We start from the raw sequence: 57,671 nt of genomic DNA, 5'->3' as shown, positions 1-57,671 counted from the left end.
CGCCGCGTCGAAGCCGGCTGCCCCGTCCTTCGAGCCGCCGCCGTTGCCTCCGCCGCACGCCGCCGTGGTCAGCAGCCCGGCGACCACTGCGGCAGCGGCAAGGGCCTGCTTGCGCCGCCCTGAGGTGCGTTGGGTAGTCACGATCTCGGATCCTCCGAACTTGATGAGAGACCCCGTGGATGAACTCACGGGACGCTTGGGGTACGGCACTTCAGCGCGAGCCCTTCGGGTCCAGCGCGTCGCGCACGCCGTCGCCGAAAAGGTTGAAGGCAAGAACCGTGATGAAGATCGCCACGCCGGGGATCACCATGTACATGGGGTCCGAGTCGTAGTAATCGATCGCGCTCGAGAGCATCTGCCCCCAGGAGGACGTGGGCGGCTTGACGCCCACGCCCAGGAAGCTGAGCGCCGCTTCGGTGAGGATGTTCGTGGGGATCATCATCGTCGTGTAGACGATGATGGGCGCGACGAGATTGGGCAGCAGTTCCTTGAAGAGGATGTAGAACTGCCCGGCGCCGAGCGAGCGGGCCGCCTCGACGTACTCGCGCTCACGCAGCGACAGCGTCTGGCCACGGACCACACGGCCGATGTACGGCCAGCCGAAGAAGCCGATGACCAGGATCATCACGAAGACGCGCACGCCCGTGCCGGTGAGTCCCAGCATCTGGTTGGGCATGACGGAGACCAGCGCGATGATGAACAGCAGCTGCGGGAAGGCCAGCAGGCCGTCCATGACGCGGCTGATGACCGAGTCCACCCAGCCGCCGAAGAAGCCCGCGAGGATGCCGAGGACGGTGCCCAGGATGACGGCGACCACGGCGGACAGGAAGCCGACGAGCAGCGAGATCTGGGCGCCGTAGAGGATGCGGGCGAAGATGTCGCGGCCGTTGACCGGCTCCACACCGAGCAGGTGGTCGCCGCTCATGCCGCCCAGGGAACCCTTGGGGGTGCTGAACAGCGGGTCGATCAGGCCCTGGTGGTAGACGTCCGGGTCCTGTCCGACGAGGCTCGTGATCACCGGTGCGAGCAGCGCGATCACGATCAGGAGAAGCACGACGACGCCGCCCGTCAGGGCGAGTTTGTCCCGCTTGAGCCGCTCCCAGGCGATTCGGCCCAGGGACCGGCCCTGGACGGCCTTCGCGCCGGTGGCCGCGACCGCAGCTTCCTCTGCCGCACCCGGGGCCGCTTCCGCGGTCGGCTCGTGCAATGGTGCCGTCATTAGGCTGGGACCCCTCTCAACCGGCGGTAACCGGCCCGCACTTGCCGCTGGTAGCGGCATCAAACAAGTCCGTCGTACACAGGGGCGAACCCCTTGAAGGGGGAGTCTTCAACGCTGGCGCGATCAGCCGCCAGCCTTGGCGGGGAATGGATGCGCAACCGTGATGCAAGCAGGCGTTTCCTGTTATGCGGACAAAGAGTTACGGGGAGCGGACGGCACTGTCGGAAGCGGACTGCCGCGCAGAAGGGGCCTTATGGCCCATTTGCCCAGGTCAGTAGCTGCCGTGCACCGGCGGATAGCCGTATCCGGCAGCCGGGGCCTGCGGCTGGGGAGAGGCCTGGAGCTGGGGCTGGGGCGGCGCCGCGTGGGCCTCGCGGTCGTAGAACGGGCGGGCATTGGCCCGCATCCAGATCACCACCGGGTCGTACTCGTCGGTCATCGCGACCGTCGAGACCGGCAGGCCCTCCGGGACCGCGCCCACGGACTGCTGCATCATCGCACGCACCGAGTCGACTGCGGCCGGCGAGGTGTCGTACACGTCCAGGCCGATGGCGAGGTACGGCGCGCCGAGCGCCGGCTGCACCCAGGCGCGGCGCAGGGAGCGCAGGGCGGGGGTGCGGTGGGCGTTCTGCGCGAGCAGGGCGTAGAACTGCGGGATCTCGATGCCGGGTTCGGTCAGCCGTAGGGGCCCGGCGGGCTGGCGGTCCAGGCCCGTGGCGATACGGCGCAGGTCCAGCCAGGGGATGCCGACGCCGCCGCCCGGGGCGTGCGGGTTGAGCCAGAGGCCGTAGTGGTCCGGGTAGAGGGTGCGGGCCACGTCGAGGGCGTCGACGACCTCGTACGACCGGTTCCAGCCGCTGGCGGAGAGTTCCTGGGCGGAGGTGACGCAGGGGGCGTAGTGGAAGCCCTCGATCTCCATGTTCCCGTACTGGGCGTCCGGGGAGCCGGACTGGCCGTGCCACAGGAGCATCCAGATCTGGCCGGAGGACGGGGTCGCGAGGGCGCGCAGCAGGGCCTCGTAGGCGTCGTAGCGGCCGGGGGTGACCTGGCGCAGCATGTGCTCGACGCTGCCCATGTGGCTCGCGCTCACCTGTCGTGCCCCTTCTCTTTTCAGTACCCCGCGTTCGGAGACAGCTTAAGCGCCCACCGGGGTACGGCCTCGGGTCCGTACGCGGGTGCGGGTGCGTTGTGGCTCGTCGCGCGGTTCCCCGCGCCCCCGGGGATGCTTCAGTTGCCGTATTGATAGAAGGGGCGGACGTTTGACTTCAGCCAGGTGGCCACCGGGTCGTCCGTCACGTCCAGGAGGACCAGGTTGACCGGCCAGCGCACCGGTATTTTTCCGAGGGCTTTGCCCAGGGCCTCCAGGGGGCGGGCGCGCAGGTCGCCCTCCCACTGGGACAGCTCCACGCCGATGAACATGACCGGGTCGTCCGTCTCGATGGCGGCCAGGCAGCGGCGGGCGGTGAGGACCACGCCGGTCTGGGCGAACTCGGCGGACGCGGCGGAGAGGAAGTCGACCGGGTCGTCCTGCCAGTCGGGCTCGAAGAGGCGGACCCGGCCGCCGGTGGCGGGGCCGTCGAGCGGCGTACGGCCGGACCGGCACAGCTCGGCCACGGCCGCGGGCGGCAGCGGGATGCCGACCAGGGCGTCGGGGTTCACCGCGATGCCGACCTGCGCGGGCAGACCGCGGGCGAAGTCCACGGCGGGGGCGATCGTGTACGACATATGGGAGCCGGTCGCCTGGCGCAGCTGCTCCTCGGAGCTGAACACCGGGACGTAGACCTGGCCGTCGATGTCCAGCGTGGGCAGGTCGAGCGGGCCGGTGCCCGGGCCGCCGCCGTTCGGCAGCGGTATCCAGAGCAGGCTGCGGCCCAGGACCTCGATGATCCGGCCCGCCGCCGCGGGTATGCCGAGGGAGGCCGAGAGCACCTCCTCCAGTTCGTTGCCGGGCCAGCCGCCGTGCGGCTGGGGGTGTGCCTGTGCCGGGAAGTCCGCGGGAATGTCCGCCGGGAAGTCCATCTGCCTACCGCCTGCTGGGAACCACTGCTGTGACCATGAAGGCTAGCGGGTGGCTGTGACAGTCCCCCGGCCCCTTGATCCGGTCTCTTGATCCTGCCCCTCGTCCCGTGATCCGGCCCCTCACCCCGTGAAGGCGATCCGCCGCAGGGCGTCCGCCGCCGCGCGGTCCAGCAGCACCGCCGAGCCGCAGCCCGCGGGCAGCTCGCCCCGCTCGACCGCGCCGAGCAGCCGGGCGGTCGTACGACGGTGGCGGCCGAAGGCGTAGCGGGAGACGCCCCGGCCGCGCTCGCGCTGGCCCGCGCGGGCGGTGCCCGGGGTGACGTCGAGCAGCAGCAGATGGAGGGTGCCGCCGCGGCGGCGGGCCTCGCGGGCGAGCCAGGCGCGCACCCAGGGCTGGGTGCCGCAGTCGTGCACGACGACGCCCTGCCCGGTGCGCAGGGCGCGGTGCAGGCCGGCGTAGTGGGCGAGGCGGACCAGGGGGCGGTAGAGCGCGTAGGGCAGGAGGCGGGGCAGGCGGGCGGCGAAGCGGTCGCGGGTGTCCTGGGAGTCGATGCCCCGGCCGGGGACCGCCCGCCGCATCAGGGTGGACTTGCCGCTGCCGGGCAGGCCGGTGATCACCACCAGGTCCGCGGGGCCGAAGAGCAGGGCGCGCGGGCTGCGGCCGGCGCGGTCGCGCAGATCGCGGACGCGCGGGGCCGGGGCGGGACGCTGCCCCGGCACTGCGATACCGGTGCTGACGGTGGCGTACGCCGGGGTCCTGTTCACCGTGATCGTCCTCCCCTGTCGGCCCGGTAATCCTCGTTCCCGCTGTATGTAAAGAGAAGGTAATGGACGATGTCGGTGGCGGGGTCCGCGTCCTGCCACAGGTCGGTTACAAAAGCCCGCACGCCGTGCAATGATGTGGCCGCCAACTGCATACCGGCCGTTTGAATCCGCGCGGGAGAGTCCCCAGCAGCCTTCGCTGGGGCGCCGAAGGAGCAAGTCCCTCCCTTGAATCTCTCAGGCCCCGTTACCGCGCGGGCGAGGCACATCTGAAAAGCGGGCCGCTGTGACAGTGGCTCCACCCAAGGTGCAAGCCGTGATCGTCCCTGTGGCGGTCCCGGCGAACCTCTCAGGTTCCGATGACAGATGGGGAGGAACGTTCCTCGCCTGTCCTGCCTTTCCTGGGAGACGACCGACCGATGAGCAGTACCGAACCCACTGAGCCGCGCCGCACCGCGCTCGATGCCCTGCATCGCTCGCTCGGTGCGACGATGACCGACTTCGCCGGCTGGGACATGCCCCTGCGCTACGGCTCCGAGCGCGACGAGCACCTCGCCGTGCGGACGAAGGCGGGCCTCTTCGACCTCTCCCACATGGGCGAGATCACCGTCACCGGCGCCCAGGCGGCCGCCCTGCTGAACTTCGCCCTGGTCGGCAACATCGCCTCCGTCGGCGTCGGCCGCGCCCGCTACACCATGATCTGCCAGGCCGACGGCGGCATCCTGGACGACCTGATCGTCTACCGGCTCGCCGAGACCGAGTACATGGTGGTCGCCAACGCCTCCAACGCCCAGGTCGTGCTGGACGCGCTGACCGAGCGCGCCGCCGGCTTCGACGCCGAGGTCCGCGACGACCGGGACGCGTACGCGCTCATCGCCGTCCAGGGCCCGGAGTCCCCCGGCATCCTGAAGTCGCTCACCGACGCCGACCTCGACGGCCTGAAGTACTACGCCGGGCTGCCCGGCACGGTCGCCGGCGTCCCCGCGCTGATCGCCCGCACCGGCTACACCGGCGAGGACGGCTTCGAGCTGTTCGTGAAGCCGGAGCACGCCGTGGAGCTGTGGCAGGCGCTGACCAAGGCCGGCGAGGGCGTCGGCCTGGTCCCGTGCGGCCTGTCCTGCCGGGACACCCTGCGCCTGGAGGCGGGCATGCCGCTGTACGGGCACGAGCTGACCACCTCGCTCACCCCCTTCGACGCCGGGCTCGGCCGGGTGGTGAAGTTCGAGAAGGAGGGCGACTTCGTGGGCCGCGAGGCGCTCACCGAGGCCGCCTCCCGCGCCGAGCAGAACCCGCCGCGCGTCCTGGTCGGCCTGATCGCCGAGGGCCGCCGTGTCCCACGCGCCGGGTATGCCGTCGTCGCGGGCGGTGAGGTGATCGGCGAGGTCACCTCCGGCGCCCCCTCTCCCACCCTGGGCAAGCCGATCGCCATGGCCTACGTCGACGCGGCGCACGCGGCGCCGGGCACCGAAGGTGTCGGCGTGGACATCCGGGGCAGCCACGAGCCGTACGAGGTCGTGGCGCTGCCGTTCTACAAGCGTCAGAAGTGACACCTTCGTAGTCCCGCGGCAGAGCCCCAGGACGTGACGTCGGGCACATCACCGCTGCTCGCACGCGTTTTCAGCAGTCCCCCTTCACCAGCACTCACGCGCGTACAGGAGAATTCAGGCCATGAGCAACCCCCAGCAGCTGCGCTACAGCAAGGAGCACGAGTGGCTGTCGGCCGCCGAGGACGGCGTGTCGACGGTCGGCATCACGGAGCACGCGGCCAACGCGCTCGGCGATGTCGTCTTCGTCCAGCTCCCCGAGGCCGGCTCCACCGTGACCGCGGGCGAGACCTGCGGCGAGCTGGAGTCGACCAAGTCGGTCTCCGACCTGTACTCGCCGGTCACCGGTGAGGTCACCGAGGTCAACGAGAGCGTCGTCGACGACCCGTCGCTGGTGAACTCCGCCCCCTTCGAGGGCGGCTGGCTGTTCAAGGTACGCGTCACGGAGGAGCCGGCCGACCTGCTCTCCGCCGACGAGTACACCGCCGAGACCGCCGGCTGAGGAGTCGTAGCCGTATGACTGTCCTGAACACGCCCCTGCATGAGCTGGACCCGGAGATAGCCGCCGCGGTCGACGCCGAGCTGCACCGCCAGCAGTCCACGCTGGAGATGATCGCCTCCGAGAACTTCGCGCCGGTCGCGGTGATGGAGGCGCAGGGCTCGGTCCTCACCAACAAGTACGCCGAGGGCTACCCGGGCCGCCGCTACTACGGCGGCTGCGAGCACGTCGACGTCGCCGAGCAGATCGCCATCGACCGGGTCAAGGAGCTGTTCGGCGCCGAGTACGCCAACGTCCAGCCCCACTCCGGCGCCTCCGCCAACCAGGCGGCCCTGTTCGCGCTGGCCCAGCCCGGGGACACCATCCTCGGCCTGGACCTCGCGCACGGCGGCCACCTGACCCACGGCATGCGCCTGAACTTCTCCGGCAAGCAGTTCAACGTGGTCGCCTACCACGTGGACGCCGAGACCGGCCTGGTCGACATGGCCGAGCTGGAGCGGCTCGCCAAGGAGCACCGCCCGAAGGTGATCATCGCGGGCTGGTCGGCGTACCCCCGCGAGCTGGACTTCGCCGAGTTCCGCCGGATCGCCGACGAGGTCGAGGCGTACCTGTGGGTCGACATGGCGCACTTCGCCGGCCTGGTCGCGGCCGGCCTGCACGCGAACCCGGTGCCGTTCGCGGACGTGGTCACCTCCACGACCCACAAGACCCTGGGCGGCCCGCGCGGCGGCATCATCCTCGCGAAGAAGGACTTCGCGAAGAAGCTGAACTCCTCCGTCTTCCCCGGCTTCCAGGGCGGCCCCCTGGAGCATGTGATCGCGGCGAAGGCGGTCTCCTTCAAGGTCGCGGCCTCGGAGGACTTCGAGGAGCGCCAGCGTCGTACCGTGGACGGTGCCCGCATCCTCGCCGAGCGGCTGACGGCGGCGGACGCCCGTGAGGCCGGGGTGAACGTGCTGTCCGGCGGCACGGACGTGCACCTGATCCTGGTCGACCTGCGGGAGTCCGAGCTGGACGGCCAGCAGGCCGAGGACCGCCTCCACGAGGTCGGCATCACGGTCAACCGCAACGCGGTCCCGAACGACCCGCGCCCGCCGATGGTCACCTCGGGCCTGCGCATCGGTACGCCGGCCCTCGCGACCCGCGGCTTCACGGCCGAGGACTTCGCCGAGGTCGCGGACGTGATCGCCGAGGCGCTGAAGGCGCCGTCTCCCTTTGGGGAGGCCGACGCCGAGGCGCTCAAGGCGCGCGTGAAGGCGCTCGCCGACAAGCACCCGCTGTACCCGGGCCTGAACAAGTAGACCCGGACACGCAAGTCCCCGGTGGGGCGGCCTCCGGCTCTCGAAGGAGAGTCCGCAGGGCGCCCCGCCAACCCCCTGCTTTTGAGGAGTGACCGTGGCCATCTCGGTCTTCGACCTGTTCTCGATCGGCATCGGCCCGTCCAGCTCCCACACGGTCGGCCCGATGCGCGCGGCGCGGATGTTCGCCCGTCGGCTGCGCAACGAAGACCTGCTGGAAAGGACCGCCTCCGTCCGCACGGAGCTGTACGGCTCCCTGGGCGCCACCGGGCACGGCCACGGCACCCCGAAGGCAGTCCTGCTGGGCCTCGCCGGCGACTCGCCGCGCACGGTCGACGTGGAGACGGCGGACGCGCGCGTGGAGGCGATCAGGACCGAGGGCCGGATCAGCCTCCTGGGCGAGCACGAGATCGCGTTCGACTACGACAAGGATCTCGTCCTGCACCGCCGCGAGACCCTGCCGTACCACGCCAACGGCATGACCCTGTGGGCGTACGGCGCGACCGGCGCGGAACTCCTCAGCAAGACCTACTACTCGGTCGGCGGCGGGTTCGTGGTCGACGAGGACGCGGTCGGCGCGGACCGGATCAAGCTGGACGACACGGTCCTGAAGTACCCCTTCCGCACCGGCGACGAGCTGCTCCGCCTCACCCGGGACACCGGCCTGTCGATCTCCTCGCTGATGCTGGAGAACGAGCGGGCCTGGCGCACCGAGGACGAGATCCGCACCGGCCTGCTGGAGATATGGCGGGTGATGCGCGAGTGCGTGCAGCGCGGCATGTCCCGCGAGGGCATCCTGCCGGGCGGTCTGAAGGTCCGCCGCCGCGCGGCCGTCTCCGCCCGCCAGCTGCGCGCCGAGGGCGACGCGCTGGCCCACGCCATGGAGTGGATCACGCTCTACGCGATGGCGGTGAACGAGGAGAACGCGGCGGGCGGCCGGGTCGTCACGGCCCCCACGAACGGCGCGGCGGGCATCATCCCGGCCGTCCTGCACTACTACATCAACTTCGTGCCGGGCGCGGACGAGGACGGCGTGGTCCGCTTCCTCCTCGCGGCGGGCGCGATCGGCATGCTCTTCAAGGAGAACGCCTCCATCTCCGGCGCCGAGGTCGGCTGCCAGGGCGAGGTCGGCTCCGCCTGCTCCATGGCCGCGGGCGCGCTGGCCGAGGTGCTCGGCGGCTCCCCCGAGCAGGTCGAGAACGCGGCCGAGATCGGCATGGAGCACAACCTCGGCCTGACCTGCGACCCGGTCGGCGGCCTGGTCCAGATCCCGTGCATCGAGCGCAACGGCATGGCCGCGGTGAAGGCGGTCACCGCCGCCAAGATGGCCATGCGCGGCGACGGCTCCCACAAGGTGTCCCTGGACAAGGTCATCAAGACCATGAAGGACACCGGCGCGGACATGTCCGTGAAGTACAAGGAGACGGCACGGGGCGGACTTGCGGTGAACATCATCGAGTGCTGAGGTGAACCCCGTGACGGGCGGGGTGACGGGCGGGGCGGCTCGGGTGCGTGTGCCGGTGGGCGAGGACGCGGAGCGATGGGTCACGCGGGCGGGCTGTCGCCGGGTCCTGATCGTCGTGCACAACGTGACGTCGGCGACGCGCCTGCTGGACGTGCTCCCGCTGTTCGCCGACGACCTGCGTGTGCAGCTGTTCGCGACCTGCACCGGTTCGTCGCCGTTCCTCGCAGGGGTGCCCGAGCTGCTGGCCCGGGCGGGGCTGCCGGTCCTGCCCTGGGAGCAGGCCAGGGACACACCGTTCGACCTGGTGGTGTCCGCCAGCTACGGCGGTGAACTCGACGCGCTCCAGGGCAAGTTGGCCGTCCTGTCGCACGGGGTTGGCTACAATAAAAGGCTGGCCACACCGGACACCGGACACCGGACACCGGACACCGGACACCCGTCGCCCGTCTTCGGCCTGTCGCCGGACTGGCTGCTCGCGGACGGGCGTCCCCTCGCCACCGCCACCGTCCTCTCCCACCCCGAACAGCTGGACAGGCTCCGCGCGGCCTGCCCGGAGGCGGCGCCCACGGCCGTACTCGCCGGGGACCCGTGCTACGACCGCATGCTCGCCGCTCTCCCCCAACGCGCTCTGTTCCGCCGCGCGTTGGGCGTGGGACCCGGCCAGCGTCTGGTCGTCGTCAGCTCCACCTGGGCGCCGCGCTCCCTCTTCGGCGGCGAGCCGGGGACGGATGACCTGCTGCCCTGGCTCCTGTCCCGCCTCTCGGCCGAGCTGCCGGCCGACGAGTACCGGACCGTCGCGGTCCTGCATCCCAACATCTGGTACGGCCATGGGCCGGGCCAGGTCCGTGCCTGGCTGGACAACGCGCGGCGAGCCGGTCTCGACGCGATCCCGCCCCTCGACGGGTGGCGGCAGGCCCTGATCGCCGCCGACTGCGTCCTCGGGGACCACTCCAGCGTCACCTACTACGCGGCCGCCATCGGCATCCCCGTCGTTCTCGGCGCGTTCCCCCAGCAGGACCTCGACCCGGACTCGCCGGTCGCCGCCCTCGGCCGTACCGCTCCGCGTCTGGTCCGCCGGGACAGCCTGCGCGCACAGATCGACGGGGCCATCACCGCGCACGACCCCGGCCGGTACAAGGAGCAGGCGGAGCAGACCAGTTCGTCACCCGGGGAGTCGGCCGCCCTCCTGCGCCGCCTGTTCTACGGCCTCATGGACGTCCCCGAGCCCGAAGGACACCCGGCGCTGCTCGACCCGCTGCCGCTGCCGCCCTACAAGCCGGCCCGTCGTACCGCGCCGGTCCGTGTGCTCGTCGGCGAGGTCGGCGCGGATCCGCCGGAGGTCAGCGTCGTGCGGTACGCCGCCGTCGGGGACGAGCCCGCACCGGACGCGGGCTGCGAGGCCGCGCACACGGTGGTCGACGAGGAGACGCGGGAGACCGGCCGGCTGCGCGTCGCCGACGTCGTCGTACGGTACGCGGCCGAGGACGACCCGCGGCTCGGGCCGCCGGCCGCCTGGACGGCGGAGGCGCTCGACCGCCACCCGTACTGCGCACTGGTCGCCTATGTCGACGGGCCGGACCGCTGTGTCGTACGCACCCGCGCGGGAGACCTCGTCCGGCTGTCCGCCGCCGCGGCCGCCGACGGTCGGGCCGACCTGTGCGATCCCGCCGCCTACGCCTCCGCGCTCCACGGCTGGCTCGCGAGCGGCAGGAGCCTGGAGCAGTCCCTCCCCGGAATCACCGTACGCACCGGGGTCGCGGCGCATCGCGTCGCCGTGGAGCGGCTCGCGCCGTGAGCCGGGGCCTCACGCCTCCAGCTCGGCCAGGCGCGCCCGTACGCGTGCCAGGCCGACGGGGTTGTCCTGCTCCTCGTAGGACGCGGCCGCGGTGCGCAGATCCTCCGCTTCCTCCGCCAAGCGGCCCGCCAGCCGGTGGCAGCGGGCCCGCACCTCGACGGCATCGGCCAGTTGCAGCCCCGCGCCCGCCTCGGTCATCGCCTTGACGGCCTCGTCCAGGCACACGCGCGCCTGCTCCACGTCCCCCGCGTCCAGGTGGGCGTCGCCCAGACTCATGTAGACACGGCCCGCGTTGTAGGCGTCGCCGCCGCCCGGCAGACGGCGGAACCGGTCGAGGGCGTCGTTCAAGTGGGCGATGGCGGCGGGGAAGTGCCGCTGCTTGGCCCGGGCGCGGCCGACGTGGTGTGTCAGCAGGGCGGTGGCACGCGGCACGTCCTCCCAGCCGTCCTGGCCGGGGCGGATCCGGCTCAGGATCTCCTGCGCCTCCTCGAAGCACCGCTCGGCCGCCGCGAACTCCCACTGCTTGAGGCGGAGCAGTCCCAGCGCCTCGACGGCGGTCGCCTCGCCGCGGTGGTGGCCGCAGGCCCGGTCCGCGGCCCTCGCCCGCGTGAGGGCGTCGGCGGCCCGGTCCACCTGGCCGGCTCCCAGGTACCCGAAGGCCAGTTGCGTGCACATGCGGCCCACGGCGCGCGGGTCACCGAACTCCGCGGCGCCGCGCCGCGCGGCCTCGGCTCCGAGCAGGTGCGTGTCGATCCACTGGGCATGGAAGCCGAGCAGCAGATGCAGGCCCCACATGGCCTCGCACAGCTGCCAGACGAGGTCGTCGAAGCCATGGTGTGCGGCGGCCTGGATCACGGCCGCGAGGTTCTCCCGCTCATCGCGCAGCTCGGCCAGCGCGCGCTTGCCGTCCGCGGGGTCGCGGTGTTCCGGGCGGACGAGGCGGTCGTAGGCGGGGCCGAGCCGCCACCGCAGCGGCATGATCCGGAAGTCCAGGCCCGCCGCGAGGCGCAGCTGCGCGACCGCCACCCGGCGCACGGCGGCCGCCATGCGGCCGTGTCCGTCCTCGGCGGCCGCGAGCGCGCGGGCGTGGGCCCGGGTGAGGTCGTGGAACCGGTAGCGCTCCTCCCCGACCTCCTCCAGCAGATGCACCCGGGCCAGGTGTTCCAGCAGCGCCCGCGCCTCCCCCTCGCCGACGCCGGCGGCCTGCGCGGCGCACAGGACGGTCACGGTCGGCCAGGGCCACACCGCGATCGCGCGGTACAACGCGGCGCAGTCGGGGGCCAGTTCGCCGTAGGAGGCGTCCTGAACGAGACGGACCGGATCGGCCGCGCCTTCCTGGCCGCTGCCTTCGCGCACGGCGGTGTCTCCCTGGTCGTGGCCGTGGACGCGGTCGGACAGCCGCTGTGCGACCCGCTCCCATGTCAGGTGTTCCCGGACGGCCAGTCCGGCGCCCGTGGTGCATACCGCGAGGGGGATCCCACCCGTGCCTTCCGCCACGGCCCGCACGACGGCGTCCGGAGCCGGCCGGCGGCCGCTGCCGACGACCCGCCTGATCAAGGTGACGGAATCCTCGGTCGACAGCGGCCGCAGAGAAAACGGCCGGGCCCCGTACTCGCCCACGAGGCGCTCCGGCCGATGCCTGCTCGTCACCAGGACGAGGCACTCCGGCGAGGCCGGGAGCAACGGAATCACCTGGGCGCCGTCATGGGCGTTGTCCAGTACGACGATCAGGCGCCGCTCGGCCGTGCAGTCGCGGTACAGATCCCGCTGCCGTGCCTCGTCGCCCGGCACCATGGCGGGCGGGACCCCGAGTCGCTCCAGGAACCGCGCGAGCACATCGGAGGGCGGGTGCGCAAAGGCGCCGCCCAGGTCCGCGAACAGGACACCGTCGGGAAACCGCTCCCGTAACGCGGACGCGCAGTGGACGACGGCAGCGGTCTTGCCGATGCCGCCCGGCCCGGTGAGGACGGCGATCGTCGGCGCACCCGGTGCATGGCCCGCCTCGTCCACCAGTCCCGTCAGCCACGCGAGCACCTCCGCGCGGTCGGTGAACACCGCCGTCGACGGGGGCAGCATCTGCGGACGGGAGGCGCCGTGCGCCACGGCGGGTACGGTGCGGGGTGACAGCCACGAGGCCTCACGGACCCACTCGGTCACCTCGCGGGCCGACTCCGGGGATCTGCGGGCGAGTTCCAGCAGCTGCCGGGCCGCCGCCGTCAGCTCGGCCTCGGTGACGGGCAGCGTGGGGCGATCCGAACCTGCCGCTCCGGAAGCCGAGTCGCTCTGGCCGTCGCCTCCGGCACGGCCCCGGCTCAGCAGGTCGTAGAGCCGCTCGGAGGTCCGCCGGCCCATCTCGCCGCCCGCTCCGGAGAGGGCGCTCGAAACGACCGTGCCGACAGCCGAGACAGCCATGGTCATCAACGGTTCCACCCGGACTCCCCCAACTCGCCGCTCCGGCCATGCTATCGACGCGTTCGGGGCGCCGGGCCGGAACGAGGGGCGGCGGACGGGAGCGACTGATGTTTCTCCAGCAGCTACCGCTCAGTAACCGATTACTCCTACGCTGTCATCAAATTGACGGAAACCAAGGGGAGTTGAGCATGGGCGCGGTGAGACGGGTGGCGGCACTCCTCGGGGCGGTCACCGTGCTGACGGCGGGGCCGGGCGACGCGTACGCGGCGGCGCCCAGGTTCTCCGGGACGACGGCGATCGGCACGCACAACGCGTACGACAAGGCCAAGTACACGTACTTCGCGCAGGCGCTGGACTCCGGCGCCTCGCTGCTGGAGCTGGACGTGTACGTGGACACCCTCACCCACCGCTGGCGGGTCAGCCACAGCAATCCGCTGGGCAACGACAACAACTGCGAGGCCGCGAAGACCCCGGGCGAGCTGTACAGCAAGAGCCGCAACCAGGACCTGGGCAGCTGCCTGGACAACATGGCCGCCTGGAACCAGCTCCACCCCGACCACCCGCCGATCGTCATCAAGGTCGAGATGAAGGTCGGCTTCAACAACAACGCGGGGATGGGACCGGGCGCGTTCGACACCCTCGTCTCACAGAAGCTCGGCAGCAGCGTCTACAAGCCGGCGGATCTGCTGGGCGGCGGCTACAGCTCGCTCGACGCGGCGGCGAAGGCGAACGCCTGGCCCGACCGCGACTCCCTCAAGGGCAAGTTCCTCTTCGAACTGATCCCGGGCACGGTGGAGCAGGCCAACCCGTTCGACCACTACTGGACGGACCAGGAGTACGGCGACCATCTGCGCGACCTGTACGCGGCCGGGAACATCTCCCGGGCCCAGGCCTTCCCGGCGGTGCTGGGCGCGGCGGGCGGCGACCCGCGGGCGACCCGCTGGACCTCCGACACCTCGATCCGCCCCTGGTTCGTGTTCTTCGACGGCGACGCGGCCACCTATGTCGACAACGGTTACGACACGTCGTTCTACTCCACGAACCACTACATCTCGATCATGACGGACGCCGCCGGCGTCTCCCCGGCCATCTCCTCCACCGACCCGACGGACGCCGAGGTCGCCGCCCGCCTGGCCCTGCTGGCCAAGGACCACGCGAGCATCATCACCTCGGACTGGTCGGCGAAGTCCGCATCGGTACTCAGTTCGGTGACCGACCGAAGCTGACGTTCCTGCGCGGGGGACGGATCGGGCGTGCCATCGTGGGGCATCACTCAACCAGCAACTCCTTTCCCCCACCGCCACTTCGAGGAGTCCCCCACATGCTCCGCGGCATCGACGTCAGCGCGTACCAGTCATCCTCGTACGACACGAGCGGCCTCTCCTTCGCCTTCATCAAGGCGACGGAGGGCCGTACGTACGTCAACCCCCACGCCGGCGCCCAGGCGAAGACCGCCCGTGACGCCGGCCTGGTCGTGGGCTTCTACCACTTCCTGTGGCCCGGCGACCTCACCGCCCAGGCCGAGCACTTCGTGACCGCGGCCCCGTCGAGGGCGGGCGACATCCTCGCCGTCGACTGGGAGACCACCGGCGACGGCACCCACGCGAGCAACTCGGAGAAGGACACCTTCCTCAAGAGGGTGAAGGCCCTACGGCCCACCCACAGGATCGTGCTCTACTGCAATCTCGACTTCTGGCTGAACATCGACAGCACGTCCTACGCGGGCGACGGTCTGTGGATCGCGGACTACGTGAGCGCGGGTCATCCCCGCATCAAGGCGAAGTGGCGTTTCCACCAGTACACCAGCACGCCCCACGACCAGGACGTGGCGAACTTCGCGAGCAAGGCCGCGCTGCAGGACTGGGCGACGCCGTAAGGACACGGCGGTCAGCCCCGGAAGCCCTCCGGGCGGTCCGGGGAGGCCTCCGCGAGGGCCTTCTTGATGCCCTCCGCACCTGCCCGCAGGCCGTACACCGGGGTGTCCGGCTGCTGGCGCCAGGAGTCGTCGATGCCGCCCGCGTCGACCGTGTCGAAGCCGAGTTCGTCGATGAGGGCGCGGACCTTCGCCTTGGCCTCCCGGTCGTCGCCGGCGACCGGGAGGGCGATGCGCTCGGGGTCGCCCGCGGGACGGGGGCGGTCCAGGATGTCCTGGGCGTAGGTGCCGTTGAAGGCCTTGATCACGGGGTGGCCGAGGTGCTGCTCGGTCCAGCGGCTCTCGGTCAGCCCCTCGTCCTCGATGGCCGCGATCCGGCCGTCGCGCTCGCGCGGGTAGTAGTTGCCGGTGTCGATCACCGCCACGCCCTCGGCGGCGCCGTCCAGCAGGCCGACGGGGAGGGCCGGGACCGCCTTCAGCGGGACGGTGACGACCACCACCTCGGCGCCCTTGGCCGCCTCCGTTGCGGGGACCGCGGTCGCGCCGGTCTCCTCGGCCAGTTCCCTGAGCGTCTCGGGACCACGGGAGTTGGCCACGGAGACATCGTGGCCGAGGGCGGTGAGCCGCCGGGTGAGGTTGCCGCCGATGTTTCCCGCGCCGATGATGCCGATCTTCATGACAGGCCTTCCGGATGAGTGACCGGTGCATGCATGTGCATGCTTCTGTTGTCGTGCGTCAACCCGGACCGGTCGGGGTCTATTCCGGGACTCCGGCGATCGGACGAACCCGGTCGGAGACGTACGACGATCTTGCCCGTGCGGCGGTCGGAGCCCATCAGCGGCTCGCAGGTCAGCCGCTGCCGCGCAGCAGCTGAAGGGTCTCCTCCAGTTCCCCCAGCAGTACCGCCGCCGCCCGGTCCGGGTCGCCGGCCGTGATGGCCCGGACGAGGGCCGTGTGGGTGGCGTCGCCGGTGTCGGGGGTGTGCTCACGGAGGCCGGTGAGGGACAGCAGGGTCACCAGGCCCTCCCGCAGGACGGGCGTGAACTCGGTGAACAGGTCGGCCAGGACCGGGTTGTGGGCGGCGGCGACCACGGCCGTGTGCAGGGCGATGTCGGCGTCCACGAAACCGGCGTCGTCCCCGGCGACCGCCGCCCGGCGGCCGTCCAGCGCGGCCCGCAGCGCGCTGACGTCCTCGGGGGTGCGGCGGTGCGCGGCGAGGCGGGCGGCCTGCACCTCGACGCCCATGCGGACCTCGTAGACGTCCGTGACGGCGGCCCGGCCGAGCCGGGTGGGCCAGTCCTCGGCGGGCTCGGTGGCGATGACGAAGACGCCGGCGCCGTGCCGGGGCCGCACCAGCCCGGCGCCGGCGAGCGCGCGCAGTGCCTCGCGGACGGTGGAGCGGCCGACGCCGAGTTCCTTGGCGAGGGTGGTCTCGCCGGGCAGCTTGCCGCCGACCGGCCAGTGGCCTGCGGCGATCTGCTGCCTGAGGCGCTGCGCGGCCTGTTCGACCAGCGGGCTGGGGCGGAGGGGGCCGAGCGGCATCGAGGTCACCAACTTGTTCCGGGGTTACGGCTTGTGGAGCGATTCTCACTTGTCTGAGGAGCTGAGGTGTCGCTAGCGTACCCGGCATGACGCTGTGCGGTCTGCTTCTCCTCGGCTGCCGCGGCGGGGTTTGACGCGACCGGCGCCCCGCCGCGGGGCCCCGTGCTGCCGGTCACCGTCCGACCGAGCCGAAGGCAGTGACCGCCGATGAAGACCCTGTGGAACCCCCAGCGCCCGAGCCCCATGCCGTACCACCGCTACCGCCCCTACCAGGACCGGGTGAACGTCCCGGCGGCCGACCGGAGTTGGCCGTCCGCCCGGATCGAGCGCGCCCCGCTCTGGGTGCCCGTCGATCTGCGCGACGGCAACCAGGCGCTGGCCGAGCCGATGGACACGCCCCGCAAGCGCCGCTTCTTCGATCTGCTGGTGGCGCTGGGCTTCAAGGAGATCGAGGTCGGCTACCCGTCCGCCAGCCGCACCGACTTCGACTTCGTACGGCATCTGGTGACCGGCGGGGCCGTACCGGACGACGTCACACCGGTCGTGTTCACCCCCGCCCGCGCCGACCTGATCGACCGGACCTTCGAGTCGATCGCGGGGCTGCCGCGGGCCGTCGTCCATCTGTACATCGCCACCTCGCCGGTGTGGCGGGAGGTCGTCCTGGGCCGGGACCGGGGCGAGGTGCGGCGGACCGTGCGGGAGGCGGCCGAGCGCATGGCGCGGCGGGCCGGGGACGCGCCCGGCGTCCGGTTCCAGTTCTCGCCGGAGACCTTCAACCTCACCGAGCCCGACTTCGTGCTCGAACTGTGCGACGGGCTCACCGAGCTGTGGGACGCGAGCCCCGACCGGCCGGTCACGCACAACCTCCCGGCGACCGTGGAGATCGCCACCCCGAACGTGTACGCCGACCAGATCGAGCATCTGCACCGCAACCTCTCCCGCCGGGACGCGGTGATCCTCTCGGTGCACCCGCACAACGACCGCGGCACCGGTGTCGCCTGCGCCGAACTCGCCGTCCTGGCCGGTGCGCAGAGGGTGGAGGGCTGCCTGTTCGGCAACGGCGAGCGCACCGGCAACGTCGATCTGGTGACCCTCGCCCTGAACCTCCTCGCCCAAGGGGTCGATCCGCTGGTCGACTTCAGCGACATCGACGCTGTACGGGAGACGGTCGAGCACTGCAACCGGCTGCCCGTGCATCCGCGCCACCCGTACGCCGGCGAGCTGGTCCACACCGCGTTCTCCGGCACGCACCAGGACGCGATCAGCAAGGGGCTCGCCCACCATGCACGGCGCGCGACCGAGTCGGGGGTGCCCGAGCGGCAGGCGCCGTGGGAGGTGCCGTATCTGCCGATCGATCCGGCCGACGTGGGACGGTCGTACGAGGCGGTGATCCGGGTCAACTCGCAGTCGGGCAAGGGCGGGGTGGCGTACCTGCTGCGCATGCACGCGGGGCTGGACCTGCCGCCCAGGATGCGGCCGGAGTTCTCGCGGATCGTGCAGGAGGCGACGGACGACAGCGGGCGGGAGGCGACCCCGAAGGAGCTGTACGAGCTGTTCCGCAGGACCTATGCGGCGGACGGCCGGATACGGCTGGACTCCTGGTCCTCGCATCGCGAGGCGTCCGGGGCGCACCGGTTCGTGTGCGTGCCGGCCACGGGTGGGGAGCACACGGGCAGCGGCGCGGACCCGCTGGCGGCCTTCGCGGACGCGCTCGCGGGGGCGGGGCACGAGGTGGAGGTGCTGGACGTGGTCGAGCAGGCCGGTGTGGAAGGGGAGGTGGTCGCCTATGCCGAGTGCCGGGTCGGGGGCACCGCGCTGTGGGGTGCCGGGCGGGCCTCCTCCGGGCTCGCGGCCTCGGTGGAGGCCGTGCTGTCCGCGGTGAACCGGGCGGCGGCCGGGTGAGCGAGCTGCTGCGCGCCGAGGACATCGATCTCGTCCGGGGCGGCCGGCCCCTCCTCCAGGGGGTGTCCCTGACGGTCCGGGCCGGTGAGCACTGGGCGCTGCTCGGCGCGAACGGCGCGGGCAAGTCCACCCTGCTCGGGCTGCTCGGGGCGCGCGCGCATCCGACGCGGGGCACGGTGGAGGTGCTCGGGCGACGGCTGGGCCGGGTCGATCTGCGGGAGCTGCGGGCGCATGTCGGGCACGTCGATCCGCGCCATCCGCTGACCTCGGCGCTGACGGTACGAGACGTGGTGCTGACCGGGGTGACGAACTCGGTGGAGCCGGTCCCGCGGTGGCGGCCGACGCCGCGGCAGCGGGCGCGGGCCGAGGCGCTGATGGCCACGCTGGGGCTGGCCGCGCTCCGGGACAACCGCTGGCCGACACTCTCGCAAGGGCAGCGCGGCCGGACGCTGATCGCGCGGGCGCTGATGCCCGAGCCGCGGCTGCTGCTCCTGGACGAGCCCGCGACCGGGCTGGATCTGCCGGGCCGGGAACAGCTGATCGAGGCGCTGGAGGAGCTGCAGGCGTCGCATCCGCGGCTGGCGACCGTGCTCGTCACGCATCATCTGGAGGAGCTGCCGGCCGGCACCACCCACGCCGTACTGCTGCGGGACGGCCGGGTGATCGCGCGGGGGCGCGCCGAGGAGGTCCTCACCGGTGACCGGGTCGGCATGTGCTTCGGCCTGCCGCTGGCGCTGGAGCGGCACGAGGGCGGCCGGTGGAGCGTGCGGATCCGGCGGGCATGACGAAGGGGCCCTCCTTCCGGAGGGCCCCTTCAGCACGTCACTTGTTCAGGTAGGCCCAGAACTCGTCGAACGACAGGACCTTGTCGCCGTTGAGGTCGCGCTGCTTGATGATGGCCGCCGCCACCGTCTCGGTGACGTTCCAGTCACCCTCCTGCGCCAGGGCGGTCTTGAACTCGGCAGCGGTGATGAACCCGTCACCGTCCGCGTCGATCCGCTGGAACTGCTTGCGTGCTTCCTCGATGTCCGCCACCGATCCGCCCCTTTTGGTTGTGTTTCTGATGCCGTGCTGGCGTACTGACGCTGGTCAGATTAACGGCCCGGCCAGCCCTTCAGCGCCACGGGTGCACGGCCGCCGGACCTGTCCGGCCGGCCTCGGCTCAACTCACCCCGCCTCAGCGGAAGATGCCCGTGTGCCCGAGCGAGTAGCGGCCCGGCTGGGGATAGACCGCGAGGCCGTGCGGGCCGCTGCCGACCTTGATACGGGCCAGTTCCCGGCCTGTCTGCGCGTCGATTGCGTACACCTCGGAGTTGTAGCGGCCGGACAGCCACAGGACCTTGCCGTCGGCGGAGACGCCGCCCATGTCGGGGCTGCCGCCGCCGGGGAGGTGCCACTTCTTGGTGAGCCGGTTCTGTGTGAAGTCGAAGACGGAGACGGAGCCCTCGCCCCGGTTGGAGATGTACATCTCACGGGAGTCGCGGCTGATGTAGAGGCCGTGGGCGCCCTTGCCGGTGTAGAGGAACCGGGGCGGGGCGAACGTGTCGCCGTCGAGGATCCACATGCCGTTGGCGACCATGTCGGCGATGTAGAACAGCTTGCCGTCCGGGGAGATCTTGACGTCCTGCGGCATCGCCCCGCGGTGCGGCAGCCGCTGCTGGGCGACGACCTTCATCCGCGCGGTGTCGACCTTGAGCAGCTCGCCGCTGAACTCGCAGGAGACGATGAAGTAGCGGCCGTCCGGGGAGAAGTCGGCATGGTTGACGCCGTAGCAGCGGACCGGGACGGCCTTGACGACCTTCATGGTGTGCGCGTCGCGGAAGACCAGCTGGCGGTCCATGGAGGCCATGACGACGGCGTACTTGCCGTCGGGCGTGAAGTACAGGTTGTACGGGTCGTGCACGGCGACCGGCTTGCCCGCCTTGCCGGTGCTCGGGTCGATGGGGGTGAGGCTGTTGCCGAGGTCGTTGTTGACCCAGAGGGTCTTCAGGTCCCAGGCCGGTACGACGTGCTGGGGCTGGCGGCCGACCGGGAACGTGTCGATGACCTTGTACGTCTTCGGGTCGATGACGGAGACGGTGTTGGAGTTGGTGTTGGGGACGTACACCCGGGACGGGAAGTCCTTGACGACCGGGGAGAGCCGGTCCGGGCGGTCGGCGGAGTAGAGGTCCCTGGGTTCCTCGACCGGCGGCATCCCGGGCAGCACGTTGACCCGCGCCTCGGCCCGCGGCCGCGCCGGGCCCTTGCTGCCGAGGGCCTCTTTCTCATGGTGCTGGGAGCCGGAACTGCAGGCGGACAGCAGCGTCAGGGCGGTGACGGCGACACCTGCGGCCAGCAGGCGGGCGGCTTTCGTGGTTCGCATCAGCTCAGCAGCTCCGTGGTGGTGACCGCGTGCAGTCCGCGGCGGTGGAGTTCGTGGAGGAGGTCGGGCAGGGCGGCGACCGTGTCCGGGTACCCGAAGTGCAGGCTCACCACCGAACCGTTCCGCGCCTCGGCGAGAACCTTGCGGGTGACGGCGGCGGCACCGGGACGGGTGTAGTCGAGCGAGTCGACGTCGTACGACAGCACGTGCGGGTAGCCCGCGGCGCGGGCCAGCCGGGCGACCAGCGGGGACGCGGTCGGCGAGCGGGAGGGGCGGAACCAGGTGCCGATGGAGCCGGTGAGCCGCTTCAGCCGGTCCGCGCAGTCGGTGATCTCCTTGCGGGCGTCCGCCTCGGCCATGGTGTTGATGGAGATGTGCCGCTGGGTGTGGTTGCCGAGGTCGTGGCCGCCGTCGAGGATCCGGCGGGCGACATCGGGGTGTTCGTCCAGCCAGGTGCCGACGGCGAGCACGGTGAGGCGGGCGCCGTTCTTCTCGGCCGTGGAGAGCAGCGAGTGGGCGATGGCGGGGTCGCCCTGGCCGTGGAAGGTGAGGGCGACCTGGGGGCGGGTGGGCGGGCCGTGGGTGATCTGGGCGGGCTGCCCGGCGTAGGCGCGCGGGGCGGGAGCCGCCTTGACGCCGCTCGCGGGGGCAGTGGCCGTGCGTTGGCCGGAGGGGGATGCGGAATCAGGGGTGTGGGGCGGGGCGGCCTGGCCTGCGCCGCAACCGGCGGCGAGCGCGCCGCCGGCGACGAGCCCGGCGCCCGCGCGCAGCACCCCGCGTCGGTTGGTGGTGGTCACCCGCACCATTTAAGGGGCGATAGGTAAGAAAACCGCCGATTGCCCCGAATGGGGGGCGATTTCGGGTCGCGGCGGGAACAATGACCTGACCAGGACCGGCCTGCGCAGCCCGGCCTATCGATCGGCGACCCGCATCTCGAACCATGTCGTCTTACCGCGCGGCAGCAGATCCACGCCCCACCGGTCCGACAGCTTGTCCACGAGGAAGAGGCCGCGGCCGCTGACGTCCAGTTCCTGGACCGGCATCAGACAGGGCAGGCCACGCGAGGGATCGCGGACCTCCACCCGGATCCAGCCGGGGCGGCGGCGCATCCGCAGGCCGAAGACCCGGGCGCCGGTGTGGCGTACGGCGTTGCCGACGAGTTCCGACACGAGGAGGACCGCGTCCTCGGTCAGCTTGGGGGACAGCCGCCAGGTGCGCAGGACGACGACCTGGGCGAGCCGGCGGGCGGTGGCCGCGGACTCCGGGCGGGACGGCAGCGGCACCTCCGCCTCAGTCGGGTTGCCGAACAGTTCGAGCGCCTTGAGCGCCTGTTCGTCCTCCACCGCGGGCGACCAGCGCGCTGCGGCCGCACGGCTGTGTCCCCGCGGCTGTTCGATGCCCTCCAGCCCCGCCATGCCCCCATGATGGCGGCCCGGAGCCGTCTTGGGGGCCGTTCCCGCGGAATACGCCCCCCGTACGCCCCCGCTCCATGCTGCGCTACCGGCATATGCCGACGGCATGTCACTGGCCGGTAGGGCCCCGCTGACCTGCGCGGACGGCTCGCTTCCGGGCAATCGTCAGGCCCCCTCGACAGCACGGGCTTAAGGCTGCCTTAAGGCTCCCATAAACCGCTCCATCGAGGGACCCGGATGAGACGACGCGTCAATTGCAAGGGGCCCCACAGGAGTTGCGGGGAAGTTCACCCGGCTGCCGCTCAGAGGAACTTGGCCTTGCCCGGGCCCTCCTCCACGAAGCTGCGCATGCCGCGCTCGCGGTCCTCGGTGGCGAACAGGCCCGCGAACCAGTTCCGTTCGACGGCGAGGCCGGTGTCGATGTCGGTCTCCAGACCGGTGTCGACCGACTCCTTGGCCGCGCGCAGCGCGATCGCCGGGCCCTGGGCGAGCCTCGCGGCCCAGGCGTGCGCCTGCTCGTACACCTCGGCGGCCGGGACGACCCGGTCCACCAGGCCGATCGCGAGGGCCTCGGCCGCCTTGACCTGACGGCCCGTGAAGATGAGGTCCTTGGCCTTGGATGGGCCGATCAGCCGGGGCAGCCGCTGGGTGCCGCCGGCGCCCGGGATCAGGCCGAGCAGGATCTCGGGCTGGCCGAGCTTGGCGTTGTCGGCGGCGATGCGGTAGTCGGCGCACAGGGCCAGTTCGCAGCCGCCGCCGAGGGCGTAGCCGGTGATGGCGGCGACGACGGGCTTGGGGATGCGGGCCACGGCCGTGAAGGAGTCCTGGAGGGCGCGGGAGCGCAGGACCATCGCGGTGTGGTCCATGTCCTGCATTTCCTTGATGTCCGCGCCGGCCGCGAACACCCGCTCGCCGCCGTAGATCACCACGGCGCGCACGTCGTCGCGGCGCGTGGCCTCCTCTGCCAGCTCCTTCAGCCGGTCCTGGGTGGCGACGTCCAGCGCGTTCATCGGCGGACGGTCCAGACGCAGCGTTCCGACGCCTTCGGCGACTTCGAGATTGACGGTCATGGAGGCAGGTTAACGGGGATTAACGGCAACGGGCCCGGTGCCGTACCTCACAGCACCGGGCCCGTACGTCAGAGAAAGGTCACTTCTTCCAGTCCGCCCAGGACATGTTCCAGCCGTTGAACCCGTTGTCCGGGGCCACCGTGCGGTCGTCGGCGTTCTTCACGATCACCACGTCGCCGATGATCGAGTGGTCGAACATCCAGGCGGCCGGGGTGGACTTGTCGTAGCCGCCGCGCACATCGCTCAGGCCGACGCAGCCGTGGCTGGCGTTGTAGTTGCCGAAGGCGTCGCCGCCCCAGTAGTTGCCGTGCAGGAAGGTGCCGGAGGTGGTCAGGCGCATGGCGTGCGGGACGTCCTTGATGTCGTACTCGCCGCCGTAGCCGACGGTCTCGCCGTTCATCCGGGTCACCTCCAGCCGCTCGCTGATGACCATCTGGCCGTTCCAGGTGGAGTAGCCGGGCTTGCCGGTGGTGACCGGGATGGTCTTGATGACCTTGCCGTCCTGGGTCACCTGCATCGTGTGCTTCTTGGCGTCCACGACGGAGACCTGGTTACGGCCGATGGTGAACTTCACGGTCTTGTGCTGCTTGCCGTAGACGCCGTCGCGGCCCTCGACCCCGTCGAGGTCGAGGTCGACGGTGACCTTGGTGCCTTCCTTCCAGTACTTCTCGGGGCGGAAGTCCAGGCGGTCGTTGCCGAACCAGTGGCCCTCGACGTCGACGGCGGGCTCGGTCGTGATCTTGATGGCCTTCTCGACGGCCTGCGGGTCGGTGATGCCCCGCGTGAAGTTGACGGAGAACGGCATGCCGACGCCGACGGTGGAGCCGTCCTCGGGGGTGAAGTTGCCGAGGAAGGTGTTCTTCGGGGTCAGCGTGGTGAACGTGGAGTCCTCGGCGGCCTCGCGGCCCGCGGCGTCCTTGGCGACCGCGTGCACCGAGTACTTGGTGGCGGCGGCCAGGTGGGCGGACGGCGTCCAGGACGCGCCGCCGCCGGTGATGGTGCCGTCGACCTTCTCGCCCTTGGCGTCCTTGACGGTGACCTCGGTCAGCTTGCCCTTGGCGACGTCCACTTTCACCGCGCCGCTGGTGTCGACGCCGGTGGCACCGGACTTGGGCGTGATGGTGACGGCGGCGACGGACTGCTGCTCGGCCTGCTGGGTGCCGCCGTCCTTGCCCTTGCCCGAACCCTTGTCGCCTCCCCCGCCGCACGCGGCGAGGGACAGCACAAGGGCGCCGGTTATGAGCGCCAGTCCCTTACGGCCTCGCCGCCCTGCCATCGACGCCCCCGATATAGGCCGCACGTTCAACTCGTTCTCCCCTCGCCGGGCCTGGTCAGGCCCGCTCCCCACCACACTGGTGCGCGCATATTAACCGTCTGGTTTTGAGCGGTGTGTCAGGTGTATGTCACCGTTCCGTCGCAACTTCCGGCCACCTCGCACCCCGGCCCCTGAAACATCTACCCGCCCCGGGCCCAAAGCGTGCCGGGGCAGGGGGACATGGGCCGCAGCGGCTCGGCGGTGTCGGTGTCGGCGGGGACCCCGACATGACCCAGGTGCCGGGTGGAGAGGTTGGCCGCGGGTGCCCGGCGAGCTGTTCACGGAAGCCGATCGGGGCGGAGCGGCCGGGCCCGGCCGTGCGCGGTCTCCGCCTTGTCACCCAGCCGCGGGGTCCGTCGCCGTCCACTGCTTCCACGTCATGTTCCAGCCGCCCAGGCCGTTGTCCGGGGCGACCGTCCTCTCCTCGCTGTTGATCACCTCGATGACGTCACCGACGAGGCTGCGGTCGAAGAACCAGCCCGCGGGGGTGTCCGAGCTGCCGCCCTTGACGTCCCTGAGGCCCACGCAGCCGTGGCTGACGTTGGCGTGGCCGGGGGCGTCCGGCGACCAGTAGTTGCCGTGCAGGAAGGTGCCGGAGTCGGTGAGCTTCATGGCGTGCGGGACGTCCGGGATGTCGTACTCGCCGCCGAAGCCGACCGTGCGGCTGTTCATGCGGGTGACGTCCAGCATGTCCATCACCACCATCCTGCCGTTGTACGTGGGGTTCCTCGGGGCGCCCGCGGTGATCGGCACGGTGGCGAGCAGCCGCCCGTCCCGGCGCACCTGCATGGTGTGCCTGGCCGCGTCCACCAGCGAGACCTGGCTGCGGCCGACGGTGAAGGCGAAGGTCTTGTCCTGCACGCCGTAGACGCCGGGCGCCCCCTGGACGTCCCGCAGGTTCAGGTCGACGGTGACCACGGTGCCGGGTTTCCAGTACTGCTCGGGCCGGAAGTCCAGCCGGCTCCTGCCGAACCAGTGCGGCCGGATCTCGACGGGGGGCTGTGCGCTGACCCGGACGGCGCGTTCGACGGCGGCGCGGTGCGTGATCTCCCTGCTGAAGGCGAGGGAAACGATCATTCCGGTGCCGACGACGGCGCGGTTCTCGGGCGTGACGTAGCTGACGAACCGCTGCCCGGGGACGAACGTGGTGAAGGTGGTGTGCCGGGCCGAGCGGCGGCCGTCCGCGTCCCGCGCCACGACGTCCACGGTGTACTGGGCGGCGAGCGCCAGCCGGTCGTCGTCCGGTCGCCAGGTCAGGCCGTCGGCGCTGATGCGCCCGGGGACCGCGGTGTCCTGCGCGTCCTGCGACTTCACGACGGTCACCTTCTCCAGGCGCCCGTGGGGCACCCGGACCCGCAGCCGCCGGTCGGGGCGGACGGCCTTGCTGTCGTCGTCGGGGGTGACGTGGATGACGTCCTCGGGTGCCGGGGGCTTGCCGAGCGCCCCGCCGAGGCCGAGCGCCCCGCCCAGGCCGAGCGAGCCGGAGCCGCCGGCGGAGCACCCGGCGAGCAGGGCCGCCGCTGTCAGTACGGCGGCCAGTGCGGCCCCCGCGCGCCGTGCGCGTCCTTGTACGTGCCTCACGCGGGACTCAACGACCGGGCCCGCTCCGGGGAAACGTGAGTGCGACGCACGCACTGGGCAGAACAGAGGGAAGGACGACACGCTGGGGAGCCGCCGCGCCTCACGGCGGGGGCGCCTTCTTGGATCGGATCGGCTGAAAGGGACGGAAAGCGCGATCCGGAGGGCGCCCCCGACCGTCGGGGCGCAGCCGTACCGGGCGGCCGAGGGTGCTGCGGGGCAGCCTCGGCCCTCCGGCACGGCCGGTTGCTCCGCCCCGGGGCGAGCCACTGAAAGAGGGGCCGACAGGTGACGAGCGCAGCCGAGCAGCGGGCACCGGCCGGGGAGCCGGCCGCCGGGACCGGGCAGCAGCCGGCCGTGGTGAACGGCGCCCGGCGCGCCGTGCCGCCGGCCCCGGTGGTCTGGCCGGGTGTGCCGACCCCGCTGGGGGCCCGGTTCCGGGTCGGCCCGGACGGGGTGGCGGGCACCAACTTCGCGCTGTGGGCGGCCGGGGCGGAGGCGGTCCGGGTCAGTCTGTTCGACGAGGGCGGCCGGGAGACCCGGGTCCCGCTGACCGAGCTGACGCATGAGATCTGGCACGGTTTCGTACCGGGGGTGATGCCGGGGCAGCGCTACGGCTACCGGGTGGACGGCCGCTGGGACCCGTGGACCGGTGCCCGCTGGAACCCGGCCAAGCTGCTGCTGGATCCGTACGCGCGGGCGGTGGACGGCGAGTTCGGGCTGCCGCCGGAGGTGTACGGGCATGTGCGGGACTGGCCCGAGCAGTCCGTCGCCGACACCGTGCGCGACGACCGGGACTCGGCGCCGTACGTCCCGAAGGGTGTCGTCGTGCACGATGACGACGACTGGTCGGACGACCGGCGGCCCAAGACGCCCTGGGCCGATTCGGTGATCTACGAGCTGCATGTGCGGGGCTTCACCCGGCTGCACCCGGACATCCCCGAGGAGCTGCGCGGCACCTACGCCGGTCTGGCGCATCCGGCGGCGATAGAGCATCTGGTGAACCTGGGCGTGACGGCCGTGGAGCTGCTCCCCGTCCACCAGTTCGCGCACGAGGACCACCTCCTGCGCCGGGGGCTGCGCAACTACTGGGGCTACAACTCCATCGGCTACTTCGCCCCGCACGCCGGCTACGCGGCCTCCGGTACGACGGGCCAGCAGGTCGGCGAGTTCAAGCGGATGGTGCGCGCGCTGCACGCGGCCGGCATCGAGGTCGTCCTCGACGTGGTCTACAACCACACGGCGGAGGCGGGCGAGCTGGGCCCGACCCTGTCCCTGAAGGGCATCGACAACCGCGGCTACTACCGGCTCCAGAACGACGCCCGCCGGTACGCCGACTACACCGGCTGCGGCAACACCCTGCACGTCGTCCAGCCCCAGGTGCTACGGCTGATCACCGACTCGCTGCGCTACTGGGTGACGGAGATGGGCGTGGACGGCTTCCGCTTCGACCTCGCGGCGGCGCTGGCCCGCTCGATGCACGACGTCGACATGCTCTCCCCCTTCCTGGCCGTGATCGCCCAGGACCCGGTCCTCCGGCGCGTCAAGCTGATCGCCGAACCGTGGGACATCGGCTCCGGCGGCTACCAGGTGGGCGCCTTCCCGCCCCTGTGGACGGAGTGGAACGACCGCTATCGCGACGCGGTCCGCGACTTCTGGCGGCACGCCCTGCCGGACGTCCGCGAGATGGGCTACCGGCTGTCCGGCTCCAGCGACCTGTACGCCTGGGGCGGCCGGCGCCCGTACGCCTCGGTCAACTTCATCACCGCGCACGACGGTTTCACACTGCGCGACCTGGTGTCGTACGAGCGCAAGCACAACGAGGCCAACGGCGAGAGCAACCGCGACGGCACCGACGACAACCGCTCCTGGAACTGCGGGGCGGAGGGCGAGACCGAGGACGAGCGGGTACGGGCCCTGCGCCGCCGTCAGCTGCGCAATCTGCTCACGACCCTGCTGCTGTCCACCGGCGTGCCCATGCTGGTGGCCGGCGACGAACTCGGCCGCACCCAGCGCGGCAACAACAACGCCTACTGCCAGGACAACGAGGTCGGCTGGCTGGACTGGTCGCTGCTGGACGACCCGGCCTGGCGCCCCCTGTTCGATCTGACCTGCCGGCTGATCGCGCTGCGCCACCGGCATCCGGTGCTGCACCGCCGCGCCTTCTTCTCCGGCCGCGCGCACTCCGCGGACGGCCTGCGCGACCTGGCCTGGTTCACCGCGCGGGGCACGGAGATGACCGAGGCCGACTGGTACGCCCCCGCGGCCACGCTCGGCATGTACCTCTCCGGGCGGGACATCCCGGGCCGGGACGAGCGGGGCATGCCGGTCTCGGACGACAGCTTTCTCGCGGTGCTGCACGCGGGCGACGAGCCGACGGGTTTCGCCCTGCCGGGTCTGCCCTGGGCCGAGCGGTACGAGGTGGTCGTGGACACCTCCCGCGAGGACCAGGCCGAGGCGCCGGGCACGGTCCACGCGGCGGGGACGGAGATCACGGTGCCGGGGCGTGCGGTGCTGTTGCTGCGGGTGGCCTGAGCCCGCGCGAGAGCCATGCGTGGCGTGGATCGCACCTGATCGGGTTCGCCGAAGAAGCGACGCCTAAAGCCTCCGATTCATAAAACAATCGCCTGCAGACACCACCCAGCTCAACTCAGCTCATTTGCCGGAGGGTTCGAGTCCGGTTATGCAGAGCACGACCCGGCCGCCTGACGTGGCATCAAAAGATCAGTAGTATATGATCTTGACATCTGGCGTGACGCCTGATCAGAGGCGCTCGGCACGCTGAAGCGCCGGGACCGGCGAGCCATGGCCGATCCGGGGGCGACTCATCTGTGCCCTGGTCGCGAAAATGCACTCAGGGATAATTTCTGGAGGGGTTTTGACTATGAATAAATTTGCGCGCACATCGGTCGCGGCAGGTGCCGTATCGGCCGCATTGGTGACGGTTGTCGGGCTCGCGCCGACGGCATCGGCGGCGGGCGGTCATAGCCTGAAGAACGGTTATGGCTACTGCCTGGGAAGCCTTAACGGAGCCGACCGCACCGTTGGATACATGTGGTCCTGCAACGGTAACCGCGATCAGATCTGGACTTTCAACCACGTCGGTCACGATGCCCGCGGGAGCTTCTACCAGATAATCAACGGCAACGGCCAGTGCCTGGGCAGCTATGGCGCCTCGAAGGCGCGGGGCGCAGACATCTCGGTGTGGGATTGCAACGGAAACCCCGACCAGAAGTGGTACTGGAAGTCGGGTAGCGGAGCCCAGATCATCAACAGGAATTCACACATGTGCCTTGCCGGGTCCGGCAGCTTCGGCAAGGGGTCCACTGCGATCCAGTGGAGCTGCAACGGCAACAAGGACCAGAAATGGCGGTGGGTGTAGTAGGTAACGGCCCCCGACACGGCGGGGCCGGTGCCTCCCGAGGAGGGCACCGGCCCGTGTGGGGGATGCGGCTCAGCCCAGGCCGAGGCTGGAGAGGGCCGTCGTCCAGTCGGTGATGATGGCGTGCTGAGCGTCGGCGAGGCTGACGTCGCCGGCGCAGACGGCCTTCTTCAGCTTGTTCTCGACGGCGTCCTTGTCCGCGGAGGTCTCGTCGCCGGAGTGCGGCTCGGGCCAGAGGTTCTCCTCGCTCTTCGGGGCGCCGCCGAGTTCGAGCGGGACGAAGTGGTCCTCTTCATAGTCCGAGAGACTGGTGTCGGAGTAGCCGTACTCGACGATCTGCTTCTTCTTCAGCGCGGTGGTGTAGGAGCTGGGCGGCCGCACGGTCGCGGTCCAGCCGGAGACACAGATGGTCGAGTCGATGGTGTCCTGGGTGACGTCGGGGTTGAGGGCCCCGGGCGTGCAGGCCGAGTCGGGCAGGGGGAGGTAGTCCTGGCTGCAGCTGGCGGCGTGTGCGGAACCGGTGGTGACGGTGAGGCCCGCGGCGGCGAGGGCCAGGGTGGAGAAGGTGGTCACCAGGGGGCGCGATATTCGGGACATGTGGGGGTCTCCCGGTGGGGGCCCGGCAGAGATTCCGGGCGGTCATGGGCATGACAGCACCGGGATCATCTATGCGGGTAGACCTCTTTGCCCGACCGAGAGCCAGTTTGATTGAACGTTTATCCATGAGAGGGCAGCCCAAGGCATGGCCTTGACATGGGCTTGACGACGGGCCCGGGAACGGCCTCGGACACGCGGGCCGGGCGGCGTGACGTCTCGTCAACTATCCACCATAGCCCGCGTGAACGCAGGTCAAACCCCCGGCCTCCCCGGGTCAGCTCAGTCCGCTGACCGTGCCGCCGAAGATCCCGTTGTTGACGGACAGGGCGTAGCCGTCGCCGTTGCTCAGGTACCAGTGGGCGAAACTGCCGTAAGCGGTGCCGAAGCGCAGTACGACCTGCGTGGAACTCCAGGAGACGACGGTGACGCCGATGCAGTTGGCGCCGCCGACGTCGCTGTAACCGGCTTCGAAGTTGTTGTCGTCGGTGAAGTAGAGCTGGCTGCCGTAGGCGCTGCCGTTGGCGGTGTAGGTCCCGCAGCTGGTGACGTTGTTGTTGGTGCCCGCGGGCGCGGCGGCGCCGAAGCCGGAGCCGTTGACGGTGATCGTCGGCGAGGCGACCCCGGGGCCATGGGTCCCGCTGAAGGACACCGAGCTGATGGAGGGCTGTGCCGCCGCGGCGGCCTGGGCGGGAGCGGCGGTCGCCGCGAGGCCCGCGGTGAACGTCAACGCCGTTGCGGCCAGGGCGAGTCTGTGGGTCCGGCTCATGTCTGCGTTCTCCTTCGAGAGGGGGTCGGAATCGCGTCGGATCCCGCGCTCCTCACTGTGTCCGGGTGGGGTTTCAACGGGCTTACAGCTAGGGTGAGTTGGTGATCTTCTGCCGGGTTCTCGGCCCGATCGAAGTAGAGATCGACGGTGTCAGGGCCGAACTCGGCGGCCCTGTTCCACGCCGGCTGCTGGCGGCGCTCGCGGCCGGTGCGGGAGCGCCGGTGTCGCTCGCGGCGCTGGCCGAGGCGGTCTGGGACACCGAGCTGACCGCCGAGGTCACCGGCGCGATCCGGGTCGTGGTGCACCGCCTGCGCAGCGCGCTGGGCCCGCGCGGACGCGGATGCCTGGAGTCGGCCCCGCGGGGCTATCGGCTCGCGCTGGCGCCCGAGGCGACCGACCACGGCCTGTTCGAACAGCGGGTGACGCGTGGCAGCAGGCAGCTGACCGACGACGATCCCTCCGGTGCGCTGCGGACGCTGGAGTCGGCGCTGGCCCTGTGGCGCGGCCGTCCCTGGGCGGAGCTGGGTGAGTCCCTGCACATCTGCGGGCTGCGGGCGCGCATGGCGGAGCTGCGGGAGAGCGCGGTGGAGGAGCTGCAGGCCGCGCGGCTGGCCCGGGGCGACACCGCGGGCGCCGTCGCCACGCTGAGCCAGTCGGTGATCGAGGCGCCGTACCGCGAACGGCGATGGGAACTGCTCGCCCTGGGCCTGTACCGCAGCGGCCGGCAGGGGCACGCGCTGGCGGAGCTGCGGCGCGTGCGGGGGCTGCTGGTCGACGAGCTGGGCACCGAACCGGGCCCGGCGCTGCGGACGTTGGAGCGGCGCATGCTCGCGCACGATCCGGCTCTGCTGCTCGTGCCGGCGCCTGAGCGGCCGGACGAACCGCGATCGTCGGCTCCGGCGCCGGAGCCGACGGTGCCCCGGCCCCTGACGCGGCTGATCGGCCGGGCCCGGGAGCTGTCGGCGCTGGACGCGGCGCTCGGCGCGGCGCGCCTGGTGACCGTCACCGGGCCCGCCGGTGTGGGCAAGACCCGGCTCGCCGTCGAGCATGCCGCCGGCCGTGCCGACGCCCGGCTGGTACGGCTGGCCGACATCCGTGCCGCCGAGAGCATCGCGCCCGCGATCGCCGCGGCCCTCGGTGGGACACCGCCGTCCGGCGATGCGCTGACCGCCGTCGCCCGGGTCCTCGCCGACCGGCATCAGCTGCTGGTGCTGGACAACTGCGAGCACCTCGTGGACCCGCTCGCCGATGCCGTGCTGCCGCTGCTGGCGCGCTGCCCCGGGCTGCGGATCCTGGCGACCAGCCGATGGGCGCTGGGCCTGGACGGCGAGCGGGTGCTCGCACTGGCACCGCTGCCGATCGACGGCGCGGACGGCTCGGCGGTGGAGCTGCTGTTCGACCGGGTACGGGCGGTGCGCGCGGGCTGGGCACCCACCGCGCGGGACACCGCCGCGGCGACCGCCATCTGCACCGCGCTCGACGGGCTGCCCCTCGCCATCGAACTGGCCGCCGCGCGGGCACGGTCGTTCGGCCTGGCCGACATCGCCGCGCATGTGCGGGAGCGGTTCGACGGCCTCGGCTCCCCCGCCCGCGGCTCGGTGTCCCCGCACGACTCGCTGGTGGCCGCCATCGCCTGGAGCGTGGACCGGCTCCCGGACACGGAGCGGGCGCTGCTGCTGCGATTATGGCCGTTCGACGGCGGATTCTCCTGGCAGGCGGCCGCGGCGGTGTGCCCGGCCGACGCGGACGGCGCGGTGTTCGCGGGTCTGGCGGCGCTGGTCGACCGATCCGTGCTCTCCGCGGATGTGTCCTCGGCGCATGTGCGCTACCGCCTGCTGGAGACGATCCGCAGACACTGCCGCGACATCGCGACCCGGACCGTGCCGGCACCCTGCGAGCACACGCCGCATGGGTGCGCTGCCTCGTCGCCGAGCAGACGTCGCTGTTCGCCGGGCCCCGGTTCAGCGAGGCGGTACGGACACTGGCGGGCGAGCCGGCCAACATCCACGCCGGCATCGCCCACGACCTGGAGCACTCCCCCGCTCAGGCCCTGCGGACCATCGGCGCCCTGCGCTATCTGTGGGTGCACACAGGGCAGGTGCCCAAAGGGCGGCAGCTGCTGCGACAGGCCCTCGACGCGTGTCCTGACGCGCCCGCCGCGGACCGTGCGGCCGCGTTGATCGGGCTGTCCCTCACCGCCGGCCATACCGGGGACGTCGACGCCGCGCTCGATGCCGCCGACGCCGCGCTCGTGCTGCTCGACGACGACGATCCGGCCCACGACGAGCTGCTGCTGGAGGCGCATCTGCGCCGCTGCAACGCCCTGGCGAACCTGGACGCCGGCGAGCGCCTGCGCGCCGCGGCACTGGCCTTCGAGGCGGCCTGCGACCGGCGGGATCCGCCGGGTTTCCTGCGTGCGTCGGCGCTGTGGGGCATCGCCCTGGTCCATTTCCAGGACGCGGACATGCCGGCCGTCGCCGCCACCCTGACCAGGGCGCGCGAGATCGCCGCGCACTGCGGCTTCACCTCGGGGGAGGCCATCAGCGATCTGCAGCTGGCCTGGTATCTGCTGGCCGATCCGGCGGGGGCGGACGCGGGGGCGCGCCGGGCCCTCGATCTCCTGGCGCGCGCGGTCGCCGTGTTCGAACGGCAGCCGAACGGCTCCGACGAACTCGCCGCGCTCCACGCGGGCGTCTTCGCCCTGGCCGTACTCGGTGTTCCCAACATCGCGGCGAGGCTGCACGCCGCGGTCACCGACCACGCCGGACGCGGCGGCACCGATCCCGGCCGCTATCTGCGCTTCGCCGGACCGGGCCTCGCGGACCGGGTGCGACGGCTGCTCGCGCAGCTGCCTCCGGCAAAGGGCGCCCCCCTGGCCTGGGACGAGATGGTCGCCCTGTTCACCGACACCGTCACCGCGCTGCCGTGACGGCTCGCTGTAAGCCGGTTGACATGCCGTCCGGGGACGCTGGGGGCCGCGCCGACGATTTCGAGGAGGGGCCGGCCATGACCGGGTCTCAGCTCACCGCACGTGAGGTCGCCATCCGCTGTGTACGCATGATGGGCGAGGGCGGCCCCGCCACCTTCGAGGCGCTCATCCACCCCGACGCCGTCAACCGTGAGAGCCGGGCCGAGCCGCCGGCGGCCCGGGGCCGTGGACCGCAGGCCTTCTACGCCAGTGCGCTGTGGCTGCGCGCCGCCTACTCCGGCCTGCGGTGGACGATCGACGAGGTGGTGACCGAGGGCGATCTCGTCGTCCTGCACACCACCATGTCGGCCCGCCACACCGGTACGTTCGTCACCTACGACGAGAACGCCCGGCCCTTCGGGGCGTTCCCCGCGACCGGGAAGACCTTCTCCGTCACGCAGACGCACTGGTGCCGCATCGCCGACGGGCGGCTGATCGAGCACTGGGCCAACCGCGACGACCTCGGCCAGGCCGTCCAGCTGGGCTGGATACCGCCCACGCCCTGGTACGTCCTGCGCATGCGGCTGGCCGCCGTCCGGGCCCGCCCAACCCGAGCGGACCGGAACGAACCCTCGTGACACCGGCGCGGGACGTCTTCGGCGGGTCTCAGGCCAGGCTGTCCCGCCAGGCCCTGTGCAGGTTCGCGAAGCGGCCCGTGCCGTCGATCAGTTCGTCCGGGCGGCCGTCCTCGACGACACGGCCGCCTTCCATCACCAGCACCCGGTCCGCGATCTCCACCGTCGACAGCCGGTGCGCGATCACCACCGCCGTACGGCCCCGCAGCACCGTCGCCATCGCCCGCTGCACGGCCCGCTCGCCCGGGATGTCCAGCGAGCTGGTCGCCTCGTCCAGGATCAGTACCGCCGGGTCGGCGAGCAACGCGCGGGCGAAGGCGACCAGTTGGCGCTGGCCGGCCGAGATGCGCCCGCCGCGCTTGCGGACGTCGGTGTCGTAGCCGTCGGGCAGTGCGCTGATGAACTCGTGCGCGCCGATCGCCTTCGCCGCCTCCTCGATCTCCTCGCGGGTCGCGTCGGGCCGGCCGATGGCGATGTTGTCCGCGACCGTGCCGGAGAACAGGAACGCCTCCTGGGTCACCATGACCACCCCGCGCCGCAGCTCCGGCACCGACAGCTCGCGCACGTCCACCCCGTCCAGCAGCACCCGGCCCTCGGAGGGGTCGTAGAAACGGGCGAGGAGCTTGGCGAGGGTGGACTTGCCGGCGCCCGTGGCCCCGACCACGGCGACCGTCTGCCCGGCCGGGAGGGTCAGATCGAAGCGGGGCAGCACCTCTCCGCCGGTGCGATAGCCGAACCGGACCCGGTCGAAGACGACCTCGCGGCCGGGGAAGTCACCCTTCAGCGGCGGGAGTTCACGCGGCTGCGACGGCTCCGGCACGGACGGGGCCTGCGCCAGCAGCCCGGCGATCTTCTCCAGCGAGGCGGCGGCCGACTGGTAGGAGTTCAGGAACATGCCCAGCCGGTCGATCGGGTCGTACAGCCGGCGCAGATACAGCACGGCCGCCGCCAGCACGCCCAGTTCCAGCGAACCCGACGCCACCCGGTAGGCGCCCCACAGCACGATCCCCGCGACCGCCGTGTTGGCCACCAGCCGGGAGCCGACCACATAGCGGGCCATCTCCAGCAGGGCGTCGCCGTTCGTGCGCTCGTGCCGCCGGTTGAGGACGGCGAACTCGGCGTCGTTCGCCGCCTCCCGGCGGAAGGCGCGCACCGGACGGATGCCGTTCATCGTCTCCACGAACTTCACGATCACCGCCGCGATCGCGGTGGACCGCACCCGGTACACCCGCCCCGCCCGCCGCTGGTACAGCCGGATGAGCAGGTACAGCGGCACGAAGGAGGCCACCGCGAGGGCGCCAAGACCGAGGTCCAGCCACAGCAGCAGCGCCGAGATGTACACGAAGGACACCACGACGGTCACCAGCTCCTGCAGGCCCTCGCCCAGCAGCTCGCGCAGCGACTCGACGTCCGCCGTGGAGCGGGAGATCAGCCGTCCCGAGGTGTAGCGCTCGTGGAAGTCGATGCTCAGGGCCTGCGCGTGCCGGAAGATCCGGCCCCGCAGATCGAGCAGCACGTCCTGGCTGACCCGGACGGAGGTCTCGATGAAGGCGAACTGCAGCCCGCCGGAGAGCAGCGCGCACACCAGATAGCCGACGGCCACCGCGGTCAGCGGAGCGTGCCGGTGCTCCCGGAACGCGGGTACGGCGGTGTCGATGGCGTACGCCACCAGCAGCGGGCCCAGCTGGGACACCGCCTGCTGGAGCAGCAGCAGGACCGTGGTCACCACGGCCCGGGCCCGCAGTGGCGCGAGCAGGGAGCGCAGCAGGGCGGCCGTGGCACCGGGCGGGGCGGGCAGCACGTCCCGGTCGAAGACATCGCCGCCGCCGTCGCCCGCGCCCGGCGGGCCGGGGAGTTCGTCGTCCTCGGCGGGGGGCGTGGCGGCGGTCGTGCTGGTCAACGGGGGTCCTCCGTGTCCTCGGCGGCTCCGGACATCAGATGCGCGTACTCGGCGTTGGTGCGCAGCAGTTCCTGGTGGGTGCCGACGGCGGCGATCCGGCCGTCCGAGAGCAGGGCGACCCGGTCGGCGAGCAGCACCGTGGACGGCCGGTGGGCCACGATCAGCGCGGTGGTGTCGGCGAGGACCTGGCGCAGCGCCGCCTCCACGGCGGCCTCCGTGTGCACGTCCAGCGCGGACAGCGGGTCGTCCAGCACCAGGAACTCCGGTCTGCCGACCACCGCGCGGGCCAGTGCGAGGCGCTGGCGCTGGCCGCCGGAGAGGCTGAGGCCCTGCTCGCCGACGCGGGTGTCGGTGCCCTGGGGCAGGGCGTGCGCGAAGTCGGCCTGGGCCACGGCCAGTGCGCGGTCGAGGTCCGGCTGTCCGGCGCCGTCCGCGGCGCCCATCAGGACGTTCTCGCCGACGCTCGCCGAGAACAGGGTGGGGTCCTCGAAGGCGACGGCCACCTTGGCGCGCAGCTCCTCGCGGGGCATCGCGGCGATGTCGACGCCGTCGAGGGTGATCCGTCCCGAGGTGACCTCGTGCAGACGCGGGACGAGCGCGGTGAGGGTGGTCTTCCCGCTGCCGGTCGCCCCGACCAGGGCCATGGACTCGCCGGGGCGGATGTGGAGGTCTATGCGGTACAGGAGGGGCGGGGAGTCGGGGGGTGCGTCGGGGTAGCGGAACTGGACGTTGTCGAAATGGAGTCCTGTGCCGGTGCCGGGCGGGCGTCGGCCGTCGCTCGCCGGGACGGCGGCTGCCGCCGTCCCGGCGGCGGCACGACTGCCCGCGGCCACGGCGTCTTCGGGCTTCTCGTCCAGCACCTCGAAGTACCGCTCGGTCGCCGTGGCCGCCTCCTGGCTCATCGCCAGCAGGAACCCGATCGAGTCCACCGGCCACCGCAGAGCAAGCGCCGTACTGAGAAAGGCCACCAGCGTCCCCGCGCTCAGCCCGCCGTCGGCGACCCGTATCGCGCCCAGCACCAGCGCCGCCCCGATCGCCAGCTCGGGCAGTGTCACGATGACGCCCCAGATCGTGGCGAGCAGCCGCGCCTTGCGCAGTTCGGTGCCGCGCAGGGTGACGGACAGTTCGCGAAAGGCCCGCGCCTGGCTGCGGTGGCGGCCGAATCCCTTGATGATGCGGATGCCGAGCACGCTCTCCTCGACCACCGTCGTCAGGTCCCCGACCTGGTCCTGTGCGCGCCGCGCCACCAGGGCGTACCGCCGCTCGAAGACCGCGCAGGTCCACACCACGGGGATCACGGGGCCGAGGATGACCAGCCCCAGCACCCAGTCCTGGATCAGCATGATCACCACGCCGACGAGGATCGTGACCCCGTTGACCAGGAGGAACGTCATCGGGAAGGCGAGGAACTGGCGCAGCAGCATCAGATCGGTGGTGCCACGGGACAGCAACTGGCCCGAGGCCCAGCGATCGTGGAAGGCGACGGGCAGCCGCTGCAGCCGGCCGTAGAGGCTCGCCCGCATCTCCGCCTCGATGTGCGACAGCGGACGGGCCACCAGCCAGCGCCGTATGCCGAACAGGACCGCCTCGGCGATCCCGAGGAGGAACAGGCAGAGCGCGCCGAGCCAGACGCCCGCCGGGTCCCGGCCGGCGACCGGTCCGTCCACCATCCACTTGAGGACGAGCGGGATCACCAGTCCGGTGCAGGAGGCGACGATCGCGACGAACGCGGCCGTGAACAGACGTGCCCGCAGGGGGCGGACGTACGGCCACAGCCGCAGCAGGGTACGAACTGCGGAGCGTTCCGGGGTGGTTGCACGTGTCGTGGCCATCACCGCGAGCGTACGGACCGGCACTGACAACGCCCACCGAGTTTCGGTCGTAGCCCGGCATCAACCGATCGGACGATGCCGCTTCGAGCGGGCCGGCCGATGTGCCGGGCCCCGCCCGACCGGGATTCTCGACGCATGCCATCCGTCATCGAAGTCACCGATCTGCGTAAGTCGTACGGCGGCCGGGCCGTCGTCGACGGAGTCTCCTTCGCCGTCGAGGAGGGCGAGATCTTCGGGATCCTCGGCCCGAACGGCGCCGGGAAGACCACCACCGTGGAGTGCGTCGAGGGACTGCGGGTCCCCGACGGCGGCCGGATCCGGGTCGCCGGTCACGATCCCGTCGCCGACCACGACGAGGTCGCGAGGATCCTCGGCGCCCAGCTGCAGCAGAGCGAACTGCAGGCGAAGCTCACCGTGCGGGAGGCGCTGGAGCTGTACGCCGCCTTCTATCCGAACCCGGCCGACTGGCGGCCGCTGGCCGAACGCCTGGGTCTCACGCACAAGCTCGGCACCCGGTTCGCCAAGCTGTCCGGCGGGCAGCGGCAGCGCCTGTTCATCGCGCTGGCGCTCATCGGCAGTCCGCGCATCGTGGTGCTGGACGAGCTGACCACGGGCCTCGACCCGCGCGCCCGCCGGGACACCTGGCAGCTCATCGAGGATGTCCGGGCGAGCGGTGTCACCGTGCTGCTCGTCACCCACTTCATGGAGGAGGCGCAGCGGCTCTGCGACCGCATCGCGGTCATCGACCAGGGGCGGGTCGCGGCGCTGGACACCCCGGCCGGGCTCATCCGGCGCTCCGCCGGCGCCACCGTCGTGTCCTTCACACCGTCCGCGCCGCTGGACGAGCGGGAGCTGTGCGGGCTGCCCGCGCTCGCCTCCGTCGAGCAGCGGGAGGGCCGGATCACCCTCACCGGCACCGACGAGACGGTCGACGCCGTCGTCTCCCTGCTCGCCCGCCACCACATCACCGCGCACCAGCTGCGCGTCACCGACGCCACCCTGGACGACGCGTTCCTCGACCTGACCGAAGGCCGTACCACCGAAGGCCGTACCACCGAAGGCCACACCAAGGAGGCCGCGGCATGAACACCGCCGTGCTGCGCACCGAGTTCCGTCTGTTCCGCCGCGAACCCGCGGCCGTCTTCTGGATCTTCCTGTTCCCGACGCTGCTGCTGGTCATCCTCGGCTCGATCCCCTCGTTCCGGGAGGCCGACAAGTCGATGGGCGGGCTGCGGCCGATCGACGCCTATGTGCCGGTGGCCGTGCTGATCGCCCTGCTCATGTCCGGGGTGCAGTCGCTGCCGCAGGCCCTGACGGGCTACCGGGAGCGGGGCATCCTGCGCCGGATGTCCGCCACCCCGGTACGGCCCTCCGCCCTGCTGTCGGCGCAGATGGCCGTGCAGGGCGCGGTCGCCCTGGCCGCGGCGCTGCTCGCCGTCGTGGTCGGCCGCGTGGCCTTCGACGTACGGCTGCCGCAGCAGCCGGCCGGCTACGCGCTGGCCCTCCTCCTCGCGGTGGCGGCCGCTCTCGCCCTCGGCAACGTCGTCTCGGCGCTGTCCCGGACCACGAAGATCGCGAGCGCGATCGGATCGGCGGTGTTCTTCCCGATGATGTTCTGCGCGGGTGTCTGGCTGCCGGTCCGGTCCATGCCGCACACCCTGGCCCGGGTGGTCCAGCTGACCCCGTTCGGCGCGGCGGCCCGGGCCCTGGACGAGGCGGCCGGCGGGCACTGGCCGGGCTGGGCGCACCTGGGCGTGCTCGCGCTGTGGACGGTGCTGCTGACGGCCGGTGCCGCCCGCTGGTTCCGCTGGGAGTGAGCGAGCCGTGCCGGACACTGGTGGCATGAAGATCGCCGTGCAGCAGGAGTCCCGGGCCGCCTTCGACACCTGGGGGCCCTGGGCGCTGCTGGTGGCCGGTACCGTCGCCGCGGTCATGTCCGCCCGCCCGGTCGGCATGGACCGGTCCGGGGCGGCTGTCTCCGCGGTGCTCGTGGCCGCGGCCGCCGTGGTGCAGGGGTACTGGGCGAGGGTGAAGCGGAAGCGGTCGGCTCCGAACCGGACCGATGTCTGCCTCTACCTCCTGCGCTGGGCCATCGGCTTCGTGCTGGCCTGGATCAACCCGTTCTTCGCCTTCTACGCCGTGACCGGCTACTACACGGCCGGCATCGACCTGCCCCGCCGCCTGGTGCTGCCCGGCCTCTTCCTGACCGCCGTCACCATGGCCGGCAGCGAGATGGGCGGCTGGCCGCCGCACGGGCTGGTCCTGTGGCTCGGCTTCTTCCTCGTCCTGGCCGTCAACATGGGCATGGTCAGCGTGTTCACCCGGTACGCCCAGCGGGAGCAGGCGCACACCCTGGAGCAGGCCGCGACCATCGCCGAACTGGGCCGCACCAACACGGCGTTGCAGCAGGCACTGGACGAGAACGCGGCCCTGCACGCCCAACTCCTCGTCCAGGCCCGGGAGGCGGGTGTCGCCGACGAGCGCCGCCGGCTCGCCGCCGAGATCCACGACACCATCGCACAGGGCCTGACCGGGATCATCGCCCAGCTCCAGGTGGTGGCGAACGCCCCCGACCTGGGCACCGCCCGCGCCCACCTGGAGCGCGCCTCTTCCCTGGCCAGGCACAGCCTGGGTGAGGCCCGCCGCTCGGTGCACAATCTCGCCCCGGTCGCCCTCGCCGCCCAGGGGCTGCCGGAAGCGCTGAAGACGACGGTCGCCGAATGGGCCGAACGCACCGGCGTACGCGCCGACTTCACGGTCACCGGCACCACCGAGCAGCTGCACGACGAGGTCTCGGCGACCCTGCTGCGCATCGCCCAGGAGGCCCTGTCCAATGCGGCCCGGCACGCCCGCCCGACCCGTGTCGGGGTGACCCTGTCCTTCATGGGCGACGAGGTCACGCTCGACATCCGCGACGACGGCACCGGCTTCGACCCGGCCGCCGTACCGGAGCGCACCCTCCCCCACTCTCGACTTCGCTCGAGCGGGGGGACCCCCATCGGAGGCTTCGGCCTGGACGGCATGCGGGCCCGCGCCGAACGCATCGCGGGCTCGCTCACGGTCGAGTCGGAGCCGGGGCACGGCACGGCGGTGTCGGCTCGCGTACCGTTAATGCGCGATGACCACTGACCCCGCCATCTCGCTGCTGATCGTCGACGACCACCCGGTCGTCCGCGACGGCCTGCGCGGCATGTTCGCGTCCGCGCCGGGCTTCACGGTGCTCGGGGAGGCCGCGAACGGCGTCGAGGCGGTGGCCCGGACGATGGCCCTGGACCCGGACGTGATCCTGATGGACCTGCGGATGCCCGGCGGTTCCGGTGTGGAGGCCATCCGTGAACTGACCCGGCGCGGCACCCGCGCCAAGGTCCTGGTCCTCACCACGTACGACACCGACTCCGACACACTGCCCGCGATCGAGGCGGGCGCGACCGGCTATCTCCTCAAGGACGCGCCGCGCGACGAGCTGTTCACCGCCGTCCGCGCCGCCGCCGAAGGCCGTACGGTCCTCTCCCCGGCCGTCGCCTCCCGCCTGGTGCACGCGGTCCGCACCCCCCGCCGGCCCGGCGCCGAACCGCTGTCCGCGCGCGAGCGCGAGGTGCTGGTCCTGGTCGCCAAGGGCACCTCGAACCGCGAGATCGCCCGCGAGCTGTTCATCAGCGAGGCAACGGTCAAGACCCACCTCACCCACCTGTACGCCAAGCTCGGCGTCAACGACCGTGCGGCGGCGGTGGCGACGGGGTACGACCGGGGGATCCTGGGCTGAGCGGACGAGCAGCACCCGCTCGCCGGCCTGCTTAATCGATGGAGCCGGCCTCACCGCCCCCGATAGGTTCGAAGTTTGCCGAGACAGGGCCGAGCCGATCGGGGGACGGATGGTTGACGCGTACGAGGATCCGGGGACACCCGACACCCGTGGCGGCTGGCGCTATCTGTGGTGGGTGGTGCTCTGCCAGCCGGGCCGGGCGGTGGCCGGGGCGCTGCTGGGCAGTGTCTGGCTGGTGCTGATGGCCGCGCAGCCGTATCTGATGGCGCGGGCCGTGGACGACGGGCTGGTGCCGGGGCGGCTCGGGGTGCTGGCCGGCTGGACCGGGGCGATGTTCGTGCTCGGGGCGGTGAACGCCTGGGTGAGCATCATGCGGCACCGCACCATGACCCGGGTGCGGATGGACGCCAACTTCCGCACGGTGAAGGTGGTCGTGGAGCAGGTGACGCGGCTCGGGGACGCGCTGTCGCGCCGGGCCGGGGCCGGTGAGGTGGTGACGATCGGGGTCGGCGACGTGCAGACCATCGCGACGGCGCTGACCGTGGTCGGACCGGGCGTCGGCTCGGCCGTGGTCTACGCGGTGGTGGCCGGGCTGCTGCTGACGATCTCGGTGCCGCTGGCCGCCGTCGTGCTGCTCGGGCTGCCGGTGATGGCGCTGGTCACCGGGCCGCTGACGGTGCGGCTGCAGAGCGCGGAGAGTGCGTACCGGGAACGGCAGGGCGTGCTCACCGCCCGCATCGGCGACCTCGCCGGCGGGCTGCGGGTCCTCAACGGGCTCGGCGGGAAGGGGCTGTTCGCGGACGCCTTCCGCAAGGACTCGCAGCGGCTGCGGGCACAGGGCTACCGGGTGGGCGCGGTGGCCAGCTGGGTGCAGGCGCTCGGTGTCGGCCTGCCCACCCTGTTTCTGGCCGTGGTGACCTGGATGGCGGCCCGGCTCGCGGCCCAGGGATCCATCAGCATCGGCGAGTTGGTGTCGGTGTACGGCTATGTGGCGGTGCTGATCGGGCCGGTGGCCTTCTTCGTGGAGGTGACCTACCAGCTGAACCGGGGTGTGGTGGCCGCGCGCCGGGTCGTACGGCTGCTGCGGCTGGAGCCGGAACCGGACACGGGTACGCGGCCCGCGCCCGAGGGACCGGCCGAGCTGCACGATCCGGCGTCCAGGGTGCGGGTGGTGCCGGGCCGGCTGACCGCGCTGGCCGCCGCCCGGCCCGCCGAGGCCGCCGCCGTGCTCGACCGGCTCGGCCGCTTCGGGCCGACCGACGCCACCTGGGGCGGGGTACGGCTGGACGCGGTCCCGCTCGCCCGGGTACGGCAGCGGATCCTGGTCGCGGACAACGAGGCCGATCTGTTCGCCGGACCGCTGCGCGAGGTCGTGACCGCCGGGCCGGCCCGCGACGAGGCGGCGCTCGCCCGTGCGCTGTACGCGGCCGCCGCCGAGGACGTCGTACGCGGACTGACGGACGGGCCGGACTCGCCGGTGGCCGGGCAGGGCCGCAGTCTCTCGGGCGGGCAGCGGCAACGGGTGCGGCTGGTACGGGCGTTGCTCGCCGACCCCGAGGTGCTGCTCGCCGTGGAGCCGACCTCGGCGCTGGACGCGCACACGGAGGCGGCGGTCGCGGCGCGTGTGCGGGAGGCACGCGAGGGCCGCACGACGGTGGTGGCGTCCACATCCCCGCTGGTGCTGGACCGCGCGGACACGGTCGTGTTCCTGGTCGACGGAAAGGTCGCGGCGAGCGGCACGCACCGGCGGCTGCTGGCGGCCGAGCCGGGCTACCGGGCGCTCGTCGCCCGGGACACGGAACAGGACACGGACACGGAGAAGGACACGGAGAAGGACAAGGACACGGAAGGGGTCGTACGGTGACGGCGGGCGAGGGGCTGCTGCCGGTCGCGGACCGGAGCCGGGTGCGGCGGGCCGCGCTGCGGCTGGTGCGGGCCGACGGGCGGGCGTTCGCCGCCGCGCTGCTGCTGAACGCGCTGGCGGCGGGGGCGGGGCTGGTCGGGCCGTGGCTGGTCGGGCGGATCGTGGACGAGGTGCGGGCCGGGCGCGGGGCCGGCGCGGTGGACCGGCTCGCGCCGTGGATCCTGCTGTGCGCGCTGGCCCAGGTGCTGCTGGCCCGCTGGGCGCGCGATGTGGGGTACCGGTTCGGGGAGCGCACGCTGGCCCGGGTGCGCGAGGAGTACGTCGAGCGGGTGCTGGCGCTGCCCGCGTCCGCGGTGGAGCGGGCGGGCACCGGCGATCTGACGGCGCGCGGTACGGCGGACGTGGCGATCGTCGGCACCACCCTGCGGGACGTCGGCCCGGAGCTGCTGGTCAACTTCGTGCAGGCGCTGTTCGTGCTGGGCGCGGTGTTCGCGCTCGATCCGGTGCTCGGGGCGTTCGGGCTGCTCGGGCTGACCCCGATCTGGCTGGCGCTGCGCTGGTATCTGCGCCGGGCCCGGGACGGCTATCTCGCGGAGGGCGCGGCCACGTCCGAGGTCGCGGAGATCATCGCCGCCACGGCGGCCGGGGCCCGGACCGTCGAGGCGTTCGGGCTGCGGCAGCGGCGGATCGCGGCGAGCCGGGACGCGCTGGAGAAGTCCCGCCGTACCCGCCTCTACACGCTGTTCCTGCGGACGGTGTTCTTCCCGGCGATCGAGGTGACGTACACCGTGCCGGTGGTGGGCGTGCTGCTGCTCGGCGGGTGGCTGCACCAGCGGGGTGCGATCGGGGTCGGCGCGGTGGTGGCCGCGGCGCTGTATCTGCGGCAGTTCACCGAGCCGCTGGACCAGATCCTGATGCGCGTGGAGCAACTGCAGAGCAGCAGCGCCTCCTTCGCCCGCGTGGAGGGCCTGGCCGAGGCACCCCGCGGGGAGAGGGCGCAGCCACCCCTCGCAGAAGCCGTGGCCGGCTCCCCGGTCCCCGCGGACGACCGGATCGACGTGCGCGGGGTGCGGTACGCGTACGAGCGCGGCGGCGAGGTGCTGCGGGGCGTGGACCTGACGGTGCGGCCCGGGGAGCGGCTCGCGGTGGTGGGTCCCTCCGGCGCCGGGAAGACGACGCTCAGCCGGCTGCTCGCGGGCATCGACCGGCCCGGGGCCGGCACCGTGACGGTGGGCGGGGTGCCGGTCGCCGAACTGGAGCCGGAGCTGTTGCGCCGCCAGGTGGTCCTGGTCACGCAGGAGCACCACGTCTTCCTCGGCACGGTCCGCGACAACCTGCTGATCGCCGAACCGGAGGCGACGGACGGCGATCTGTGGGCGGCGCTCACGGCGGTCGGGGCCGACGAGTGGGTCCGTGATCTGCCGGACGGCCTCGACACCCCGTTGGGGGAGGGCGGCTGCTCCACCGACGGTTCCCAGGCCCAGCAACTCGCCCTTGCCCGGGTGGTGCTGGCCGACCCGCACACCCTGATCCTGGACGAGGCAACCGCCCTGCTGGACCCGACGACGGCCCGGCACGCCGAACGCGCGCTCGCCGCCGTGCTGGAGGGCCGTACGGTCATCGCCATCGCACACCGCCTGCACACGGCCCATGACGCCGACCGGGTGGCGGTCATGGAGAACGGCCGCCTGACGGAACTGGGCACCCACGAGGACCTGGTGACGGCCGACGGCGCCTACGCGGCCCTGTGGCGGACCTGGCACGGGGACACGACCGGGCACCGGTGAACAGCAACTCCATGATGGGAGACGGCACTTCACGACCTACGACGCGCCGACCTCACGCCCGCTGCCCACGAACGCCCGCACGCGGACGCCGGCGCTGTGCCTGGACGTCTCTGTCCGGGACTCGGTCCGACCGCAGCCGGCGGAGGCGGAGTTCTCCGCCGCGCTCGCCCGCTCGGCGGGAGCCTTCGTGCTCCACCCGACCGAGTCGCCGAGACCCAGCACCTGCTGGCTGGTGACCCCGCGGGGAGTCGTCACACGGGCCCGCCTGTACGGCCCGCGTCACGCGCATCCCCGAGGTGGTGGGCGACCTGGAGATCGCCACGCCGCTCTCGGACGCGTTCGACGCGTACCCGCTCCGGCTGGTACCCCGCCCGAATAGCCGCCCCGACCCCACCCCTGGTGACGAGTTCGCATATCGAACATGAACATCCGGTCAACGGACCATTTCCAGCCAAGTTTGTGATGCGGTCCTGACAGGTGCGCTGATCCCCTGTCACTCTTCCCAGGCCGACTCACAGCAACCCCACGGCTCCACCCGCTGTGCAGATTCGGCCTGCACGTGGTTCCGCGTAACGCCCTGTTCTGCCCGGACGTCCCAAACCCACCGTCCGGTCTCCCCTGGCCGCGCGACCCGCGGTCACGCAGAAGGAGTCAGTGTTGAGAAGCAGTTCCTCTCGCAGACGCACCTCCCACACAGCGCAGCGCCCCACGGCGCACCACCGCACCGCCACCGTCGCCCTCGCCGGCGTCGCCGCCCTGATCGCCGCCGCCGTCCAGGCGGGCGCGGCCAGCGCCACACCGGCGAAGCCGCAGCCCGGCAAGGTGAATCCGGCCCATGTCGCGGTCAAGCTCACCCCCTCGCAGCGCGTCGAGCTGATACGTCACGCCGATGCCACGAAGGCCGCCACCGCGCGCTCGCTCGGCCTCGGCGCCAAGGAGAAGCTGGTCGTCAAGGACGTCGTGAAGGACGCCGACGGCACCCTGCACACCCGCTACGAGCGCACCTACGCGGGCCTGCCGGTGCTCGGCGGCGACCTGGTCATGGACAGCCTGTCCGGCAAGACCATGGAGGTCATCAAGGCCACCGGCGCCACGCTGAAGGTCGCCGGCCTCACCCCGGCCGTCTCGAAGGCCGCGGCCGAGAAGCAGGCCGTGCAGCGGGCCAAGGCCCTCGGCGGCAGCAGGTCGGCGGCCGACTCCGTCCGCAAGGTGATCTGGGCGGCGAGCGGCAAGCCCGTCCTCGCCTACGAGACGGTCGTCGGCGGACTGCAGGACGACGGCACCCCGAACCAGCTGCACGTCATCACCGACGCCGCGACCGGCAAGAAGCTCTTCGAGCACCAGGGCATCGAGACCGGCGTCGGCAACACCCAGTACAGCGGGCAGGTGAACCTGACGACGACGCACTCGGGCTCGTCGTACACGCTGACCGACGGGGCGCGCGGCGGCCACAAGACGTACAACCTCAACCACGGCTCCTCGGGCACCGGCACCCTGTTCTCGCAGTCCAACGACACCTGGGGCAACGGCACCACGTCGAACGCCGCGACCGCGGGCGCGGACGCCCACTACGGCGCGCAGGAGACCTGGGACTTCTACAAGAACACCTTCGGCCGCAGCGGCATCAGGAACGACGGCGTCGGCGCCTACTCGCGCGTCCACTACGGCAGCTCGTACGTGAACGCGTTCTGGGACGACGGCTGCTTCTGCATGACCTACGGCGACGGCTCCAACGACCAGGACCCGCTGACCAGCCTCGACGTGGCCGGGCACGAGATGAGCCACGGCGTCACCTCCAACACCGCGGGCCTGGAGTACAGCGACGAGTCCGGCGGCCTGAACGAGGCGACCAGCGACATCATGGGCACCGGCGTGGAGTTCTACGCCAACAACAGCAAGGACGTCGGTGACTACCTCATCGGCGAGATGATCAACATCAACGGCGACGGCACCCCGCTGCGCTACATGGACAAGCCCAGCAAGGACGGCAGTTCGGCCGACTCCTGGTACTCGGGCGTCGGCAACCTCGACGTGCACTACTCCTCGGGCGTCGCCAACCACTTCTTCTACCTGCTGAGCGAGGGCAGCGGCGCCAAGACGATCAACGGCGTCAGCTACGACTCGCCGACGGCGGACGGGCTTCCGGTCACCGGCATCGGCCGGGACAAGGCGCTGCAGATCTGGTACAAGGCACTGACCACCAAGTTCACCTCCACCACCAACTACGCCGACGCCCGCACCGGCACCCTCGCGGCGGCCGGTGAGCTGTACGGCACCTCCAGCACCGAGTACAAGGCGGTGCAGGACGCCTGGGCGGGCGTGGCGGTCGGTGCGCGCTCCGGCGGCGGAGACGGCGGCGGTTCGACGTACGAGAGCAACACCCAGGTGGCCATCCCGGACAACGGGCCGGCTGTCACCTCGGCCATCACGGTCTCCGGCAGGACCGGAAACGCACCGAGCAACCTTCAGGTGAGCGTCGACATCACGCACACCTGGCGGGGCGACCTGGTGATCGATCTCGTCGGCCCGTCGGGCACCGCCTACCGGCTGAAGAACTTCAGCTCCTCGGACTCGGCGCACAACGTGAAGCAGACCTACACGGTCAACGCCGCCGCCGAAACCGCCAACGGCACCTGGAAGTTGCGGGTGCAGGATCAGGCCACGTACGACACCGGAACGATCAACGGATGGAAGCTGACGTTCCCGTAAATCGTCGGCAACAAGCCCGGAAATCGGGCGCCGTTCGAGGGTGCGGCACCCTCGGACGGCGCCCGTTAACACCCCTGCAACGTTTCTCGGACAGACGATTTTCGGCCAACATCACTTCAGGGCCTGACATGTACGCGCCCCTGGTGTCACTCTTCCTTCACCCGCCGCAGAGCTTCACCACATCACTCCGGCCAGTAACCCCACGCTGACCGGACTCCCCCACGAGAAGGAGCTTGCGTGAGCCCCCTCTATGCGCGTCACAAGCGCACCACTCTGGCCGTCGCCACCGCCGTCGCCGCCGGAGCCCTCATCTCCACCGGTCTGGCCACCAGCGCGACCGCCGCCGCCAAGAGCAGCGCGACGCCCGGTGCCGCCCCGGCCGCGCTGTCCGCCTCCGCCCACATCTCCCTGATACAGCAGGCCCAGTCCGCCGCGGCCGAGACCGCGCAGCAACTGGGCCTCGGCGCCAAGGAGAAGCTGGTCGTCAAGGACGTCGTCAAGGACGCCGACGGCACCGTCCACACCCGCTACGAGCGCACCTACGCGGGCCTCCCGGTGCTCGGCGGCGACCTCGTCGTGCACACCGCCAAGTCCGGCAAGACCGAGGGCGTCACCAGAGCGACCAAGGCGACGATCAAGGTGGCCTCGCTCAAGCCGCAGGTCACCGCCGCCAAGGCCGAGCAGCAGGCGGTCTCCGCCGCCAAGACCCTCGGTTCCGCCAAGTCCTCGGCGAACGGCGCCCGCAAGGTGATCTGGGCCGGCTCCGGCAAGCCCGTCCTCGCCTACGAGACGATCGTCGGCGGCCTGCAGGACGACGGCACCCCGAACCAGCTGCACGTCATCACCGACGCCGCGACCGGCAAGAAGCTCTTCGAGTACCAGGGCATCGAGAACGCGACCGGCACCGGCAAGACGCTGTACTCGGGCACCGTCAGCCTCACCACCACGCAGTCGGGCTCGTCGTACAACCTGACCGACGCCACGCGCGGCGGCCACAAGACGTACAACCTGGCCCGCAAGACGTCCGGCAAGGGCACCCTGGTCAGCAACTCGACCAACACCTTCGGCACCGGCACCGCCTCCACCTCCTCCAGCGACCAGACGGCCGCCGCCGACGCCGCCTACGGCGCGCAGGAGACCTGGGACTTCTACAAGAACACCTTCGGCCGCAGCGGCATCAAGAACGACGGCGTCGGCGCCTACTCCCGCGTGCACTACGGCAGCAACTACGTCAACGCCTTCTGGGACGACGGCTGCTTCTGCATGACCTACGGCGACGGCTCGGGCAACAAGGACCCGCTGACCTCGCTGGACGTGGCCGGCCACGAGATGAGCCACGGCGTCACCGCGAACACGGCGGGCCTGGACTACTCGGGCGAGTCCGGCGGCCTGAACGAGGCCACCAGCGACATCATGGGCACCGGCGTGGAGTTCTACGCCAACAACTCGTCCGACAAGGGTGACTACCTCATCGGCGAGAAGATCAACATCAACGGCGACGGCACCCCGCTGCGCTACATGGACAAGCCCAGCAAGGACGGCAGCTCGGCCGACTCCTGGTCCTCCTCCGTCGGCGACCTGGACGTCCACTACTCGTCCGGTGTCGCGAACCACTTCTTCTACCTCCTGTCCGAGGGCAGCGGTTCGAAGACGATCAACGGCGTGTCCTACGACTCGCCCACGTCCGACGGCTCCACGGTCACCGGCATCGGCCGGGACAAGGCGCTGCAGATCTGGTACAAGGCGCTGACCACGTACTTCACCTCGACCACCAACTACTCGGACGCCCGCTCGGGCACCCTGCAGGCGGCGGCCGACCTGTACGGCTCCAGCAGCACCGAGTACAAGACGGTGGCGGCGGCCTGGTCGGCGGTCAACGTCAGCTGACGGACACACAGCTGAGACAGGGCGGCACCCGGGAGGAAGACATCCCGGGTGCCGCCCTACCCTTGTGACCCATGTCCTCGGCGCCCTTCACCTACGAGCCGGTCGGCGCGACCCGCGACGACCTGACGTACTGCCCGCCCGGCTTCCACCCCCTGCTCGTCCGCACCCGCCTCGGCGAGGGCGAAAAGCTCTTCCGACGGGCAGCCGACGCGGTCCTCACCTGGGAGATGCACCGCGCCCTGGGCGTGGGCATCGACGCCGGCGCCGACCGCGCGGCCCCCGCCGTCGATGTCACGGTCACCCTGGCGGGAGTCATCAGAGCCCCCTGCCGCATCATCTGGACCATCGACGAATCCCGCCGGGCCGGCTGGGCCTACGGCACCCTGGAAGGCCACCCCGAGTGCGGCGAGGAGGCCTTCGTGGTCGACCGCACGGGCGACGGCACGGTATGGCTGACGGTGGCGGCCTTCAGCCGGGGCGCCAAGTGGTACGCCAAGGCGGGCGGCCCGGCCACCCGAGGCCTGCAGCACATGTACGCCCGCCGGTGCGGGACGGTACTGCGCAAGCTGTGCGAGGGGCTGTCGGAAGAATGACCCGAAGAGCACTCCTCGTCCCCCTGGCGACGGCCCTCGCCGCCGCACTGCTCGTCGCCCGCGTCACCTGGGACTCCGACACCTTCCAGCACTGCCGCTACCTGGGCCCCTCGGCACGCATGTACGCCACCTCGTGGGCCGGCCTCGCCTGTGCCGTCGCCGCGCTGCTGGCGTTCGCCGCCCTGCCCCGCACCGAACGACGCGGCCTCACCACCGCGTTCGCGGTACTCGCCGTACTACTGACACCGCTACTGCTCGCGAGCGTCTACTGGCTGTACACCCCCGACCCGTCCGGCGGCGACGACTGCTCCGGCCTGCACCTGATCGTGCCGTAGCTCGGCCGCCGACGAGGGCGGGATTCGGCCGACCTGTCCGCCGTACTCCCCCTGCGCGTTGCGATCCAGAACGCGCCGGTGTGATGATCCGACGCATGTCCGAACACGGGGGCGACAGCGACTCGACCACACGAATACCCAGGTCACGGCTGTACGACTACGTGGACGTGCCCGCACCGGACGAAGGGGAACCCCACTCCTCGCCAGGCATGCCCCCGCCCGGCGTTCCCTCCACCGACGAGGTCGAGCGCAGGCGCCGCGAGTTCGCGGTGCTGCTGGGCGAGTTCCGGCGTACGGCTGTGCTGGTACCGGTGGACGAGGACGAGGGACCCCTGACGGGCGACTACGGCGGCATCCGCTGGATCTACGCGTTCTCCAACGAGTCGGCCCTGGCCCGTTTCGCGCTCGCGCGGGGTGAGGGCGAGCGGGAGTGGGCGTACCAACGATGGCTAGGGGCACGCCTGTTGGATGCCGCCGTCCCGGCAGTGGGGGTGCCCTGCGGGGTCGCCCTGGATGTGGGCAGCGAGGGCGAAGGGGTGCTGTTCCCGCCGGTGGTGGGGATCGTGCCGGATGCGGCGGCCATTGACCGGGCTGTCCAGGCGACGAACGGGGAGATACCGCGATGAGCGGGGCCAAGGGCGGGGACAAAGGCGGCGGCAAGGACATCAAGGCCGAGGGGCTGGACCTGATCGCGCAGGGCATCACCCAGACGCTGGACGAGTTGAAGGACCTGGGCCTCGTCGGCACGGCGGGTGCGGGGCGGGGTTTCTCGATCCTCGAACTCTCCGGGATGGAGCTGGGCCATGAGGACCTGACGTCGAAGTTCACGTCGTTCTGCGAGCGCTGGGAATGGGGCGTACGCGCCCTGGTGGCGGAGGGCAACGCCTTCGCGTCGGAGGTGGGGTTGTCGGCGGGCACGCTCTACGAGACGGACCAGTACGTCGGTGGCACCTTGAGGGTCGGCGCGAACTCGTTGGTGGGCAACCCGCACGCCTCTGAGGCCGACGTCGAGAAGATGAGCTGGGGCCAGTGGGCTGACAGCACCGCCGACTCGTACATGCACCCGGACTACAGCAAGAAGTCCTTCGACCAGGCCTGGGACAGCAGCATTCAGGGCTGGAAGGACGCCGACCACGACTTCTTGACCTCGCAGGCCGCGGACAACATGGGCGTCAGGCCCAGCGGTGTGTCGGACGCCGAGTGGAAGAAGTACCTGAACGTGGCTTTCGGCCCCTCTGCCGAGGACCGGGCCAAGGCCGCCGAGCAGCAGGGCGGTGAGGGCTGATGGGCCTCGGGGATGTCACCAACTCACTCCTGGACGAGGGCGAGCATCTCTACGACTCCGGCAAGAAACTGGTCGGCAAGGGCATCGAGAAGGGGGCCGATCTCGCCGGTGACCTCTTGGACCACGTCGGCGCCCACACGTACGCCGACATCGTCAGGACCACGGGCGACTACGTCGGTTCCGAACTGGGCGCGACCCCGGGTGAGAAACAGCTCGGCGAAACCGACATCGCCGGAGAACTGGTCCACGGCTCCCCGACGGCCATCCGGTCCTCCGCCAAAGACCTGAAGGCCTTCCACACCGCCTTCGACAACGTCGGCCAGGGCATGCGGAAGCTGGACTCCTCGTCCTGGCAGGGCGAGGCGGCCGACGCCTTCCGCAAGAAGTTCGCCATGCACCCCGTGAAGTGGCTGCAGGCAGCGGACGCCTGCGGAGGCGCTGCCACGGCTCTGGACACCTACGCCGATACTGTCGAATGGGCGCTGAAGCAGGCTACGCACGCGATCGCCCTGTACACGAAGGGCACGCACGCCTCCAAGGAGGCGGCGGACGCGTACAACAAGAAGGTCGACGCCTACAACACAGCCGTGAAATCGGGCGACGACCCCGGCCCGCGCCCGGGCAAGTTCCAGGACCCGGGCACAGCCGACATCGAACGTGCCCGGGAAGTCCTCCACGAAGCCCGCAAACAGCGCAGCAAAGCCGCCGGGACCGCCGCCAAGGCCGTGGACAAGGCCCTGGCCCACGCCCCCGCCGAGCCACCTGCGCTCACCCGGTTGAAGGCGGACGCCTTCGACGGCGCCAGCGCCCTCAACACCGAGGCGCTCCACTTCGCAGGCGGCATCGTCAAAGGCACCGCCGGCCTGATCGGCTTCGTCCGCGGCCTGGACCCCGCCGACCCGTACAACATCACTCACCCAGCCGAATACCTGCAGAACGTCAGCATGACGCTCTCCGGCCTGGTCTCCGCCGGTTCACATCCCGACCGCGCCCTGAAGAACATGTGGACCGAGTTCCGCAAGGACCCGGCCGAGTTCGGCGGCCGCGCGCTGCCCCAGCTCTTCCTCGGCGACGGCGCCGGGATGGAGATCGGGCTCGCGCGGGACGCGGCGGAGGCGGGGCTCGTGCGCTCGGCGGCCGAAGGGGTGGCGGGGCGAGAGGCGCGGGCGGGGGCGAAGGACGCGGCCGGGAAGACCGCCCGGGACGAGGTCGACGAAGACCCGGCCAAGCACTCACACGACGAGAGCAGTACGAAGGGCTGCGGCGACCCGGTCAATGTGGCCACCGGCAAGATGTACCTGCCGCAGACGGACGTCACCCTCCCCGGCACGCTGCCGCTGCTCCTGACCCGCCGGGTGGAGTCGGGCTACCGCCTGGGCCGCTGGTTCGGCCCGTCCTGGTCCTCCACTCTGGACCAGCGCCTGGAGATCGACGCCGAGGGAGTCGTCTACGTCACGGAAGACGGCCTGCTCCTGTCGTACCCACATCCGGCACCGGGCGTGCCCACCTTGGCGAGCCACGGCCCCCGCCTCCCCCTGGACCGGGTGGACGGCGGTTACACGATCACAGACCCACGCACGCGCCGCACCTGGCACTTCGCGGATCGCGGCCCCGACCTGGCGGTCCTGGAACAGATCGACGACCGCAACGGCAACTGGATCACCTTCGAGTACGACGCCGAGGGCACCCCGCTGGGCGTCTTCACGAGCGCTGGCCAGGGTATCCGTGTCAGCACGGACGCGGGTCGCGTAACGGCGTACCACCTGACCGCGACAGGCGAGGAGCTGAAACGCTTCGCCTACACGGACGGCAACCTCACGGAGGTCATCAACTCCTCGGGCCTGCCACTCCGCTTCGCCTACGACGGGGCGGGCCGCATCACATCCTGGACAGACACGAACGACCGCTCCTACACATACGAGTACGACGACCGGGACCGCTGCGTCGCGGAGGGCGGCTCGGCGGGCCACATGGCACTGTGCCTGGCATACGAGGACCCGGACCCGACAACGGGCCTGCGCACGACGACGGCAACCACGAGCGAAGGTCATTACCACCGCTACCTGGTGAACGACGCCTGGCAGGTGGTGGCGGAGACCGATCCACTGGGCGCGACCACCCACTACGTCCGCGACCGCCACAACCGCCTGCTCTCCACGACGGACCCGCTGGGCCACACGGCAACGTTCCGCTACGACGCCGAAGGCAACCTCATCTCGGTCATCCGCCCGGCCGGCCGCGAGGCGAGGGCGGAGTACAACGAACTGGGCCTGCCGGTGAAGGTGGCGAACCCGGACGGCACGGTGATCCGCCAGACGTACGACGACCGGGGCAACCGCACATCGATCGCGGATCCGGCCGGTCAGACGACCCGGTTCGCGTACAACGAGGCCGGCCATCTGACGGCGGTGACGGACCCGCGCGGCAACACGACAACGGTCGTCTGCGACCGCGCAGGCCTCCCAATCGAGGTAACGGACCCGCTGGGCGCGGTGACCCGCTACGAACGAAGCGCCCTCGGCCACACAACCACCCTTACGGATCCCACCGGCGCCACAACACGCCTGGAGTGGTCGATCGAGGGCCACCTGACCCGCCACACAGCCCCCGACGGCACGACGGAGACCTGGACATACGACGGCGAAGGCAACTGCACCAGCCACACCGACCCGCTCGGCGGAGTGAACCGCTTCGAGCACACCCACTTCGACCTGCTGGCGGCCCGCACGGGCCCGGACGGAGTCCGCTACGAGTTCGCCCACGACACGGAACTACGCCTGACGAAGGTCACGAATCCACAGGGCCTGACGTGGGAGTACGCCTACGACCCAGCCGGCCGCCTCCTGTCGGAAAAGGACTTCGACGACCGCACGCTGACGTACGAGTACGACGCGGCTGGTCGCCTTCTCAGCCGACGGAACACGCTTGGCGAGGTCGTCTGCTTCGAGCGGAACGAACTGGGCCAGGTGCTCCGCAAGGACGCTGCAGGCCAGGTGACGACGTATGCGTACGACTTCACGGACCAGCTCGCCCAGGCGACGGGCCCGGACGGCACGACACTGACGCTGCTGCGTGACCGCTACGGCCGCCTGCACTCGGAGACGGTCAACGGCCGCACGGTGACGCACATGTACGACGATCTGGGCCGCCGCACGGGCCGTACGACGCCGACAGGCGCGGTTTCCACGTGGTCGTACGACGCAGCAGGCGGCCGTACGGGGATGGTTTCGTCGGGCCGCTCGATCGACTTCACATACGACGCCGCAGGCCGAGAACTCACTCGCCGCATCGGCGGAACGGTCACGCTGGAGCACACCTTCGACGCGATGGGCCGCCTGACGACCCAGTCCGTGACGGGCGCCGAGGGCCGGATGGTCCAGCACCGGGCGTACACCTACCGAGCCGACGGAAACGTCATCGGCATAGACGACCACCTGTCCGGCACCCGCCGCTTCGACCTGGACGCGACCGGCAGGGTGACGGCGGTCCACGCGGCCGACTGGACGGAACGCTACGCCTACGACGAGGCAGGCAACCAAACCCAGGCGACTTGGCCCACGACCCACCCCGGCCAGGAGGCAACGGGCCCCCGCACCTACACCGGCACCCGCATCACCCGGGCCGGCGACGTCCGCTACGAACACGACGCCCTGGGCCGCATCACCCTCCGCCAGAAGACCCGCCTGTCGAGAAAGCCGGACACCTGGCGCTACGAATGGGACGCCGAGGACCGCCTGACGTCGGTGGTGACCCCGGACGGCACCCGCTGGCGCTACACCTACGATCCCCTGGGCCGCCGCACAGCAAAGCTCCGCCTGGAGGAGGACAGCGAAACAGTCCTGGAGCGCATCGACTTCACCTGGGACGGCACAACCCTCTGCGAACAGACCACCACATCTGCGGATCTCCCCAACCCGGTCACCCTCACCTGGGACCACCAGGGCCTACGCCCCCTAGCCCAAACGGAGCGCATCACCGCAGCCGACGCCCCCCAAGAGGAGATCGACTCCCGCTTCTTCGCCATCGTTACCGACCTAGTCGGCACCCCAAACGAACTTATCGACGAGCAGGGCGAAATAGTCTGGCGCACCCGAAGCACTCTCTGGGGCACAACGGCTTGGGCAACAAACAGCACCACCTACACCCCCCTACGCTTCCCAGGCCAGTACTACGACCCCGAAACCGGCCTCCACTACAACTACTTCCGCCACTACGACCCCGAAACAGCACGCTACCTGACCCCGGACCCCCTGGGCCTAATCCCGGCGCCCAATCCGGCTGCCTACGTCGACAACCCTCACGCGTGGATCGACCCACTGGGTTTGACGCCATGCTTTGGGGCCCGAAAGAGTGCCGAAGAACTCAGAAACTCCGCAGGATCTGTGACGGGAGGGCACTCGCTGCGAGATGTCAACGGTAGATGGCTGAAGGGATCCGAAGGAAACGTTGGAAGAATCCCTGGACAAGTCGCCAGAGCACTACAAGGGAGGCAGTTCAATAGCTTCAACGAGTTCCGCGCAGCTTTCTGGAATGAGGTATCAAAGAATCCGGAATTGGCCGAGCAGTTCTCCTCGTCAGCTCAAACCGCAATGTCGGATGGCAAGGCGCCGTTCACGGTGACAGGACAGCAGGCAGGCGGCAGGGGGAGGTACGAGCTTCATCACGTCCAGCCCATCCAGCGTGGCGGCGGGGTCTACGACCTAGATAACATCATCGTTGTCACACCGCGATACCATAAGGAAATACTGGATGGCGGGTATCATTTCGGAAAATGACAGTAGATGCCGACCCGGAGGATGACAAAGTCATGCCGCAGAAGTCACATGCGGACCTCGTTCGCATCGTTCAGCAGCTCATCGATGCCGGACTCCCGGAAGAAGAGGAGGATCGTCTCCTAGAAGAACTGAAGGCGAGCGTTCTCCATCCACGGGTGTCGGACCTGATCTACTACTCCAACCCTCCATTGACAGCGGAAGAAGTAGTGAACCAGGCTCTCGCTTACCGCCCAATCGAACTCTAGGCAGTACCGAATTGCGCACCAGTACTGGTCGCCCGCCCACGCATGGCGCCTGGGGCACGCCTCGAAGATGGCTGGGGGGCTCGGGCTCGGTTCAGGGCATTGAACCGAGCCCGCAGACTGGCACCAGGACACGGCCGAGGCCAAGCGGATTCCGGCGTCCGGCCCCGGAGGTTCCCGGCTCAGCATTCCCTTCCGGTGACGGCGCCGACGGGCGGTGCGCCGAGCGCTCCGTACGCCGCCGCCCCCACCCTAGTGTCTCGTGATCCCGATTGCGTTACTTCACGTTGTTATTGACGAGTTTCTTCACACTGGTCTGAACGAGTCGGACCTTGGCGAGGATCTCG

The 57,671-nt window shown here is 71.2% G+C and carries 48 protein-coding genes and 1 riboswitch (1 of these 49 running past the window's edge); of the genes, 28 read left to right on the top strand and 20 right to left on the bottom strand.

What is annotated here, in order from left to right:
* The 5 genes from AB0L75_RS37385 to AB0L75_RS37365 form a co-directional block, all read right to left on the bottom strand.
* Window positions 1-141, bottom strand: the 5' end (the start) of a protein-coding gene (locus tag AB0L75_RS37385; RefSeq protein ID WP_365190457.1) for an ABC transporter substrate-binding protein. It extends 1,647 nt beyond the left edge of the window; 141 of the gene's 1,788 nt are visible here — the first part of the coding sequence; it begins with the start codon at window positions 139-141; its stop codon lies beyond the left edge, outside the window.
* Window positions 142-211: 70 nt separating this feature from the next.
* The gene (locus AB0L75_RS37380) at window positions 212-1,219 is read right to left on the bottom strand and encodes an ABC transporter permease (RefSeq protein WP_365190455.1); all 1,008 of its coding nucleotides are present in this window, start codon (window positions 1,217-1,219) and stop codon (window positions 212-214) included.
* A gap of 271 nt (window positions 1,220-1,490) precedes the next feature.
* Window positions 1,491-2,294: an enhanced serine sensitivity protein SseB C-terminal domain-containing protein gene (locus AB0L75_RS37375; protein WP_365190480.1), complete on the bottom strand. Its 804-nt coding sequence runs from the start codon at window positions 2,292-2,294 to the stop codon at window positions 1,491-1,493.
* Between the two features lie 152 nt (window positions 2,295-2,446).
* Window positions 2,447-3,238, bottom strand: coding sequence for an enhanced serine sensitivity protein SseB (locus tag AB0L75_RS37370; RefSeq protein WP_365190453.1), 792 nt, complete (start codon window positions 3,236-3,238; stop codon window positions 2,447-2,449).
* A gap of 120 nt (window positions 3,239-3,358) precedes the next feature.
* The gene (locus AB0L75_RS37365) at window positions 3,359-4,009 is read right to left on the bottom strand and encodes an AAA family ATPase (RefSeq protein ID WP_365190478.1); all 651 of its coding nucleotides are present in this window, start codon (window positions 4,007-4,009) and stop codon (window positions 3,359-3,361) included.
* Between the two features lie 156 nt (window positions 4,010-4,165).
* Window positions 4,166-4,263, top strand: a riboswitch (glycine riboswitch).
* A 156-nt stretch (window positions 4,264-4,419) separates the two neighbouring features.
* On the opposite strand from AB0L75_RS37365, the gene gcvT reads away from it, so the two are divergent.
* From gcvT to AB0L75_RS37340, 5 genes are all read left to right on the top strand, one after another.
* On the top strand, window positions 4,420-5,547 hold the full coding sequence (gene gcvT, locus AB0L75_RS37360; RefSeq protein ID WP_365190451.1) for a glycine cleavage system aminomethyltransferase GcvT: 1,128 nt from the start codon (window positions 4,420-4,422) through the stop codon (window positions 5,545-5,547).
* A gap of 121 nt (window positions 5,548-5,668) precedes the next feature.
* Window positions 5,669-6,046: a glycine cleavage system protein GcvH gene (gene gcvH, locus AB0L75_RS37355; protein WP_365190450.1), complete on the top strand. Its 378-nt coding sequence runs from the start codon at window positions 5,669-5,671 to the stop codon at window positions 6,044-6,046.
* A gap of 14 nt (window positions 6,047-6,060) precedes the next feature.
* Window positions 6,061-7,341, top strand: coding sequence for a serine hydroxymethyltransferase (gene glyA / locus AB0L75_RS37350; RefSeq protein WP_365190448.1), 1,281 nt, complete (start codon window positions 6,061-6,063; stop codon window positions 7,339-7,341).
* 94 nt (window positions 7,342-7,435) lie between these two features.
* Window positions 7,436-8,803, top strand: coding sequence for an L-serine ammonia-lyase (locus tag AB0L75_RS37345; RefSeq protein WP_365190447.1), 1,368 nt, complete (start codon window positions 7,436-7,438; stop codon window positions 8,801-8,803).
* 10 nt (window positions 8,804-8,813) lie between these two features.
* Entirely contained in the window at window positions 8,814-10,598 is a 1,785-nt protein-coding gene (locus AB0L75_RS37340; protein ID WP_365190445.1) for a hypothetical protein, read from the top strand.
* Window positions 10,599-10,607: 9 nt separating this feature from the next.
* Here the strand turns inward: AB0L75_RS37340 and AB0L75_RS37335 are convergent, their stop codons facing one another.
* On the bottom strand, window positions 10,608-13,010 hold the full coding sequence (locus tag AB0L75_RS37335) for a tetratricopeptide repeat protein (RefSeq protein ID WP_365190444.1): 2,403 nt from the start codon (window positions 13,008-13,010) through the stop codon (window positions 10,608-10,610).
* Window positions 13,011-13,198: 188 nt separating this feature from the next.
* Between AB0L75_RS37335 and AB0L75_RS37330 the strand changes: the two genes are divergently transcribed.
* Window positions 13,199-14,236 (top strand): phosphatidylinositol-specific phospholipase C domain-containing protein, encoded by a 1,038-nt coding sequence (locus tag AB0L75_RS37330; RefSeq protein ID WP_365190443.1) that lies wholly within the window; start codon window positions 13,199-13,201, stop codon window positions 14,234-14,236.
* A 95-nt stretch (window positions 14,237-14,331) separates the two neighbouring features.
* On the top strand, window positions 14,332-14,886 hold the full coding sequence (locus AB0L75_RS37325; RefSeq protein WP_365190441.1) for a glycoside hydrolase family 25 protein: 555 nt from the start codon (window positions 14,332-14,334) through the stop codon (window positions 14,884-14,886).
* Window positions 14,887-14,897: 11 nt separating this feature from the next.
* Here AB0L75_RS37325 and AB0L75_RS37320 read toward each other — a convergent pair whose 3' ends face one another.
* Together AB0L75_RS37320 and AB0L75_RS37315 are read right to left on the bottom strand one after the other, a co-directional pair.
* Window positions 14,898-15,560 carry an NAD(P)-binding domain-containing protein gene (locus AB0L75_RS37320; protein WP_365190440.1) on the bottom strand — a complete coding sequence of 221 codons (663 nt, stop codon included), beginning with the start codon at window positions 15,558-15,560 and terminating at the stop codon, window positions 14,898-14,900.
* Between the two features lie 172 nt (window positions 15,561-15,732).
* On the bottom strand, window positions 15,733-16,425 hold the full coding sequence (locus AB0L75_RS37315; RefSeq protein WP_365190438.1) for a FadR/GntR family transcriptional regulator: 693 nt from the start codon (window positions 16,423-16,425) through the stop codon (window positions 15,733-15,735).
* Window positions 16,426-16,632: 207 nt separating this feature from the next.
* On the opposite strand from AB0L75_RS37315, the gene AB0L75_RS37310 reads away from it, so the two are divergent.
* Window positions 16,633-18,327 carry a 2-isopropylmalate synthase gene (locus AB0L75_RS37310; protein ID WP_365190437.1) on the top strand — a complete coding sequence of 565 codons (1,695 nt, stop codon included), beginning with the start codon at window positions 16,633-16,635 and terminating at the stop codon, window positions 18,325-18,327.
* A complete protein-coding gene (locus AB0L75_RS37305) occupies window positions 18,324-19,112 on the top strand; it encodes an ATP-binding cassette domain-containing protein (RefSeq protein ID WP_365190435.1) in 789 nt (262 codons plus the stop codon). The genes AB0L75_RS37310 and AB0L75_RS37305 overlap by 4 nt, the downstream gene beginning before the upstream one ends.
* Before the next feature lie 37 nt (window positions 19,113-19,149).
* Here the strand turns inward: AB0L75_RS37305 and AB0L75_RS37300 are convergent, their stop codons facing one another.
* From AB0L75_RS37300 to AB0L75_RS37270, 7 genes are all read right to left on the bottom strand, one after another.
* Complete coding sequence (locus AB0L75_RS37300) at window positions 19,150-19,362, bottom strand: EF-hand domain-containing protein (protein ID WP_365190434.1); 213 nt, start codon at window positions 19,360-19,362, stop codon at window positions 19,150-19,152.
* 142 nt (window positions 19,363-19,504) lie between these two features.
* On the bottom strand, window positions 19,505-20,689 hold the full coding sequence (locus tag AB0L75_RS37295; RefSeq protein WP_365190432.1) for a hypothetical protein: 1,185 nt from the start codon (window positions 20,687-20,689) through the stop codon (window positions 19,505-19,507).
* Complete coding sequence (locus AB0L75_RS37290) at window positions 20,689-21,495, bottom strand: polysaccharide deacetylase family protein (protein ID WP_365190431.1); 807 nt, start codon at window positions 21,493-21,495, stop codon at window positions 20,689-20,691. The genes AB0L75_RS37295 and AB0L75_RS37290 overlap by 1 nt, the downstream gene beginning before the upstream one ends.
* Window positions 21,496-21,600: 105 nt before the next feature.
* Window positions 21,601-22,104 carry an ATP-binding protein gene (locus tag AB0L75_RS37285; RefSeq protein ID WP_365190430.1) on the bottom strand — a complete coding sequence of 168 codons (504 nt, stop codon included), beginning with the start codon at window positions 22,102-22,104 and terminating at the stop codon, window positions 21,601-21,603.
* A 299-nt stretch (window positions 22,105-22,403) separates the two neighbouring features.
* Complete coding sequence (locus AB0L75_RS37280; protein WP_365190429.1) at window positions 22,404-23,171, bottom strand: enoyl-CoA hydratase-related protein; 768 nt, start codon at window positions 23,169-23,171, stop codon at window positions 22,404-22,406.
* A gap of 79 nt (window positions 23,172-23,250) precedes the next feature.
* Window positions 23,251-24,447: an Ig-like domain-containing protein gene (locus AB0L75_RS37275; RefSeq protein ID WP_365190428.1), complete on the bottom strand. Its 1,197-nt coding sequence runs from the start codon at window positions 24,445-24,447 to the stop codon at window positions 23,251-23,253.
* Between the two features lie 375 nt (window positions 24,448-24,822).
* Window positions 24,823-26,067, bottom strand: a complete 1,245-nt coding sequence (locus tag AB0L75_RS37270) for an Ig-like domain-containing protein (RefSeq protein ID WP_365190426.1) — start codon at window positions 26,065-26,067, stop codon at window positions 24,823-24,825.
* A gap of 285 nt (window positions 26,068-26,352) precedes the next feature.
* Between AB0L75_RS37270 and glgX the strand changes: the two genes are divergently transcribed.
* Both glgX and AB0L75_RS37260 read left to right on the top strand, forming a co-directional pair.
* Entirely contained in the window at window positions 26,353-28,599 is a 2,247-nt protein-coding gene (gene glgX / locus AB0L75_RS37265; protein WP_365190424.1) for a glycogen debranching protein GlgX, read from the top strand.
* 349 nt (window positions 28,600-28,948) lie between these two features.
* Window positions 28,949-29,446, top strand: a complete 498-nt coding sequence (locus AB0L75_RS37260) for an RICIN domain-containing protein (protein ID WP_365190423.1) — start codon at window positions 28,949-28,951, stop codon at window positions 29,444-29,446.
* A 72-nt stretch (window positions 29,447-29,518) separates the two neighbouring features.
* Here the strand turns inward: AB0L75_RS37260 and AB0L75_RS37255 are convergent, their stop codons facing one another.
* Window positions 29,519-30,043, bottom strand: a complete 525-nt coding sequence (locus AB0L75_RS37255) for a hypothetical protein (protein ID WP_365190422.1) — start codon at window positions 30,041-30,043, stop codon at window positions 29,519-29,521.
* Window positions 30,044-30,317: 274 nt separating this feature from the next.
* Complete coding sequence (locus AB0L75_RS37250) at window positions 30,318-30,809, bottom strand: hypothetical protein (RefSeq protein WP_365190420.1); 492 nt, start codon at window positions 30,807-30,809, stop codon at window positions 30,318-30,320.
* Window positions 30,810-30,910: 101 nt separating this feature from the next.
* On the opposite strand from AB0L75_RS37250, the gene AB0L75_RS37245 reads away from it, so the two are divergent.
* The 3 genes from AB0L75_RS37245 (at window position 30,911) to AB0L75_RS37235 (ending at window position 34,355) form a co-directional block, all read left to right on the top strand.
* A complete protein-coding gene (locus AB0L75_RS37245) occupies window positions 30,911-32,989 on the top strand; it encodes a BTAD domain-containing putative transcriptional regulator (protein WP_365190419.1) in 2,079 nt (692 codons plus the stop codon).
* The gene (locus AB0L75_RS37240; protein ID WP_365190418.1) at window positions 32,986-33,738 is read left to right on the top strand and encodes a hypothetical protein; all 753 of its coding nucleotides are present in this window, start codon (window positions 32,986-32,988) and stop codon (window positions 33,736-33,738) included. The genes AB0L75_RS37245 and AB0L75_RS37240 overlap by 4 nt, the downstream gene beginning before the upstream one ends.
* 77 nt (window positions 33,739-33,815) lie before the next feature.
* A complete protein-coding gene (locus AB0L75_RS37235; RefSeq protein ID WP_365190416.1) occupies window positions 33,816-34,355 on the top strand; it encodes an ester cyclase in 540 nt (179 codons plus the stop codon).
* Between the two features lie 28 nt (window positions 34,356-34,383).
* Here the strand turns inward: AB0L75_RS37235 and AB0L75_RS37230 are convergent, their stop codons facing one another.
* A complete protein-coding gene (locus AB0L75_RS37230) occupies window positions 34,384-36,252 on the bottom strand; it encodes an ABC transporter ATP-binding protein (RefSeq protein WP_365190414.1) in 1,869 nt (622 codons plus the stop codon).
* Entirely contained in the window at window positions 36,249-38,084 is a 1,836-nt protein-coding gene (locus tag AB0L75_RS37225; RefSeq protein ID WP_365190412.1) for an ABC transporter ATP-binding protein, read from the bottom strand. Before AB0L75_RS37225 ends, AB0L75_RS37230 begins: the two co-directional genes overlap by 4 nt.
* A 135-nt stretch (window positions 38,085-38,219) precedes the next feature.
* Here AB0L75_RS37225 and AB0L75_RS37220 point away from each other — a divergent pair, with 135 nt between their 5' ends.
* From AB0L75_RS37220 to AB0L75_RS37195, 6 genes are all read left to right on the top strand, one after another.
* Window positions 38,220-39,170 carry an ABC transporter ATP-binding protein gene (locus AB0L75_RS37220; RefSeq protein WP_365190410.1) on the top strand — a complete coding sequence of 317 codons (951 nt, stop codon included), beginning with the start codon at window positions 38,220-38,222 and terminating at the stop codon, window positions 39,168-39,170.
* Window positions 39,167-39,901, top strand: coding sequence for an ABC transporter permease (locus AB0L75_RS37215; RefSeq protein WP_365190408.1), 735 nt, complete (start codon window positions 39,167-39,169; stop codon window positions 39,899-39,901). Before AB0L75_RS37220 ends, AB0L75_RS37215 begins: the two co-directional genes overlap by 4 nt.
* Before the next feature lie 25 nt (window positions 39,902-39,926).
* Window positions 39,927-41,213 carry a sensor histidine kinase gene (locus tag AB0L75_RS37210; RefSeq protein WP_365190407.1) on the top strand — a complete coding sequence of 429 codons (1,287 nt, stop codon included), beginning with the start codon at window positions 39,927-39,929 and terminating at the stop codon, window positions 41,211-41,213.
* Complete coding sequence (locus AB0L75_RS37205; RefSeq protein WP_365190405.1) at window positions 41,203-41,847, top strand: response regulator transcription factor; 645 nt, start codon at window positions 41,203-41,205, stop codon at window positions 41,845-41,847. Before AB0L75_RS37210 ends, AB0L75_RS37205 begins: the two co-directional genes overlap by 11 nt.
* Before the next feature lie 109 nt (window positions 41,848-41,956).
* The gene (locus AB0L75_RS37200) at window positions 41,957-43,711 is read left to right on the top strand and encodes an ABC transporter ATP-binding protein (protein WP_365190403.1); all 1,755 of its coding nucleotides are present in this window, start codon (window positions 41,957-41,959) and stop codon (window positions 43,709-43,711) included.
* Window positions 43,708-45,498: an ABC transporter ATP-binding protein gene (locus AB0L75_RS37195; protein ID WP_365190402.1), complete on the top strand. Its 1,791-nt coding sequence runs from the start codon at window positions 43,708-43,710 to the stop codon at window positions 45,496-45,498. Before AB0L75_RS37200 ends, AB0L75_RS37195 begins: the two co-directional genes overlap by 4 nt.
* 36 nt (window positions 45,499-45,534) lie before the next feature.
* On the opposite strand, the gene AB0L75_RS37190 is transcribed toward AB0L75_RS37195, so the two are convergent.
* Window positions 45,535-45,753: a hypothetical protein gene (locus AB0L75_RS37190; protein WP_365190401.1), complete on the bottom strand. Its 219-nt coding sequence runs from the start codon at window positions 45,751-45,753 to the stop codon at window positions 45,535-45,537.
* Window positions 45,754-46,155: 402 nt separating this feature from the next.
* On the opposite strand from AB0L75_RS37190, the gene AB0L75_RS37185 reads away from it, so the two are divergent.
* From AB0L75_RS37185 to AB0L75_RS37150, 8 genes are all read left to right on the top strand, one after another.
* Window positions 46,156-48,207, top strand: coding sequence for a M4 family metallopeptidase (locus tag AB0L75_RS37185; protein WP_365190400.1), 2,052 nt, complete (start codon window positions 46,156-46,158; stop codon window positions 48,205-48,207).
* Between the two features lie 237 nt (window positions 48,208-48,444).
* On the top strand, window positions 48,445-50,094 hold the full coding sequence (locus tag AB0L75_RS37180) for a M4 family metallopeptidase (RefSeq protein WP_365190399.1): 1,650 nt from the start codon (window positions 48,445-48,447) through the stop codon (window positions 50,092-50,094).
* 71 nt (window positions 50,095-50,165) lie between these two features.
* Window positions 50,166-50,687: a DUF1990 domain-containing protein gene (locus AB0L75_RS37175; RefSeq protein WP_365190398.1), complete on the top strand. Its 522-nt coding sequence runs from the start codon at window positions 50,166-50,168 to the stop codon at window positions 50,685-50,687.
* Window positions 50,684-51,022, top strand: coding sequence for a hypothetical protein (locus AB0L75_RS37170; RefSeq protein WP_365190396.1), 339 nt, complete (start codon window positions 50,684-50,686; stop codon window positions 51,020-51,022). The genes AB0L75_RS37175 and AB0L75_RS37170 overlap by 4 nt, the downstream gene beginning before the upstream one ends.
* Before the next feature lie 209 nt (window positions 51,023-51,231).
* Window positions 51,232-51,648 carry a hypothetical protein gene (locus tag AB0L75_RS37165; protein ID WP_365190476.1) on the top strand — a complete coding sequence of 139 codons (417 nt, stop codon included), beginning with the start codon at window positions 51,232-51,234 and terminating at the stop codon, window positions 51,646-51,648.
* Window positions 51,645-52,307, top strand: a complete 663-nt coding sequence (locus AB0L75_RS37160) for a hypothetical protein (protein ID WP_365190394.1) — start codon at window positions 51,645-51,647, stop codon at window positions 52,305-52,307. The genes AB0L75_RS37165 and AB0L75_RS37160 overlap by 4 nt, the downstream gene beginning before the upstream one ends.
* The gene (locus tag AB0L75_RS37155) at window positions 52,307-57,082 is read left to right on the top strand and encodes a putative T7SS-secreted protein (RefSeq protein WP_365190393.1); all 4,776 of its coding nucleotides are present in this window, start codon (window positions 52,307-52,309) and stop codon (window positions 57,080-57,082) included. Before AB0L75_RS37160 ends, AB0L75_RS37155 begins: the two co-directional genes overlap by 1 nt.
* Entirely contained in the window at window positions 57,079-57,327 is a 249-nt protein-coding gene (locus AB0L75_RS37150) for a hypothetical protein (protein WP_365190391.1), read from the top strand. Before AB0L75_RS37155 ends, AB0L75_RS37150 begins: the two co-directional genes overlap by 4 nt.
* Window positions 57,328-57,671: the final 344 nt, after the last annotated feature.

The sequence above is a fragment of the Streptomyces sp. NPDC052101 genome (assembly GCF_040680235.1).
In the GTDB taxonomy this organism is placed as follows: Bacteria; Actinomycetota; Actinomycetes; order Streptomycetales; family Streptomycetaceae; genus Streptomyces.
Note: the sequence above shows the minus strand (reverse complement) of the source record. Positions and strands in the feature narration are given on the sequence as shown.

What these genes read in the sequence shown, in the direction of transcription:
- AB0L75_RS37380 (WP_365190455.1), bottom strand. Translation starts at nt 1,219, where the DNA reads ATGACGGCACCATTGCACGAGCCGACCGCGGAAGCGGCCCCGGGTGCG.
- AB0L75_RS37375 (WP_365190480.1), bottom strand. Translation starts at nt 2,294, where the DNA reads ATGGGCAGCGTCGAGCACATGCTGCGCCAGGTCACCCCCGGCCGCTAC.
- AB0L75_RS37370 (WP_365190453.1), bottom strand. Translation starts at nt 3,238, where the DNA reads ATGGACTTCCCGGCGGACATTCCCGCGGACTTCCCGGCACAGGCACAC.
- gcvT (WP_365190451.1), top strand. Translation starts at nt 4,420, where the DNA reads ATGAGCAGTACCGAACCCACTGAGCCGCGCCGCACCGCGCTCGATGCC.
- gcvH (WP_365190450.1), top strand. Translation starts at nt 5,669, where the DNA reads ATGAGCAACCCCCAGCAGCTGCGCTACAGCAAGGAGCACGAGTGGCTG.
- glyA (WP_365190448.1), top strand. Translation starts at nt 6,061, where the DNA reads ATGACTGTCCTGAACACGCCCCTGCATGAGCTGGACCCGGAGATAGCC.
- AB0L75_RS37335 (WP_365190444.1), bottom strand. Translation starts at nt 13,010, where the DNA reads ATGGCTGTCTCGGCTGTCGGCACGGTCGTTTCGAGCGCCCTCTCCGGA.
- AB0L75_RS37330 (WP_365190443.1), top strand. Translation starts at nt 13,199, where the DNA reads ATGGGCGCGGTGAGACGGGTGGCGGCACTCCTCGGGGCGGTCACCGTG.
- AB0L75_RS37325 (WP_365190441.1), top strand. Translation starts at nt 14,332, where the DNA reads ATGCTCCGCGGCATCGACGTCAGCGCGTACCAGTCATCCTCGTACGAC.
- AB0L75_RS37320 (WP_365190440.1), bottom strand. Translation starts at nt 15,560, where the DNA reads ATGAAGATCGGCATCATCGGCGCGGGAAACATCGGCGGCAACCTCACC.
- AB0L75_RS37315 (WP_365190438.1), bottom strand. Translation starts at nt 16,425, where the DNA reads ATGCCGCTCGGCCCCCTCCGCCCCAGCCCGCTGGTCGAACAGGCCGCG.
- AB0L75_RS37310 (WP_365190437.1), top strand. Translation starts at nt 16,633, where the DNA reads ATGAAGACCCTGTGGAACCCCCAGCGCCCGAGCCCCATGCCGTACCAC.
- AB0L75_RS37295 (WP_365190432.1), bottom strand. Translation starts at nt 20,689, where the DNA reads ATGCGAACCACGAAAGCCGCCCGCCTGCTGGCCGCAGGTGTCGCCGTC.
- AB0L75_RS37290 (WP_365190431.1), bottom strand. Translation starts at nt 21,495, where the DNA reads ATGGTGCGGGTGACCACCACCAACCGACGCGGGGTGCTGCGCGCGGGC.
- AB0L75_RS37285 (WP_365190430.1), bottom strand. Translation starts at nt 22,104, where the DNA reads ATGGCGGGGCTGGAGGGCATCGAACAGCCGCGGGGACACAGCCGTGCG.
- AB0L75_RS37280 (WP_365190429.1), bottom strand. Translation starts at nt 23,171, where the DNA reads ATGACCGTCAATCTCGAAGTCGCCGAAGGCGTCGGAACGCTGCGTCTG.
- AB0L75_RS37275 (WP_365190428.1), bottom strand. Translation starts at nt 24,447, where the DNA reads ATGGCAGGGCGGCGAGGCCGTAAGGGACTGGCGCTCATAACCGGCGCC.
- AB0L75_RS37260 (WP_365190423.1), top strand. Translation starts at nt 28,949, where the DNA reads ATGAATAAATTTGCGCGCACATCGGTCGCGGCAGGTGCCGTATCGGCC.
- AB0L75_RS37255 (WP_365190422.1), bottom strand. Translation starts at nt 30,043, where the DNA reads ATGTCCCGAATATCGCGCCCCCTGGTGACCACCTTCTCCACCCTGGCC.
- AB0L75_RS37250 (WP_365190420.1), bottom strand. Translation starts at nt 30,809, where the DNA reads ATGAGCCGGACCCACAGACTCGCCCTGGCCGCAACGGCGTTGACGTTC.
- AB0L75_RS37235 (WP_365190416.1), top strand. Translation starts at nt 33,816, where the DNA reads ATGACCGGGTCTCAGCTCACCGCACGTGAGGTCGCCATCCGCTGTGTA.
- AB0L75_RS37225 (WP_365190412.1), bottom strand. Translation starts at nt 38,084, where the DNA reads ATGGCCACGACACGTGCAACCACCCCGGAACGCTCCGCAGTTCGTACC.
- AB0L75_RS37220 (WP_365190410.1), top strand. Translation starts at nt 38,220, where the DNA reads ATGCCATCCGTCATCGAAGTCACCGATCTGCGTAAGTCGTACGGCGGC.
- AB0L75_RS37215 (WP_365190408.1), top strand. Translation starts at nt 39,167, where the DNA reads ATGAACACCGCCGTGCTGCGCACCGAGTTCCGTCTGTTCCGCCGCGAA.
- AB0L75_RS37210 (WP_365190407.1), top strand. Translation starts at nt 39,927, where the DNA reads ATGAAGATCGCCGTGCAGCAGGAGTCCCGGGCCGCCTTCGACACCTGG.
- AB0L75_RS37205 (WP_365190405.1), top strand. Translation starts at nt 41,203, where the DNA reads ATGACCACTGACCCCGCCATCTCGCTGCTGATCGTCGACGACCACCCG.
- AB0L75_RS37200 (WP_365190403.1), top strand. Translation starts at nt 41,957, where the DNA reads ATGGTTGACGCGTACGAGGATCCGGGGACACCCGACACCCGTGGCGGC.
- AB0L75_RS37175 (WP_365190398.1), top strand. Translation starts at nt 50,166, where the DNA reads ATGTCCTCGGCGCCCTTCACCTACGAGCCGGTCGGCGCGACCCGCGAC.
- AB0L75_RS37170 (WP_365190396.1), top strand. Translation starts at nt 50,684, where the DNA reads ATGACCCGAAGAGCACTCCTCGTCCCCCTGGCGACGGCCCTCGCCGCC.
- AB0L75_RS37165 (WP_365190476.1), top strand. Translation starts at nt 51,232, where the DNA reads ATGCCCCCGCCCGGCGTTCCCTCCACCGACGAGGTCGAGCGCAGGCGC.
- AB0L75_RS37160 (WP_365190394.1), top strand. Translation starts at nt 51,645, where the DNA reads ATGAGCGGGGCCAAGGGCGGGGACAAAGGCGGCGGCAAGGACATCAAG.
- AB0L75_RS37155 (WP_365190393.1), top strand. Translation starts at nt 52,307, where the DNA reads ATGGGCCTCGGGGATGTCACCAACTCACTCCTGGACGAGGGCGAGCAT.
- AB0L75_RS37150 (WP_365190391.1), top strand. Translation starts at nt 57,079, where the DNA reads ATGACAGTAGATGCCGACCCGGAGGATGACAAAGTCATGCCGCAGAAG.